We start from the raw sequence: 57671 nt of genomic DNA on the forward strand, positions 1-57671 counted from the left end.
GCGCCGATGGTAGTGTGGGGTCTCCCCATGCGAGAGTAGGGAACTGCCAGGCATCAAATTACGCGAAAGCCCATCCTCACGGATGGGCTTTTTGCGTTGGGGCGGAAAAAAGCCGGCTGGCGGCTTCGCCTTACCCGGCCTACAACCTCACCGGCCCGGCGATTCCAGCCGACAAAGATCCCCCAATGGGGTAAACTATCCCGGTTTTTGCATCTGGATAGCGTCTATGAATCACTCCCTTAAGCCCTGGAATACCTTCGGTATCGACCGAAATGCCCAACAGATCGTGCGAGCCGACGATGCACAGCAGCTGCTGGCCGCATGGAATCATGCAATGCAACACCACCAACCGGTTCTTATTCTGGGCGAGGGCAGTAACGTTCTCTTTCTGGAAGACTTTTCCGGGACGGTGATTGTGAACCGCATCCGTGGGATCGCGGTTGAGGAGACGCAAGAGTGCTGGCGTCTGCACGTAGGTGCCGGAGAAAACTGGCACGATCTGGTGCAATTTACCCTTGAACACAACATGCCGGGGCTGGAAAACCTTGCCCTGATCCCTGGCTGCGCCGGTTCATCCCCTATTCAGAATATCGGTGCCTATGGCATCGAGCTCAAGAATGTCTGTGAATATGTGGATTGTATCGAGCTGGCGACCGGTGAAGCGCGTCGTTTACAGGCTGATGAATGCCGTTTCGGCTACCGCGACAGCATTTTTAAACATGAATATCAGGACAAATATGTCATCGTCGCGGTCGGTCTACGCCTGACAAAAAACTGGCAGCCGGTCCTTTCCTACGGGGATTTAACCCGTCTGGATCCCGCGACGGTGACTGCGAAAGAGATTTTTGCGGCAGTTTGCCAGATGCGCATGAGCAAATTGCCCGATCCGAAAGTGAACGGTAACGCCGGTAGCTTCTTTAAAAACCCGGTTATCACCGCCGAAAATGCACAAACTCTGCTTGCCGAGTGGCCGAACGCGCCGCACTATCCGCAGGCGGATGGTAGCGTCAAGCTGGCTGCTGGCTGGTTGATCGATCAGTGTCAGCTTAAAGGCACGACCTGCGGTGGCGCGGCGGTACATCGCCAGCAGGCGCTGGTGCTTATCAACGAACACAATGCGACAAGCGATGACGTTGTGCAGCTGGCCCATCAGGTGCGTCAGCGCGTGGGTGAGAAGTTTAATGTCTGGCTGGAGCCGGAAGTGCGCTTTATCGGGCACCACGGCGAAGTGAACGCGGTGGAGACCATTGCATGAAAGACCATACCGTCCCCCTGAAGCTGATCGCCATTCTGGCCGATGGCGATTTTCATTCCGGTGAACAGCTCGGTGAACAGCTGGGAATGAGCCGCGCCGCCATTAACAAACATATTCAGACCCTGCGCGACTGGGGCGTGGATGTCTTTACCGTGCCGGGCAAAGGTTACAGCCTGCCGGAGCCGGTTCAGCTGTTGAACGAAGCCTTTATTCACAGTCAGATCGCCGACAACAGCGTCACCGTTCTGCCGGTGATTGACTCTACCAACCAGTATCTGCTCGACAGGCTCAACGAGCTGAAGTCTGGCGACAGCTGCGTGGCAGAGTACCAGCAGGCCGGTCGCGGTCGCCGGGGACGTAAATGGTTTTCACCTTTTGGCGCCAACCTCTATCTGTCCATGTACTGGCGTCTGGAGCAGGGACCCGCTGCCGCCATTGGTCTGAGCCTGGTGATTGGTATTGTGCTGGCAGAGGTTCTGCAATCCCTTGGGGCTGAGGACGTGCGGGTGAAGTGGCCAAACGATCTCTATCTTAAGGATCGCAAACTGGCCGGTATCCTGGTTGAACTGACGGGTAAAACCGGCGATGCAGCGCAGATCGTGATGGGAGCCGGGATCAACCTGGTGATGCGTAACGTGCAGGCGGATGAGATCAATCAGGGCTGGATCAACCTGCAGGAAGCGGGGATCGCTATCGATCGTAACGTCCTTGCGGTGCAGGTTATCAACGAGCTGCGCCACTCGCTGAGAATTTTCGAACAGGAGGGCTTAGCGCCGTTCCTGCCTCGCTGGGAGAAACTGGATAATTTTGTTCACCGTCCGGTGAAGTTGATTATTGGCGATAAAGAGATCTACGGCACCTCGCGCGGTATCAACGAGCAGGGTGCGCTGCTGCTGGAGCAGGAGGGTGTGATTAAGCCGTGGGTTGGCGGGGAGATTTCCCTGCGCAGCGCCGAATAACAGGCCGGGAGCCGCTGTCTCCTGGTCAGCCATACCGCCGCTTAGCCCCTGTGCGAAGCGGCAACCAGAATAATCCCTAAACGGTTGGTTACACTCTCTTAAACACATCACGATAAGGTATACTCTGAAAGCAGCGGGGTAACAGTTGATTAACCTGCGTTTCGCGTTTCTGGAGATTCATTTTGCGTGTCAGCCGCTCTTTAACTATCAAACAAATGGCGATGGTGACTGCCGTCACCATGGTGTTTGTTTTTGTCTTTTGCGTCATTTTGCTGTTTCATGCCATTCAGCAGAATCGCTACAACACGGCTTCGCAACTCGAAAGTATTGCCCGCTCAATCCGGGAGCCCCTTTCTGCTGCCATTCTGAAGGGTGACATTCCCCAGGCGGAATCCATAATTAAGAGCATCAGGCCGGCTGGCGTCGTCAGCCAGGCGGATGTGGTGTTGCCCAACCAGTTCCAGGCGTTGCGCATGAACTTCATCCCGGAGCGCCCGGTTCCGGTGATGGTTAAGCGCATGTTTGAACTGCCGGTCCAAATCTCCCTGCCAGTCTATTCCCTGCAGCGACCAGCCAACCCGCAGCCGCTGGCCTATCTGGTGCTGCAATCAGACTCCTGGCGGATGTACAAATTCGTCATCAGCTGGGTCTCAACGTTGGTGACCACTTACTTATTGTTGACGCTGATGCTGACCGTGGCGCTGACCTGGTGCATCAACCGGCTGATCGTCCACCCGCTACGCCGGATTGCCCGCGAGCTGGATGCCCTTTCGCCGCAGCAGCAGAGCGGGCATCAGCTCCCTGTGCCGCGTCTGCACCATGACGACGAGATCGGCATGCTGGTTCGCAGCTACAACCTCAACCAGCAGCGCATGATGCGCCAGAATGAAGAGCTCAACCACAACGCCACCCGCTTCGCGGTTTCGGATCTGCCCAATAAGGCGTTTCTGATGGCGATGCTGGAGCAGGCGGTGCAACGCCAGCAGACCACCGCCCTGATGGTCGTGGCCTGTGAAACCTTGCAGGATACCGCCGGGGTGCTGAAGGAGAGCCAGCGGGAAATGGTGCTGCTGACGCTGGTCGAAAAGATTAAATCTGTACTGGCTCCGCGAATGGTGCTGACTCAGGTGAGCGCCTATGACTTTGTAATTATCGCCAACGGCGTTAAAGAGCCATGGCACGCCATTACGCTGGGTCAGCAAGTGCTCACTGTTATAAATGAACGGTTGCCGGTACAGGGGATCCAGCTGCGCCCAAGCGCCAGCATCGGCATCGCCATGTTTAACGGCAACCTGACCGCCGAGCAGCTCTTCCGTCGGGCATTTTCCGCTGCCTTTACTGCCCGGCAGAAAGGAAAGAACCAGATCCAGTTCTTCGATCCCGAGCAGATGGAGAAGGCGCAGCAGCGGCTGTCAGAAGAGAACGATATCCTGACCGCGCTGGACCATAACCACTTCGCCATCTGGCTGCAGCCGCAGGTTAATCTGCATACCGGTAAGGTCAGAAGTGCCGAAGCGCTGCTGCGGATGCGCCAGGCCGATGGCAGCTGGGAGCTCCCGGAAGGGCTGATCGACCGCATTGAGAACTGTGGCCTGATGGTGACCGTAGGCCATTGGGTGCTGGAAGAGTCCTGCCGCTTGCTGTCGGCCTGGCAGTCACGGGGGATGATGATGCCTCTGTCGGTTAACCTGTCGGCATTACAGCTGATGCACCCGAACATGGTTCCGGAGCTGCTGGAGCTGATCGGTCGCTACCGCATCCAGCCTGATACCCTGATTCTGGAAGTGACCGAGAGTCGCCGGATCGACGATCCTAACGAAGCCGTGGCGATACTTCGCCCGCTGCGTAATGCCGGGGTGCGCATTGCGCTGGACGATTTCGGCATGGGGTATGCCGGGCTGCGTCAACTGCAGCATATGAAAACCCTGCCGGTAGATGTGCTGAAAATCGACAAGGCCTTTGTTGAGGGCCTGCCTGACGACAGCAGCATGGTGGAGGCGATTATCCAGATGGCACACAGCCTGCGGCTTGAAATTATCGCCGAGGGTGTCGAAACCGAAGCCCAGCGGAGCTGGCTGGCGGAGGCCGGGGTGGAGTGCGGACAAGGTTTTCTTTTTGCTAAAGCCGTACCGCATGAGATTTTTGAAACTCGTTATCTTCACCAGAATGACAATCACACAGTTGAATGAAATGTTGCTGGCTTGTGCGAGCCAGCTCAAACTTCTTAACATTTCCGTTTCAAATTCAGTCTGATCTTCTATTTGTCCTGATTATTGGGTGCTATTTTAAGGCCGCAGGTGAGCAGTAACCCTACACCATCTGCGGTTTTTCTTCCCAAGGACATCTTATGAAAACCTCTCTCTTCAAAAGTCTTTATTTTCAGGTTTTAACCGCCATCGCTATCGGTATTTTGCTTGGCCATTACTACCCTGAATTAGGCGCCCAAATGAAACCGCTCGGGGATGCCTTCGTTAAGCTGATTAAGATGGTGATCGCTCCGGTTATCTTCTGTACCGTCGTGACCGGCATCGCAGGCATGGAAAGCATGAAAGCCGTGGGCCGCACTGGTGCGGTTGCGCTTCTCTATTTTGAAGTGGTCAGCACCCTTGCGCTGATCATTGGTCTGGTGATTGTGAACGTGGTGCAGCCGGGCGCTGGCATGAACGTTGACCCCTCGACGCTGGATGCGAAAGCGGTGGCGGTCTACGCCGAGCAGGCGAAAGACCAGGGCGTGGTCGCCTTCCTGCTGGACGTCATCCCCGGCAGCGTGATTGGCGCCTTCGCCAGCGGCAACATCCTGCAGGTGCTGCTGTTTGCCGTGATGTTCGGCTTTGCCCTGCATCGTCTTGGCAGCAAAGGCCAGCTGATTTTCAACGTGATTGAAAGCTTCTCGCAGGTGATCTTCGGCATCATCAATATGATTATGCGCCTGGCACCGATCGGGGCCTTCGGGGCGATGGCCTTTACCATTGGTAAATATGGCGTCGGCACCCTGGTACAGCTCGGCCAGCTGATTATCTGCTTCTATATCACCTGTATTCTGTTTGTGGTGGTGGTGCTGGGCAGCATTGCCCGCGCCACGGGCTTCAACATCTTTAAGTTCATCCGCTATATCCGTGAAGAGCTGCTGATTGTGCTGGGGACCTCCTCGTCTGAGTCAGCGCTGCCGCGGATGCTCGACAAGATGGAGAAGCTGGGCTGCCGTAAATCGGTGGTGGGGCTGGTGATACCGACCGGCTACTCCTTTAACCTCGACGGCACGTCGATCTATCTGACAATGGCGGCGGTGTTTATCGCTCAGGCCACCAACAGCCATATGGATATCTTCCATCAGATCACGCTGCTGGTGGTGCTCCTGCTCTCCTCGAAAGGGGCGGCAGGGGTGACGGGCAGCGGCTTTATCGTGCTGGCGGCGACCATCTCTGCGGTAGGGCACCTGCCGGTGGCTGGGCTGGCGTTGATCCTCGGTATTGACCGCTTTATGTCCGAAGCCCGCGCGCTGACCAACCTTGTGGGTAACGGCGTGGCGACCATCGTGGTGGCGAAGTGGGTCAAAGAGCTGGACCACAAAAAACTGGACGATACGCTGAATAATCGTGCGCCAGACGGCAAAACACAGGGTTTGTCCTCTTAAAATCTTCTCTCTGGCCCGCATTCCCTTGTCGGGGTGCGGGCTCCTGCGCATAATGGCCCCTGAAGACTTGTCATAATCGGACAAGATTTATTTCGGGTATATTTCACTTCTTGCCGTGACGTTTCGCTTCACGCGCGGTCTAATCGGAGTGTTTTGAACATCATCTTTAGAGTGCGACAGGGCGTGTGGCACTCTTTGTAACCAGGAATGTTGATCAGGGGTTCACATGCAGGGCACAAAAATTCGACTCTTAACCGGCGGTTTGCTCATGATGGCAGCAGCCAGTTATGTGCAGGCTGACGCGCTCCAGCCTGACCCGGCCTGGCAACAGGGTACGCTGGCGAACGGTTTTCAGTGGCAGGTTTTAGCCACACCGCAACGCCCCAGCGACCGCATTGAGATCCGCCTTTCCGTCAATACCGGTTCCCTGACCGAGAGTACGCAACAGAGCGGCTTCAGCCATTTTCTTCCCCGTCTGGCGCTGACCCAAAGCGGTAGCCTGCAGGCCGTACAGGTGCGTTCACTGTGGCAACAGGGCATCGATCCTAAGCGCCCTCTGCCGCCTGCCGTGGTCTCCTATGACTACACCATGTTTAACCTCAGCCTGCCAAACAACCGTAACGATCTGCTCAAAGAGGCATTGACCTGGCTGTCCGATACCGCCGGTAACGTCTCGATTACGCCTGACACCGTCAACTACGCGCTGAGCAACAGTGATATGGTGGCAACCTGGCCGGCGGATACCAAAGAGGGCTGGTGGCGCTATCGCCTGAAAGGCTCTGCGCTGCTGGGCCACGATCCGGCGGAGCCGCTGAAACAGCCGGTTGATATCGAGCAGGTGAAATCTTTCTACCAGACCTGGTACACCCCGGACGCCATGACCCTGATTGTGGTCGGCAACATTGATAGCCGCGCGGTGATCGAGCAGATAAGCAAGACCTTTGGCGAGCTGAAGGGCAAACGCAGCACCCCTGCGCCGGTGCCAACCCTGTCGCCGCTGCGTGCCGAGCCGGTCAGCATCATGACCGATGCCGTGCGTCAGGACCGACTCTCTATTATGTGGGACAGCCCGTGGCAGCCGATTCGTGAATCCGCCGCGCTGCTGCGTTACTGGCGTGCCGATTTAGCCCGTGAGGCGCTGTTCTGGCATGTTCAGCAAACCCTGAGCAAGAATAACGCCAAAGACATTGGTCTGGGCTTTGATTGCCGGGTGCTGTTCCAGCGCGCCCAGTGCGCCATTAACGTGGAGTCACCGGGGGATAAGCTGAACGCCAATATGGCGGTGGTCGCTAAAGAGCTGGCGAAGGTGCGTGAGAACGGTCTGAGCGAAGAGGAGTTCAACGCGCTGCTGGCGCAGAAAAACCTCGAGCTGCAAAAACTGTTCGCCACCTATGCCCGTACCGATACCGATATTCTGATCAGCCAGCGTATTCGCTCGCTGCAAAACCAGGTGGTGGATATCGCGCCGGAACAGTATCAGAAGCTGCGTCAGGATTTCCTTAACAGCCTGACCGCGGAGATGCTAAGCCAGGATCTGCGCCAGCAGCTTTCTCAGGATATGTCGCTGATTCTGATGCAGCCGAAAGGCGAGCCGGAATACAACATGAAGGATCTACAGGCGACGTGGGATGGGATTATGGCGCCCGCGAAATAAAAGCAAAAAGGCAACGTAAGTTGCCTTTTTTAATGTTTGCTCCCTCTCCCGGTGGGAGAGGGCACCAGACCGCACTTAGGCAGGCATCGCCTCGCGCGGGATGATTGCGCCACGATACTGAATCACCGTGCTGGCGGTCAGGTGGCCGCGCTGCGCTGCTGCTTCCGGCGTACCGCCAGTCAGACGCACCGCCAGATACCCGGCGCTGAAGGAGTCGCCCGCCGCGGTGGTATCAATCACTTTCTCTTTTGCCAGCTTCACCGCAGGCACTTCAACAAGGGCTTCCCCGGCAACTGCCACCAGGCAGGAGTCTGCGCCGCGCTTAATCACCACTTCGCTGACGCCAGCGGCCTGAGTACGGGCAATCACCTCTTCAACCGGCTTTTCGCCCCACAGGGCATCTTCGTCATCGAGGGTTAAGAAAGCGATATCGGTGCACTCCAGCATGCGGGTGTAGACCTGCTGCGTCTCTTCGCGGCTGGCCCACAGGCGTGGACGATAGTTGTTGTCGAAAATCACTTTCCCGCCGTTGGCGCGACATTCGCGCAGCAGGGAGAAGAGTTTTTCACGGCTGTCCGGGCTGAGGATCGCCAGGCTAATGCCGCTCAGATAGAGATAGTCAAAGTGGGCCAGTGTTTCGCAGATGTGTGCCGCGCTGTCGCTCTCCAGCCAGAATTTGGCGGCCGCTTCGTTACGCCAGTAGTAGAAGGTGCGCTCGCCGGTGCTGTCGGTCTCGATGTAATAGAGGCCCGGCAGGCGGTTTTCCATGCGCTGGGTCAGGGAGATGTCGACGTTTTCACTCTGCCAGGCATCCAGCATCTGCTGGCTGAAATTGTCCGTGCCCAGCGCCGTCACGTAGTTCACCGCCAGCGCATCAGCATCAACCTGACGGGCAATATACACCGAGGTGTTTAAGGTATCGCCACCAAAGCCACGGTTCACTTCCGCGCCTTTCTGGGACAGTTCGATCATACATTCGCCGATCACGGCAATTTTCTTGGACATAGTCGTGAACCTGAACAGTTAAATTAGCGCTAGTTTGCGCTGCGACCCGGAAGCGGTCAACTGTATTAAAACGACGTTCCATTATTTTTTTGAACCCGGACAAGTTTCGGGCGGGTTTCAGATCTCAGATTTTCATTTTCGTCCGCAACCGAACATAAAGTTCTCTTGCCCGGGGCCGATAATCCTTTGACCAGTCCCCACAGGTTCTTCCCCATTCAACAGGATATCTGAAATGAAGTTAAGGCAGGACATCCAGCTGCTGAGCATCCCTGAGGCAAGTATTGAGAACTTGCAGGAACATCGCTACTGGCTGCAATGTGAGCGTGCTTATACTTATCAGCCCATTTACCGCACCGACGGTAAACTGATGGCGATCGAGATCCTGACCGTCGTAACCCATCCGTCAAACCCGGCTCAGCGCATCGCTCCGGATCGCTATTTTGCGGAACTGCCCGTGCGCCACCGTCTGGATATTCTCGAAGAGCAGCTCAGCATGCTGACGGCAAAGCAGGACTTCTTCGCCGACAACAGCATTCTGGCCTCGGTCAATGTCGATGGCCCGACCTTGCTGGCGGTGCGCCAGGATGAGAGCCTGCAGAAGCTGATCCAGTACTTGCCGTGGCTGCGCTTTGAGCTGGTGGAGCACGTTCGTCTGCCGCAGGACTCCTCGTTTGCTACCATGTGCGAATTTGGCCCCCTGTGGCTGGACGACTTTGGCACCGGCATGGCGAACTTCTCCGCCCTGAGCGAAGTACGCTACGACTACATCAAAGTGGCGCGGGATCTGTTCATCATGCTGCGTCAGACCCCCGAAGGCCGCAACCTGTTCACCCTGTTGCTGCAACTGATGAACCGCTACTGTCAGGGGGTGATCGTCGAAGGCGTTGAGACGCTGGAAGAGTGGCGCGATGTGCAAAACTCGCCTGCCGCCGCCGCACAGGGCTATTTCCTCTCCCGTCCGGTGCCGATGGAGACGCTCGACAACGTTATCGTCACCCTGTAATCCCGGCTGCTTCCCATAATAGCGCGTGGTTAACGCGTTATTACCGGACGCTGCCGCTCCTTTTTTCCTTGTCTGAACTATATTCATGACTGGCAAGGTAAAAAAGGAATTATGGGATGACAAAAACAGCGAAGATTATCACCTGGTCCGGGGGGGTCTTCTTGTTGCTGATTGTGGTGCTCATTGTCGTGATCGCGACATTTGACTGGAACCGCCTCAAACCGACCATCAACCAGAAAGTCTCAACTGAACTCAACCGTCCTTTCGCCATTCGCGGCGATCTGGGCGTCGTGTGGGAGCGCCAGAAAGGCGAAACGGGCTGGCGCAGCTGGATCCCGTGGCCACACGTGCATGCCGATGACGTTATGCTCGGCAATCCGCCCGATATTCCTGAAATTACGATGGTGCATCTGCCGCGCGTCGAAGCGACGCTGGCTCCGCTGGCGCTGCTGACCAAAACGGTCTATCTGCCGTGGATCAAACTCCAGAAACCCGATGCCCGGCTGATCCGCCTGTCGGAGAAGACCAACAACTGGACCTTTGATTTCGCGGAGAGCAAAGACAAAGAGGCTGCCGCCAAACCTTCGTCCTGGTCATTCCGGCTCGACAACATTCTTTTCGATCGCGGGCGCGTCGCCATTGACGATGCGGTGAGCAAAGCCAACCTCGAGATCTTCGTCGATCCGCTGGGTAAAGCGCTGCCTTTCAGCGAAGTCACCGGCACGAAGGGCAAAGAGGAGAAGAGCAAGGTGGGCGATTACGTCTTTGGCCTGAAAGCCGAAGGGCGTTACAACAACCAGCCGCTGAAGGGCAGCGGAAAAATTGGCGGCATGCTGGCGCTGCGCGGGGAAGGCACGCCGTTCCCGGTGCAGGCCGATTTCCGCTCCGGTAATACCCGGGTGGCCTTTGTCGGCACGGTGAGCGATCCCATGAAGATGGGCGGGGTCGATCTGCGCCTCAAATTCTCCGGCGATTCGCTGGGCGAGCTGTACGAGCTGACCGGCGTCCTGCTCCCGGATACCCCGCCGTTTGAAACCGACGGGCATCTGGTGGCAAAAATCGACCCTGAAAAATCCTCCGTCTATGATTACCGCGACTTTAACGGTCGGATCGGTGACAGCGATATTCATGGCTCGCTGACCTACAGCACCGGTAAACCGCGGCCGAAGCTGGAAGGCGACATGGAGTCACGGCAGCTGCGCCTCGCCGATCTGGGGCCGCTAATTGGCGTTGATTCCGGTAAAGGCACCAAAGCGCAGAAGGTGAGAAAGCAGGCTCCGCCGTCGGGCAAAGTGCTGCCTAACGACCGCTTCGAAACCGATAAATGGGATGTGATGGATGCCGATGTGCGCTTCAAGGGGCGTCGCATCGAGCATGGCAGCAGCCTGCCGCTGAGCGATCTCTCGACCCACATCATTCTTAAAAATGCTGACCTGCAGCTGAAGCCGCTGAAATTTGGCATGGCGGGCGGGACGATCTCGGCCAACATCAAGCTGGAAGGGGACAAGAAACCGATGCACGGCCAGGCGGAGATCCAGGCCCGTCGGTTGAAGCTCAAACAGCTGATGCCCGACGTGGAGCTGATGCAGAAAACCCTCGGCGAGATGAACGGCGATGCGACCATCCGCGGCGTGGGTAACTCCGTGGCCGCCCTGCTGGGCAACGGCAACGGCAACCTGAAGTTGCTGATGAACGATGGGCTGGTCAGCCGCAACCTGATGGAGATCCTCGGCCTTAACGTCGGTAACTTCCTGGTCGGGCAGATTTTTGGTGACGATGAGGTGAGGGTCAACTGTGCGGCGGCCAATATCGACCTGGTCAACGGCGTTGCCCGTCCGCAGATCTTTGCCTTTGATACTGAAAATGCGGTTATCAACATTACCGGCACGGCCAGTATGGCTTCGGAGCAACTGGATCTGACGATTAACCCTGAAAGCAAAGGCATTCGCATCGTCACCCTGCGCTCACCGCTGTACGTACGCGGTAGCTTTAAAGATCCGGATGCGGGAGTGAAGGCGGGGCCGTTAATTGCACGCGGTGCGGTGGCGGCGGCGCTGGCTACGCTGGTAACGCCAGCGGCGGCGCTGTTAGCACTGATCTCCCCGTCCGAGGGGCAGGCCAATCAGTGTCAGGTGATCCTGTCGCAGATGAAGAAATAACGCGGGGGATGTGCCCGGCGGCGCAATGCTTGCCGGGCCTACCAGAGAATGGAGGCCGGGTAAGCGCAGCGCCACCCGGCATTAAGCATTACAAAGACTGATGGCGGGTCTCGTGGGTCAACAGCAGGGCAATCAGCGTCAGCGCCGCCATGGTCGCCAGGTAGTAACCGACATACGCCAGACCGTAATTTGCCTGCAGCCAGGTCGCGATATACGGCGCGACAGAGGCACCCAGAATCGAGGAGACGTTATAGGAGAATGACGCCCCGGTATAACGCACTTCGGTCGGGAACAGCTCTGGCAGCAGCGCGCCCATCGGACCAAACGTCAGCCCCATCAGGCTCAGACCAATCAGCAGATAAGCCATCACCAGCGCCGGGTTACCGGAACCGAGCAGCGGCGGGAAGACGAACAGCGCAAACAGAATGATCAGCGAAGTAATGACGATCATGCTCGGGCGACGACCAAAGCGGTCAGCCAGCAGCCCGGCAATCGGCACCATCACGCCAAAGCCAATCACCGCCATCATCAGCATCCACAGCACTTCGTTACGCGGCAGACCCAGACCCACGGGTGCCGCGGTGGTGCTGAAGGTCATGGAGTAGACGGTCATGATATAGAACAGCGTATAGGTCGCCAGCATGATAAAGGTGCCGAGCACCGTCACGCGAACGTGTTTGGTCAGCAGGGTGCCGAGCGGGATTTTTACCTGTTTCTTCGCGGCGGCCACTTTAGCGAACACCGGGGTCTCATGCAGGGAGACGCGCACATACAAGCCGATCAGCACCAGCACCGCCGAGAAGATAAACGGAATACGCCAGCCCCAGGTCATGAACTGCTCGTCGGTCAGCAGCCAGGAGAGCAGCAGGAAGGTACCGTTGGCAAAGAAGAAGCCAATCGGCGCGCCCAGCTGCGGGAAGGAGCCATACAGCGCGCGCTTGCGCGGTGGGGCATTCTCGGTCGCCAGCAGCGCCGCGCCGCCCCATTCACCGCCCAGACCCAGACCCTGACCAAAACGGGCCAGCGCCAGCAGCAGCGGAGCCAGAATACCGATGGTCTCGTAGGTCGGCAGCAGGCCGATAGCAACGGTGGAGATCCCCATGGTCAGCAGCGAGGCGACCAGCGTCACCTTACGCCCGACGCGGTCGCCAAAGTGGCCGAACAGCGCGGAACCAATAGGACGTGCGATAAAGGCGATAGCGAAGGTCGCCAGCGACTGCAGCGTGGCCGCCGTCGGGTCGCCCTGCGGAAAGAAGATATGCGGGAAAACGATGACCGCAGCGGTGGCGTAAATGTAGAAGTCGAAGAATTCGATGGCGGTGCCAATCAGCGATGCGACGACGACTTTGTTACGCGAGTTAACCGGAACGTTTTCCTGCTCTGAATTGAGTGTTGTGGCTGTGGCTTGCATAAACTTTTCTTATTTTTGGCGAACGAAAGGCCATATTACGCACAGCAAAAGCGACATTTCAATCTGTAACAAACGCAGCGAATGGCGAAAAATACAGCAAAAAGTGAATAATTTTCAGGCCAGGAAATTCACATCTATGAAATGCTTCACAGAAATTAATACTTAGAGGATAAAACTGGTTTTTGGTTAAATAAAAGTTACAGGCTGGATTTATATGCTGAAATGATGAATCGGGCTGAAATATTGCATTCTTATCCAGCCCGATGGGGTGTTTAACGGTGCGTTTTGCCAGGCATTCGGCGGTCATCCGGGTACTGGGCGGTGGCGATCCACGCCGCGCAGAACAGCGTCAGTCTGGCGAAGAAGTAGAAGAAGGCCAGCAGCCCCAGCACGGAGCCGAATGCTGCCCCGGACGGGGACGACACCAGTGACGGCAGGGTATAGGTCATCACGATTTTGATGACCTCAAAGCCAACCGCGGCAATAAAGGTGCCGCGGATCAGCGCCCTGCGCCGTGGCCGGTGGCGCGGTAGACGCCAGAAGATCCAGAAGAACAGCAGATAGTTCGCCAGCATGGAGATAGCCAGCCCCACCAGATGCCAGACGGGTTTCAGCCACTCGATGGTATCCAGATAGAGCGCGGAGATAATCATCTGCTGTGCTGCCCCTGCCGCAGAGGTGATGGAGAGGGTGATAATCAGCGCCACCAGCAGGCCAATCAGCGAGACGAAGTCGCGGAAATACTTGATCCAGATTTTCTCCTCATCCTGCGGCTTACGCTCCCAGACGTCCCGCGACTGGGCGCGGATTGCCTCGCGCAGGTTGCCCATCCAGTTAATGCCGGAGTAAAGCGCCACTAACAGCCCGACAATGCCCACGGTGGTGCGCTGCTGTACGGCGGTGCTGATGGTGCTTTTCAGGGTGGCAGCCAGCGTCGGATCGCTGACGCTTAGCAGAATTTTACCGAAGATGTCCTGTAGCAGGGTCGGGTGCGACACCAGAATGAAACCTGCCGCGGCAAAAGAGAGCATCAGGATCGGGATCATCGATAAAAATGAGAAGTAGGTGATCGCCGCCCCGAACTGATTGCCCAGCCGATCGTTAAAGCGTTCGGTGGCACGCAGCAGGTGAGCAATCGTCGGATGCTGCTGAAGCAACTGATAGAGATCCTTTGCCTTATCCAGCAGGCTACCCGTTTTGCGCACGGCGGTGATTTTGGGCTCCGGCGACGCCTCGGGCGGACGGGTTTCCAGTTTTTTAATCGGATCGAAGTCCAGATCCTGAGTAGGACGTTGCGGGTTGCTATCCGGCATCAGTCACGTTTTCCTTATTGTTTAGCGGGAGGTCTCTGGAATTATAGTCTGCCCTCAGTCAACGTACGCTTTCATGATGTCCGTGAGCCAGGCCATAAACAGATGTACCCGGCGAGAGAGGTTGCGGCGGTGGGGATAAATAAGCGAGACCGGCATCGGTCTGGCGCGGTACTGGGGCAGGATTTCCAGCAGCTTTTTGGCGCGCAGCGCGTCACGCACGCCCACTCGCGGCGCCTGGATAATCCCCAGCCCGGCAAGTGCTGAGGCGTTGTACGTCTCGGTGCTGTTGACCGTCAGCACGCCGCCGGTCTTCACCCAGTGGCTCGACTCGCCGTCGAAGTATTCGAACCCCTGTGGCCGGGTGCCGAGATGCGTCGCGTAGTGCACCACGGCATGGGAGGCTAAATCCTCCAGCCCGTCGGGATAACCAAAACGCGACAGATAATCCGGGCTGGCGCAGTTGATCACCGACAGTTTGCCGAGCGGCCGGGCGATCAAGCCGGAATCCTTCAGCGTGCCGACGCGCACCACGCAGTCAAACCCTTCCCGAATCACATCCACCAGCCGGTCGCTGCTGCTCAACTCCAGCTCGATGCCGGGATACTGTTGTAAAAAAAGCGGCAGTCGGGGGATGACTAAATTTCGCGCAACGCTGGCGGGCATATCCACCCGCAATCTTCCGCTGACGCTGGCAGGGTCGTGCAAAAAAAGACCATCCAGTTCATCCATGTTGGCCAGCAGATCTTTGGCCCGCTCGTAATAGACCATCCCATCCTGAGTCAGGCTGACGCGCCGCGTGGTGCGGTGCAGTAGCTGGGTGCCAAGCCCGTTCTCCAGGGCCTGGATCAGTCGGGATACGCTACCTTTAGGAAGGCCCATAGAGTCCGCTGCGCGGGAAAAACTCTCCAGTTCAGCGACGCGAATGAACAACTGCATTGCCTGAATTTTATCCATAGGGAGCACTCATTGTTGTTGGATATGAAACAGTGAAGCGTTGTTAGCCATATTTATTGATTTTCTAACACCTAATAAGCTCTTTCTCAATCACCACCACAGCCGAAACGAGGTTTCTTATGACTGAACGTATTGCATTAGTGACTGGCGGCAGCCGCGGGCTCGGTAAAAACGCGGCGCTAAAGCTGGCAGAGAAAGGTGTCGGGATCCTTCTGACCTGGAACCGCAGCCAGCAGGAAGCGCTTGATGTCGTGCGCGAAATTGAGCAAAAAGGGGTAAAAGCGGCGGCATTGCAGCTGAACGTCGGCGATATCACCAACTTTGAATATTTTGCCGGACAGGTTGAAGAAACCCTGCACAGAGTCTGGCAGCGCAACAGCTTCGATTATTTGTTGAACAACGCGGGCGTGGGTTTATACGCCCCTTATGTGGAGACCACCGAAGCGCAATTTGATGAGGCGATGAACATCCATTTCAAAGGCCCCTTCTTCCTGACCCAGCGCCTGTTACCCCTGATGAAAAACGGCGGGCGGATCCTGAATGTCTCTTCTGGCCTGGCGCGTTTTGCCCTGCCGGGCTCCAGCACCTATGCGGCAATGAAAGGGGCGATGGAGGTACTTACCCGCTACCAGGCGAAGGAGCTGGGCGCGCGTGGCATCACCGCCAATATTATTGCCCCGGGCGCGATTGAAACTGACTTCGGCGGCGGGCGCGTGCGCGATAATAAGGAACTTAACCAGCATATTGCCTCGCAGACGGCACTAGGGCGCGTCGGATTGCCTGACGACATTGGCGATGCGATTGCGGCCCTGCTTAGCGACGAGCTTGGCTGGATGAACGCGCAGCGGATTGAAGTTTCCGGGGGAATGTTCCTGTAACCCGGTGCCGGGGAGGGAGCCCCGCGGCACGCTTAGCGGTACTCTCTCTTCAACAGCCCAAACAGCCAGTCGTTATGCCACTCGCCTGCCAGCCAGTAGCTTTCGCGCAGCTCCCCTTCCAGCACAAATCCCGCTTTCTCCAGCAGGCGTTTCGAGGCCACGTTGCCCGCCGTTACTGTGGCGGTTAAGCGACGAATGCCGCCCTGGCCGAAGGCGTAATCGCACACCGCCTGTAAGGACTCAAAGCCGTAGCCTTTTCCTTGCGCCTCGGAAGCAAACAAGAATCCCACTTCAGCGCAGTCATCATCGTGATGAATATACCCGGTCACCCCGAGTGGCAGCTGGCTGGCGTTATCCCGCACCACCAGACACAGCCAGTGGTCGCTGCCCGGCGTCCATGCCGGCAGACGCGCGGTAAAGGCCTCGCGGATGGCCGCCTCCGGACGGGCTTCGGCCACGTAGCGCATCACGTCGGGATGCTGCTGTAGCGAGAGGAAAAAGGGCCAGTCTGCTTCCTGTAGCGGGGAGCAGGTTAAACGCGGGGTAAGCAATACGGGCATGCCAGGTCTCCGGGAACTTTTGTAAATGATTTTAACATTATCACTGAAATAGTACCCATTATCGGGTATGTTTAATCTGGTATAACCACTTATAAAAAAGACCGCTCTCCGACAGCTGCCTCTGCATAAGTACGCAGCATTTAAAGGAAAATGATGACCCTCAGTAAATCGCACGTGAACCGCGAGCAGTTTGAACGCTGTCTGGGAATTATTCGTCAGGCCTCCGTAGAGATCCTGCTTCTGTTAAAGGTGCACGTTGCCGAAGGCAAAGATCCCCGTTGGTTCCTTGAGCAGCTCGATTCCGCCAGGCTGGCGCTGGGGGGCTGGGCGAGAGTGGCCAAGCAGCTCAACCTCAATGACGCGGAGCTGTCGCAGTTCACGCTGCAACTGCGGCTGTTACAGCAGCGGGTGCCGCAATATGAGAGCGGGCAGGAGGTGAGCGACAACCAGCTGATCGCCGCGACGCGCTTTGTGACGGCACTTGAACATCTGCGTCTGCAGCAGCCGTTGCTAACCTACAGCACGGAGATGGGCCCCAGCGATGACCTGCGCCAGCAGCACGCGCAAAAGCAGGTGCGGACCCTGGAGCTGATGATAAAAGGGCTGATTATGCAGGCGTGGCCGGATCCTACGCGGCTGAACAATCACCTGAAAACACTCTTCAGCGCCGATCGGGTGCGTGGCTGGCTGCAGCAGGGTGAACGTAACGACGCGCTGGGCGGCATGATGTTCAGCGAGCTGGCTCTGATGCTGGTGGATAAAAAAGAGTACTCCCGCTCCTATTCGGCGCTGTTCAGCGATCCGTCCCTGCTGACGCTGATGGTAGAGCCGCGTAAAACGCTACAGACCTTCCTCGATGATATCCGGCTGATCCGCAATAAAATTATTGCTCAGCAGCCGCTGACCTCCACGCAAATGCTGTTGCTGGATAACTATTACGCCCAGATCGCCAGCCCCGTGCAGCGGGCGTTTGATGAAGGCCGCACCGCCGTGAATCCGGCGGGACTGATGGCAGAGGACACTCACACGCTGAATCTCTTCTGGGAGAACGCGCGGATAAAAAATACCGCCACGGGAGACGATATTTTTGAGGTGCGTGACACCATCGATAAACCGAACCGTCGGCCCGCACGCACCCCGGAGCAGCGCGATTACCTGATCTCGGTTGTGCTGTGGGGCGCGGTAGGGGTAATGGTGATGGGGATGCTCATGATGGGCACCTGGCTGTTAATTGAAAGCAGCACCCCGACTCAGGCAGCCAGCACCGTCGCGCCCGAGAAGGCGGTGGTAGTGGAAGAGATGCGCGAGAGCCCTTCCTCTCGTGAAACGCTGACCCGGATGGGCGTTACCTGGGATGAGAATAACTTCCGCTCGGCGATAGACCGCAACGACACCCGGGTGGCGGTGCTGTTCCTGAAAGCGGGGATGGACTGGAAGCTTTCCTGGACCGAGCACGCGCTCTCCGCGGGTCATCGCGAGGTGCTGGATTTACTGATGCGCTATCGTCTGCAGATGACCCAGGAGAAGCCCTGTCGGCAGTTTATTACCAATCTGGGCCATGCGATGGCCGCAGGTGAACCGCTGACGGGCCTGCGTAAGGAGTATCTCCAGGCCTTCTGCACCGTTCCGGCGGTGGTCGAGCGGCAGCGACGCGAGATGGATCAGGCGAAGCGGCGGGCACAGGCGCAGCCGGACGCCAGCACCAAAAAATGGCAATCGATCCAGACGGCGATTTACGAGGTGATTCGCTGATGTAGCGGGGAGCTACGGCTCCCCGTAGAGACCAATCAGGCGGCGTACCACGCCGTTGGTCCAGCCAAACCCGTCCTGCAGAGGGTACTCGCCCCCGCCACCTTCGCGGGGCTGGCTGCTGGCGATGTGGTACTTCTCAATCAGCTTGTAGTGCGTCTTGTAGACCTGGTTAACCGTCTGCAGCCAGCTCCAGGCGATTTCATCCCCCAGCGAGTCGTTGCCGTACTGCTTGAATCCCTGGATCGCCATCCACTGCAAGGGTGCCCAGCCGTTGGGCTTATCCCACTGCTCGCCGGTTTCGTACTCGGTAGCGAGAATACCGCCCGGTGTCAGCAGACGGGCTTTCACTGCATCCGACAGGCGTTCTGCCTGCTCGTGGGTCGCCATACCGACATACAGCGGAACGATACTGGCGGCTGAGAACAGCGCCAGCTCCTCACGACGCCAGTCGTAATCGCGATAGCAGCCGTTTTCCTCATCCCACAGATAGCGGTTGACCGCCGCGCGGCGATCGCTCGCCTTCTGACGGAATATTTCCGCGGTCTCTTTGTCCCCTTTCGAAGCCGAAATATTGGCAATGGCGCTCTCCAGCTTGAACAGGAAGGCGTTGAGATCGATCGGGATAAACTGGGTGGTGCGAATACTCGCCAGCCGGCTCGGATCCCGCAGCCAGCGCGAGGAGTAGTCCCAGCCGGACGCGGCCCCGGCGCGCAGATCGCGATAGACCTCGTTGGGCGGACGACCCGAGTGGCGTGCAGTTTCGACGTCCTCTATCCAGGATTCGTCCCGCGGCGTGTCGCGGTCATCCCAGTAGCGGTTGAGCAGGGAGCCGTCCGGCATACGTACCGCGCTGCGGTAGGCCTGGTTGAGCAGCAGCGACTCTGCGCCGTCCATCCAGAAGGCGTACTCCATTTTCAGGTGATCCAGATAGCGCTTGGCCCCGCGCACGCCGTCCTCTTCAAACAGCTCAACCATCAGGGCAAACACCGGCGGCTGGGAGCGGCTCAGGTAGTAGGTGCGGTTGCCGTTGGGAATATGGCCATATTTTTCGATCATCCACGCAAAGTTATCCGCCATGCACTTAAGCATGTCGTGACGGCCGCTTTCGGCCAGCCCTAGCATGGTGAAATAGGAGTCCCAGTAGTAGGTTTCGCTGAATCGCCCGCCGGGCACAATATAGGCCTGGGGCAGCGCCAGCAGCGACGACCAGGGGATGTGATCCTGCGGCTCGCGGGTCAGCACCGGCCACAGGTTGTCGATATGTTCCTTGAGCGAGAGCGAGGGATCGGAAACATACTCGCTCGACAGGACTTCCGGCAGCCAGAAGTGGTTTTCCACGAACTGGCGCAGGTCAAAGTCCCGGTGACGTTTCACCTTACGGTAGCGGATGAGAATATCCAGCGGATCCATCTTTGGTGCGCAGTCAGGGAAGGTTTTGCTGTCGGCAAACAGTCGCGACGACTGCACGTGCTCAAAGAGCTCAAGGTAGCGATCGGCAGGCGTGAGCGCATCGGATGCGGGCAGCCCTTCAATCATTTCAGGTTCCGGCTCCGCCTCGAGCATTTCATCCAGTTTTAACTCGCAGGGATCGATTTCGTAGAGAAGTTCTTGTTCTATATCGAACTCTACGGTCTCTACAGTGCGTATATTCTGGTTGAACATGGTGGTCAGGACCTCCGGTTAGCGTTGTCTCGGGTCTGGTTTTATCCGGTTGCCTACTAAGCTTAGACATTCGCTTCGGTCTGTGAAGAGGTATATGTGCGGTAGATCACATTTTACTGGAAGAGAAAAACCGGCACTGCGGGCGGCATGTTGATGTTATTTCAGGCAATAACCCGGCAATCCCGCAGTACGGAGGCGATCTAAAATTCGGATCATTCGCTTTGCAACAGAGTATGAATCAGGCGACTTCTGCTAAGCGTTTGCCATAGGCATGCTGAAAAATATTATCCGATTCCGGCAACGCATGATAACCCTGACCTTCCGGTTGAATGACAAATTTCAAAGAATCGGATAGTTGTACGTCATTCTCGTCTTCGTCCTCGCCAATTACTGCATTTGAGGCGAAGGGGGAAATGGCCGAAGCAAAAGCCTTAACCATTGGTTCACGGCTTTTATACTGCGCATTCTTTAGATTAAGGGCGCTATGGATGATGGCGCAATCAATCATGGTACCGGTAAGCCAATCACATGAAGAAGAATACCCCGCGCTCCAGCGCAGGTTGCTGCCCTGGGTATGCTCCTGCAGCAAGTGCGTTTGGGAGCCTGCAAAACAGGAACCCAGCATTAATCCCTTGATATTGTACTCGCGGGATTTTTCATTAATGGCGATAAGTAGATCCTTGATAGAGACCTTACCGATACGGTTTTTGCTCCCATGTGCCGCAATATATACGATGGTGTTATCAAATTTCTGCCGACACAGACATTCAAGAGCAAACTTAAAACTCGGTTTATCGTGAAAATTTTGAAAATAGACCTCGGTATCGCCCCGCATCTTCGCAATTCCTTGTACAAACGGCAGCACTGATGAGCGGTTGGCATCGTAGTTATCAAGATTCCACGGTGATTCAAAAACCAGAATAGCGTTTTTGCATTTGCTTTTTGGCATGAAATATTCCCTTAAGGTAAATTAAATTTCTGCTGTATGAGTATTTAAATAAAATCGCACTTTTATTTTATCGGCCAACTCTGCAAATAATTGTCCAAAATCGCCATTGTTTCGCTACGCGCAAATAAGTTATTAGGGACTTCCACTCCGTTGTCATCGCTTCCGATGATCACCTCAAACAGGAAATCCTTATGAACCTTAACGCGAAGCGTCAGGGCGTTACGCCTTTTTCTTTTGCAAAGCCAGCTGACTATAAATCCACTATAACAGAACTGCAGGGGCTGTTGGAAAGCCGCCATTTAGCGTGGCTGGATATTTGTGAAGGAGAGAACAAAGCCATTATATTTCGCTGTAATCTGAAGCAAAGTGTGTTCCGTAATATTCAGTTCAGCAGTTTATTGATTAACCGCTGCTATATAGACGAGCTCTGTTTCGAGAATTGCGATATGCGCAATGTCTTTTTCTCAAATAGCGTCATTACAAAGCCGATCCGCTTACGTCATTGCCAGGTGGCGGGAATGCGGCTGCTAAATATGCCGCGCAGAATGTTTATTTTTGAGGAGTGTACCGGCGTCGGGCAAATTGTGTTTGCCTGAGACCGGTAGAGCACAATCAGTGCGCCTGGCGTGGATCGCCAGCGATTTCATCGGTCTTCTGCCTGGTCTCTTCGCTTTGATTCAGGGCATTGTTAGCCGCTTTCTCCGCATGGGCTGCACTATAGGCCGCCAGATGTGAAACCACGATGGCATAAATACTCATCAGGGAGACCCAGAGGATACTGTTTTTCCACCACAGAAGGGTGGGTATGGTTAACATCGCCCAGACCAGGGCCAGAATCAGGTGGAATTTAGCGAGGCTTTTTGCGTTGATCTTCACTTGCATTGTCTTTTCTCTAATCTCAAATTATCGAGCCAGGTAAGCGCTTAATACTTTTTAAGATTAGCCAGGTCTGCCGCCGTTTCCGGTGAATTTTGTTACCGTATGTACAGCCGGGCAAGCGAGCATAAAAAAACCGGCCCCTGAGGGCCGGTCTTTATACGCGCATAAAAGCGTGCGGCAAGCGTATTAACGCATGGTCACAAACTCTTCTGCCGCCGTCGGGTGGATCGCCACGGTATTATCAAAGTCTTTCTTGGTGGCACCCATTTTCAGTGCCACCGCAAAGCCCTGCAGGATCTCATCCATACCGAAGCCGATGCCGTGAATACCGACAATCTTCTCTTCCGGGCCGACGCAAACTAACTTCATGCGGCACGGCTGACGGTGAGAGGTCACCGCGGTATACATGGCGGTAAAGGCCGATTTATACACTTTCACCTGGTCGTCGCCATAGTGCGCACGCGCCTGGGGCTCGGTTAAACCGACGGTGCCGATTGGCGGGTGGCTGAAGACCACTGTCGGGATGTTGCTGTAGTCCAGGTGCTCGTCCGGCTTGTTGTTAAACAGACGCTCGGAGAGACGGCGGCCAGCGGCCACCGCCACCGGGGTCAGCTCAACGGCACCGGTGTTATCGCCCACCGCGTAAATACCCGGCACGCTGGTGTTCTGGAACTTATCGACAACGATGTAGCCCTTCTCGTTGGTCTTCACGCCCGTGACGGCCAGGTTGAAGTTGTCGTTTGCCGGTTCACGACCAATGGCCCAGATCAGGCAATCCACGGTCTGGCTGCGGCCATCTTCCAGTTCCAGCGTCAGGCTGCCGTCGGCGTTTTTAACCACCGCTTTCGGAATGGCTTCCGTGTGCAGATGCGGGCCTTCGGCGTTCATGACTTCTACCAGCGTATCGACGATCAGCGGATCGAAGTTGCGCAGCGGAGCGTGTTTACGTACGAACAGGTGCGCTTCAGCGCCCAGACCGTTAATCACACCCGCCAGCTCGACGGCAATGTAACCCGCGCCAACGATGGCAACGCGTTTCGGCAGAGCCGGCAGCTCAAAGAAACCGTCGGAGTCGATACCGTATTCCGCGCCCGGAATAGCCGGGTGGCTCGGACGACCACCGGTGGCGATCAGGATGTGATCTGCAGTGATCGTCTCGCCGTTCACTTCGATGGTCTTCGCATCAACGAAACGGGCAAAACCGCGGATCACATCGACGTTATTCTTGCCCAGCACGTTGTCGTAGGAGGTATGGATACGGTCGATATAGGCTGTACGGCTGGCGATCAGGCGATCCCAGTCAAAGTTATTGATAGTGGTATCAAAACCATAGTCCGGGCCATAGAGGTGAATGGCCTCACGGATCTGCGCTGCATGCCACATCACTTTTTTCGGTACACAACCGACGTTGACGCAGGTGCCGCCGAGGTCTTTCGCTTCAATCAGGGCGCACTTCTGGCCATACATGGCGGCACGGTTAATCGAGGCGATACCGCCGCTGCCGCCGCCAATTGCGATGTAGTCATAATGCTTGGTCATGGTCTTATCCTTAATCGTTAATTGCCGCGATTGTATACCTGAAATCAATAGCTTCCACCGATTGCTGTAATTACTCCGGCACGATCCAGCTGACGCTGGTGTGGCCCGTACCGGCCGGAACCAGCTTTTTATGCAGCCACGGCAGGACGTTGTTCATCTGCGCTTCCAGCTTCCACGGTGGGTTAACCACGATCATGCCGGAGGCGGTCATGCCGCGGCGATCGCTGTCCGGAAGAACCGCCAGCTCAATTTGCAGGATCTTACGGATGCCTGTCGCTTCCAGGTCCTTGATCATGCGCTTGATTTGCGCACGCAGCACCACCGGATACCACAGGGCATAGGTGCCGGTAGCAAAGCGTTTGTAACCTTCGTGAATACCCGCGACCACGGCCTGATAATCACTTTTGATCTCATACGGTGGGTCGATCAGCACCAGGCCGCGACGGGATACCGGCGGGAGCTTCGCTTTCAGCTGCTGATAGCCGTCCGATTTTTCCACGCGCGCGCGGCTGTCTTTCTGGAATTCAGAGCGCAGCAGCGGGTAGTCGCTCGGGTGCAGTTCGGTCAGCTGGATGCTGTCCTGCTCGCGCAGCAGCTGGCGGGCAATCAGCGGTGAGCCCGGGTAGTAACGTAGCTGGCCGCTGCGGTTGTAGTGGTTGATAACGTTGATGTACGGCTCAAGCTCGGCCGGCAGGTCGTCCTGCTGCCAGATACGGGCGATGCCTTCGAGGTACTCCCCGGTACGCTCGGCGTGTTCACCGCTCAGCTGGTAGCGGCCCGCGCCGGCATGGGTGTCCAGATAGAGAAAAGGCTTATCTTTCTCTTTGAGCGCCTCGATAATCAGGCTCTGAACGGTATGTTTAAGAACGTCGGCGTGGTTGCCCGCGTGAAAGCTGTGGCGATAACTGAGCATGGGTAGATGTATTCCGATAATGACGATTGGCCACAGTTTACAGCAGAACGGCGCAGATTACCCGCAGGCCCGGCACGCCCCGTCGCGGCGGCTGTTTTTCTGTCACCCCAGCCATTGAAATTCACTACACTTAACCCCATCCTGGAACAATATGCTCGCGCAGGATGCGCGCTTCATTCACCCCTTTAACAGGACAGTGCTTATGACCAACCCATTACTGACGCCTTTTTCGTTGCCACCGTTTTCCTCCATTCTGCCTGAACATGTTGTTCCCGCTGTCACCAAAGCACTGGACGATTGCCGTGCCGCCGTCGAGAGCGTGGTTGCGCAGGGCGCGCCTTACACCTGGGAAAATCTGTGTCAGCCGCTGGCGGAAGTGGATGATGTGCTCGGTCGCATCTTCTCCCCGGTCAGCCACCTGAACTCGGTGAAAAACAGCCCGGAACTGCGTGAAGCCTACGAACAAACCCTGCCGCTGCTGTCGGAATACAGCACCTGGGTCGGGCAGCACGAGGGGCTGTACAAAGCGTATCGCGATCTGCGCGATGGCGATCACTATGCGACCCTGAATATCGCCCAGAAAAAGTCCGTTGATAACGCCCTGCGCGATTTTGAACTGTCGGGCATTGGCCTGGCGAAAGACAAACAGCAGCGCTACGGCGAAATCGCCACGCGCCTGTCCGAGCTGGGCAATCAGTACAGCAACAACGTGCTGGATGCCACCATGGGCTGGACCAAACTGATTACTGATGAAGCCGAACTGGCCGGCATGCCGGAGAGTGCGCTGGCGGCGGCGAAAGCCCAGGCCGAGGCGAAAGAGCAGGAAGGCTATCTGCTGACCCTGGATATCCCGAGCTATCTGCCGGTGATGACCTACTGCGACAACCAGGCCCTGCGTGAAGAGATGTATCGCGCCTACAGCACCCGCGCCTCCGATCAGGGGCCGAATGCCGGTAAGTGGGATAACACCCCGGTGATGGCTGAAATCCTCGCCCTGCGCCACGAGCTGGCACAGCTGCTGGGCTTCGACAGCTACGCCGATAAATCACTCGCCACTAAAATGGCCGAGAACCCGCAGCAGGTACTCGACTTCCTGACCGATCTGGCGAAACGCGCCCGTCCTCAGGGTGAGAAAGAGCTGGCCCAGCTGCGCGCCTTCGCGAAAGCGGAGTTCAGCGTGGACGAGCTGCAGCCGTGGGACATCGCTTACTACAGCGAAAAACAGAAACAGCACCTCTACAGCATCAGCGACGAGCAGCTGCGCCCGTACTTCCCGGAAAACAAAGCCGTTAACGGCCTGTTCGAAGTGGTGAAACGCATCTATGGCATCACCGCCAAAGAGCGCACCGATGTGGAAGTGTGGCACGACGACGTGCGTTTCTTCGAACTGTATGACGACAAAAACGAACTGCGCGGCAGCTTCTATCTGGATCTCTATGCCCGCGAAAATAAACGCGGCGGCGCCTGGATGGACGACTGCGTAGGCCAGATGCGCAAAGCCGACGGCTCGCTGCAAAAGCCAGTGGCCTACCTGACCTGTAACTTTAACCGTCCGGTCAACGGCAAACCTGCGCTGTTCACCCATGACGAAGTGATCACCCTGTTCCACGAGTTCGGTCACGGTCTGCACCATATGCTGACCCGAATCGAAGCCGCAGGCGTGGCTGGCATCAGCGGTGTACCATGGGATGCAGTCGAGCTGCCGAGCCAGTTTATGGAAAACTGGTGCTGGGAGCCGGACGCGCTGGCGTTCATCTCCGGCCACTACGAGACCGGCGAGCCGCTGCCCAAAGCGCTGCTGGATAAGATGCTGGAAGCGAAGAACTACCAGGCGGCGATGTTTATCCTGCGCCAGCTGGAGTTCGGCCTGTTCGATTTCCGTCTGCATGCCGAGTTCAGCCCGGAGCAGGGAGCAAAAGTCCTCGAAACCCTGGCAGAGATCAAGAAGCAGGTTGCCCTCATTCCAGGCCCGGCCTGGGGTCGCTTCCCGCACGCGTTCAGCCATATCTTTGCTGGCGGCTACGCAGCGGGCTACTACAGCTATCTGTGGGCCGACGTGCTGGCGGCGGATGCCTACTCCCGCTTCGAAGAAGAGGGGATTTTCAACCGCGAAACCGGTCAGTCGTTCCTTGATAACATCCTGACCCGCGGTGGTTCCGAGGAGCCAATGGAGCTGTTCAAACGCTTCCGTGGCCGCGAGCCGCAGTTGGACGCGATGCTTGAGCATTACGGCATCAAGGGTTAGTTGATTCGTGAAGATCCACTTAGCAGATGAAACAGGCGCCGGAGACGGCGCCTTATCTGTTCTGGCGGCCCGCTGGGGGCTGGAACACGATGAAGAGAACCTGATGGCGCTGGTGATGACGCCAGAGCATCTGGAATTGCGTAAACGCGACGAACCTAAACTCGGCGGCATTTTTGTTGATTTTGTCGGCGGGGCAATGGCGCACCGGCGCAAGTTCGGCGGCGGGCGCGGCGAAGCGGTCGCCAAAGCGGTGGGGATCAAGGGCAGCTATCTGCCGGACGTGGTGGACGCCACCGCCGGGCTGGGACGTGACGCCTTTGTGCTGGCCTCGGTGGGCTGTCGGGTGCGGATGCTGGAGCGTAATCCGGTGGTCGCCGCACTGCTGGATGACGGCCTGGCCCGCGGCTATGCCGACCCGGAAATCGGTGGCTGGTTGCAGGAGCGGTTACAGCTGATCCACGCCTCGAGCCTGACGGCGCTGACGGATATTTCCCCACGCCCGCAGGTGGTCTATCTCGACCCGATGTTCCCGCATAAGCAGAAAAGCGCGCTGGTGAAGAAAGAGATGCGGGTGTTTCAGTCGCTGGTAGGGCCGGATTTAGACGCCGATGGCCTGCTGGAGCCTGCCCGTCTGCTGGCAACGAAGCGGGTGGTGGTGAAACGCCCTGATTATGCACCGCCGCTGGCGGACGTTGCCACGACCAATGCGGTGACCACCAAAGGGCACCGGTTTGATATTTACGCCGGTACGCCGGAATAAAAAAGCCGGGTGGCGGCTTCGCCTTACCCGGCCTACAGTTTGGTTTTGCAGGCCCGGTAAGCGTTAGCGCTACCGGGCTTTTTTGCACTTACTCGTCGTCTTCGTCGCGCAGCGGCACAATCAACATATCCACGTGCACGGTGTTAATCAGCTGACGCGCGGAGGACATCAGCTTGCTCCAGAAGTCCTGGTGATGGCCGCAGACCACCAGATCCATATCGTATTTCTTGATTGCATCAACCAGCACCTGGCCCAGGTCGCCGCTGCCGCTCAGGGTTTCGGTGATGGGATAGCCCGCATTGGTGGAGAGTTCGGTCAGCGCCTGGTGGGTCTCTTCGGAGATACGCTTCTGCATGTCACCCAGATTCACGTCAATCAGGCCGGTATAGAGATCGGAGTAATTCACGTCCACGTGAATCAAGGAAACTTTCGCATTGTACGGACGCGCCATGGATACCGCTTTATCAACCAGGACTTTGCTCTCAGGGGAGAGGTCAACCGCGATAAGAATGTGTTTATAAGCCATAGTGTTACTCCTTCCTTAAGTTATCGATGACCAATGCGTGTAGCAGTCGTCTACCTGCTTTCATTACGGCCCAGTTAAACAAAATTTTCAAGCATTGGTGTTGATAACGATTAACCTTGTGGCAAAAAAATTAGTGGATCTCCTACACTATTGAATAAGCCGTTCGGATATTAAAATGTGAAGCCGATCCGCTTTTGAGTCTCTCTTTCACTGAACCGTCTGTCAGGGCATGGGTGCGGTAGTCCCGGAGCATTGCTTCGTGGGCGGACGCCGGGGAGGAAGTATGATTAGCACCGTCGCATTATTTTGGGCGTTATGTGTGGTTTGCATCGTGAATATGGCGCGTTATTTCTCGTCTTTGCGCGCCCTGTTAGTGGTACTGCGTGGCTGCGATCCGTTGCTTTATCAATATGTCGACGGCGGGGGCTTCTTTACCTCGCACGGGCAGCCCAGCAAACAGATGCGCCTGGTGTGGTATATCTACGCCCAGCGTTATCGCGATCATCATGACGATGAGTTTATCCGTCGCTGCGAGCGCCTGCGCCGTCAGTTCATTCTGACCAGCGCGCTGTGCGGCCTGGTGGTTGTGAGCATGGTGGCTCTCCTCATCTGGCATTGAGCGTAAAAAAAAGCGGGCCAGTTTCCTGACCCGCTCTTCGCGTTACCTGCCTGCGATTAGATAAATTGCAGGGAGATCCAGTACAGACCGCCAGACAGCAGAATTGATGCCGGCAGGGTGAACACCCAGGCCATCAGAATGCTGGTGACAGTTTTGCGCTGCAGACCGCCGCCATCAACCAGCATGGTACCCGCCACGGACGAAGAGAGTACGTGGGTTGTGGATACCGGCATACCGGTGTAGCTGGCCAGACCGATTGAGACCGCTGCCGTCATCTGAGCAGACATCCCCTGGGCATAGGTCATGCCTTTCTTACCGATCTTCTCGCCAATGGTGGTTGCCACACGACGCCAGCCGACCATCGTACCGAGACCCAGCGCCAGCGCGACCGCCATGATGATCCAGATCGGTGCGTACTCGATGGTATTCAGCATGTCGACTTTCAGTTTCTTCAGCAGACGCTGGTCGTCAGAAGAGACTTCAGGCAGCTTAGAGACTTTCTCGGTCACGTCAGAGATGCACAGCATGATGCGACGCATCTGGCCACGCTGCTCTGGGGTGAGTTTGTCGTAGCTCTCGACGTCCGTCAGCATGCCTTTCGCACGCTCCAGCGCGTTGATCGCATTGGCCGGATGGCAGTGGAACTCAGCCGGTTTAGTTGCGCCCGCTTCCGGGGAAGGGATCAGCTGATCAACGCCGGTCGCTTTTTTCAGCAGGTCAGGACGCTGCTGGAAATAGGTTTCGACGTTGTTGATTGCGTCTCGGGTACGGGTAATTTCGTAACCGGTAGCATTCATATTCACCACGAAGCCCGCAGGGGCCACGCCGATTAACACCAGCATCACCAGACCAATCCCTTTCTGACCGTCGTTCGCGCCATGAGAGAAGGCGACGCCGATAGCAGAGACGATCAGAGCGATACGCGTCCAGAATGGCGGTTTTTTCTTACCGTCTTTCTTTTCACGCTCGGCTGGCGTCAGGTGGATACGGGCACGTTTTTTGGTGCCGCTCCAGTAACGACGCAGCAGGAAGATTAACCCCCCCGCGACCACCAGACCGACAATCGGGGAAACAATCAGTGAACCGAAAATACCCAGAACTTTAGGAATATTCAGCGCGTCCACCACAGACGTACCGGTCATCAACGCATTGGTTAAACCAATACCGATGATAGCGCCGATCAGCGTGTGAGAACTGGATGCTGGCAGGCCGAAATACCAGGTACCGAGGTTCCAGATAATTGCGGCAAACAGCAGTGAGAACACCATGGCCAGGCCATGGCCGGAGCTGACATTCAGTAGCAGATCCGTTGGCAGCATATGCACAATGGCGTAGGCTACGCTCAGACCTCCCAGAAGAACACCAAAGAAGTTAAACACCGCAGCCATCACCACCGCAACTTGCGATCGTAAAGCACGGGTGTAGATAACGGTTGCGACTGCGTTCGCAGTGTCGTGGAAGCCGTTAATCGCTTCGTAGAACAATACAAAGGCCAGAGCAAGCAAGAGTAAAAGCCCGGTATGAAAATCCAGGCCGGCAAACAAATGTAGCATAGGACGTTACGCCATCTTGAGGACATGAACGCGGCGCATTATCCAGGACAAATGCGCAACGGGCAAAGTGAAATATAGACTTTTTTTGATTTGCCTACTGACATAAGCGTAGCAGTAAAAGAATTATTTTTTAAATTTCAATAAAATGAACGAGATCGCGGATATTTGCGCTGGCACGCTTCTTGAGGAAACTTTACAATCCGCGCCCTCAAAACCAGGAGAATCGAGACGTGGAAAAGTATGATGCCATCATTATTGGCGCCGGTGCGGCGGGTTTATTCTGTGCGGCGATGGCCGGACAGGCGGGACGCCGGGTTCTGCTGCTCGATAACGGTAAAAAACCTGGTCGAAAAATCCTGATGTCGGGCGGGGGCCGCTGTAACTTTACTAACCTTTATATCGAGCCTGCGGCCTATCTGAGTCAGAACCGTCATTTTTGCAAATCTGCCCTTGCCCGCTACACCCAGTGGGACTTTATTGATCTGGTGGGGAAACACGGCATCGCCTGGCATGAGAAAACCCTCGGGCAGCTGTTTTGCGACGATTCGGCGCAGCAGATTGTCGATATGCTGGTGGCTGAGTGCGAAAAAGGGCAGGTTACCCTGCGTCTGCGCAGCGAAGTGCTGGAAGTTGCTCGCGACGAGGCGGGATACACTTTACAGCTGAACGGCGAAACGGTGAGCGCGGAAAAGCTGGTGATCGCCAGCGGCGGGCTCTCGATGCCGGGCCTGGGTGCGTCGCCGTTCGGCTATAAAATTGCCGAGCAGTTTGGCCTGAAGGTGCTTCCGACCCGTGCCGGTCTGGTGCCCTTCACCCTGCATAAGCCTTTGCTGGAGCAGCTGCAAACCCTCTCCGGCGTCTCGGTGCCTTCAGTCATCACGGCGGAAGACGGCATCCTGTTCCGTGAGAACCTGCTCTTCACCCATCGCGGCCTCTCCGGCCCGGCGGTCCTGCAAATCTCCAGCTACTGGCAGCCGGGAGAGTTCGTCACCGTCAACTTAGTGCCGGACTGCGATCTGGCGAGCTTCCTCGATGAGCAGCGCACGGCGCATCCGAATCAGAGCCTGAAAAACACCTTAGCCATGCAGCTGCCGAAGCGGCTGGTGGAGTGCCTGCAGCTGCTGGGGCAAATTCCCGATCTGACGCTGAAGCAGCTTAACAGCCGCGACCAGCAGACGCTGGTGGAGACCTTAACCGCCTGGCGCGTGCAGCCCAACGGCACCGAAGGCTATCGCACTGCGGAAGTGACCCTCGGCGGCGTGGATACCAATGAGCTGTCGTCGCGCACCATGGAGGCCCGCAACGTGCCGGGACTCTATTTTATCGGCGAGGTGGTGGACGTCACCGGCTGGCTGGGCGGGTATAACTTCCAGTGGGCATGGGCCAGCGCCTGGGCCTGCGCAGAGGCGCTGGCGGCATGTGAACCGACAATAAAGTCTGTAGTTTGAAGACAAAGTTTGTAGTTTGGGAAAAATTGTTTGTAGTTGAACATTGGATTGACACTATTGCAGTAATAAATACTTGTAATTTTGGTGAATACTTTCCATTAAAAGGGACTCCAAAAAGGAGTCCCCCCTTAAGAATAAATATCATTCTGAAGAGCTTTGTGAGTCATTTGCAATGTTTCGGTATCTATAAAAACTATCATGTAATGGCGGTAGGATTTTTGTCTTTCTATATATTCACGTCATATTTTTCGCTTTAACTCTAAACCAAACCGTCAATAATGATTTAGCAATCGGGTCTTCGTTAATGCACGGTGAAGCAAACTAACGATGGACTTCCAATGTATCATTACAAACCGTATGTCTTACTTTTATGAATAAATACAATAAGTTGAACTTTCATTAGGACGGTAAGGCTATAGGGTTAAGCCTAAGTCGCTTGGCTACTTAACTGGAGGATGGGTTTATCTGCAGTCTTGAAAGTTAATGGTTTCCTAAAGGATGGAAGGAGGCCTGATATTTATCATCAGGCCTTCAAACTAATATTTATAATTAATTTAATTAATTGTTTTCATAATTCTACCCAGCGCCTGAAAATAACACTCGCATTTACCCCACCAAATCCAAACCCATTTGACATGGCATTGTCTATTTCCATATTCCTGGCCGAATGTCTGACAAAATTGATGCCATCAGCGTTTGGATCGGGATTAAACAGATTGAGCGTAGGCGGAGCAATCTGGTGAAGCAGCGAGAGCACCGTGAAAATGGCCTCTACACCTCCGGCTGCACCTAGCATGTGTCCTGTGGCCGATTTCGTTGAACTGACCGCCACGGAATTGCTGGCGCCAAACAGGCTTTTAATTGCCGCAATTTCACATCGATCGCCGGTTGGGGTGGATGTTGCGTGAGCATTGATATACTGAATATCGTCAGGGCTGAGGCCAGCTTGTTTCAGGGCCTGTATCATCGCTCTTTCCGCACCATTTCCATCTGCCGGGCCTGCTGTCAGGTGATACGCATCAGCACTTGTGCCATATCCTGTCAGCTCTGCGAGAGGTACAGCCCCCCTTGCTAAAGCATGCTCCAGAGATTCAATCACAAGAATGCCAGCCCCGTCAGCCATGACAAATCCGTCTCTGTCAGCATCGAAAGGACGGGAGGCTGATTGGGGAAGTGAGTTGAAGCGCATCGACAGTGCTCTGGCGGCGGCAAATCCCCCCAGGGTCACCCTGTTCAGTGCAGCTTCAGTCCCACCGCACACGGCAATATCGGCCTCATCGCTTATTATCATCCTTGCAGCATCACCAATTGCCTGGACGCCTGCCGCACACGCCGTTACGGGAGCCCCCAGCGGCCCCTTAAACCCGTAATGGATGGAGATATTTCCTGCTGCCATATTGGGTAGGAAAGACGGCACGGTAAAAGGCGATAATCTCCTGGGGCCTCTCGAATCCGTGGTGCGTACAGCCTCCGACATCGAACTAAACCCCCCTATACCCGTTGCGATGACGGTTGCAGTACGGATACGTTGTTGTTCTTCCTGCGGATGCCAGTTTGCCTGAACGAGAGCCTCTTCTGCCGCCACCAGAGCATATTCAGTAAAACTGTCCATTTTTTTCCGGTCTTTGGCTGGAATTAACGTATCAGATATGAGTCCTGCCTCATCATTTTCACCCGACGGTACCAGGCCCCCGACGGCAACCCCGGTACCATCAGTGATATCTTCAGGAAGCAGTCTGATTCCTGAACAGCCGTTTATAAGCCCCTTCCAGACATGATCTACACCGCATCCGAGTGGGCTGACAATACCCATACCGGTAACCACGATTCTTTTACGTGTTGATTTTTTCATGTACACCTCATGAAGGTACGTGCGAGTTGATTTATTCGGGGCGGAATCACACCGCCCCTTACATATCAGGAACGTGATTCCATTTGCCCGACATTCCCTTCATCAGGACGCGGTTTGATTTTGAACCAGATTGAATACATTGCAGGCAGGAAGACCAGCGTCATCACTGTTCCACCTATTGTTCCACCAATAAGTGTGTAGGCCAGGGTTCCCCAGAACACAGAGTGGGTCAGGGGCATGAAGGCTAGAACGGCTGCAAGTGCTGTCAGTAGAACCGGACGTGAACGCTGCACCGTCGCTTCGATAACCGCATGGTAGGGATCGAGCCCTTCCTTCTCGTTATGATGAATTTGCCCAATCAATATCAGCGTGTTACGCATCAGTATTCCTGATAACGCGACCAGGCCGACAAGTGCATTTATACCGAATGGCTGATTGAATAGCAGTAATGTTGGCACCACACCTATCAGACCCAGGGGACTGGTAGCAAAAACCATGATCATGGCGGCAATCGATCTCACCTGCATGATGATGATGAGCAGCGTCAGCGCAATCATTATTGGGAAGAGCGGTACCATGGCATTACTGGCTTTAGCGGATTCCTCAATGGCTCCCGCCATTTCGATCCGGTATCCGTCAGGGAGCCCATCTAACACTGGCTTTAATTCTTTCATGACCGCCACAGATACATCCGGTGGCTGAAGCCCTTCTGCAATATCTCCGCGAACAGTAATTACTGGCGTTCTGTCACGACGCCGGAGCAGAGGATCTTCCATCACCACCTCTACTTTTCCGACCTGGGTTAACGGAATTCGCTGCCCCTGAGCGCCGGTCAGGGTCAATGATGAAATTTGCGCGGGATCGGTGCGTACGTTACCCAGAGCTCTGCCTGTGATCTGCACAGAACGGATATCTTCTCTCACCTCGGTAATCGGTGCGCCAGAGAGCATGAACTGCAGCTGTTGAGAAACTGCTGCGGTGCTTAAGCCGACGGCATTAAGCCGGTTCTGGTCAAGAACAAATCGTAATGACGGAACCCGTGTACCCCAGTCGGTATTAACAGTTCTCATCATTGGATTTTTCTCCATGATATCCTTAACTTTCGCTGAGATATCACGGAGAACAGAAGGATCGGGTCCCATAACCCTGAACGCGATGGGATAGGGTGTATATGGTCCAAATACCAGTTGCGTAACGCGAACCTGCGCTTCAGGAGCGAGACCGTCACTGATGGCTTGTCTTAAACGAAACTTGAGCTCTTCCCGCTCTGTTGGATCTGCTGTCAGGACAACGATTTTAGCAAAGGAAGGATCGGGTAGCTCCGGCGCCATGGCCAGATAAAAACGTGCTGCGCCCTGCCCGATGTAAGATGTCACTTCACTACTTTCTTTTTGTTCCCTCAGCCAGCTTTCAACTTTTACCGCGGTCCGGGTGGTGCTCTCGATAGAGGTGCCATACGGCATCTGTATTTCAACAAGGACTTCCGGTCTGTCAGATATCGGGAAGAACTGTTTGTTAACAAACCCCATACCGACTATGGCCAGGGCAAATGAACCAATAACAACCCCAGCGACGATCCATTTTCTGGTAATCACTTTTGCCAGAATATTTCTGAACCGGTTGTAATTTTTGGTGTTATAGATTGCAGCATGTCCCCCTTCCACCTTTTTCAATTCCGGCAAAAGTTTGACCCCCAGGTACGGGGTGAACACCACGGCTACCACCCATGATGCAATCAGGGCGATACCGACAATCCAGAACATATTGCTGGTGTACTCACCCGCAGTCGAAGGGGCGAAACCATTTGGCATAAAACCGATGGCGGTCACCAGCGTTCCGGATAACATTGGAGCAGCTGTATGACTCCAGGCATAGGCAGAGGCTTTTACGCGGCTGTATCCCTCCTCCATTTTTACGACCATCATCTCTATCGCGATGATGGCGTCATCCACCAACAAACCCAGGGCAAGGATAAGCGAGCCCAGAGTAATACGGTCAAAGTTCTTCCCTGTGGACGCCATAATGATGAAAACGACAGCAAGTGTCAGCGGTACTGCAGCGGCGACAACAATGCCGACGCGCCAGCCCATACTGACAAAACACACAACCATCACGACCAGTAATGCTGCGAAAAATTTCAGCATAAATTCATCGACGGCTGCACTGATATTCACTGACTGATCCGTCACTTTTGTGAATGTCATGCCTAACGGAAGTGTTTCGCTAATTTTCTGGGATTCATCATCAAGTGCTTTCCCGAGATCGAGCCCGTTCCAGCCATCTTTCATGATCACGCCCAACAGTAGAGCGGGGTCACCATTATTACGGACCTGGAAAGTCGCAGGATCTTCATATCCGCGTTCAACTTCAGCGATATCAGATAATCTTAGCGTTTTACCTTTTACGACCACCGGGGTTTCACGTATTTTGGACAGCTCGTCAAACGCACCTTCGAGACGTAAAAACACCTGTGAACCTGATGTATCAATAGAGCCTGCAGGTGTCAGTACGTTCTGATTATTCAGTGCTGAGAAGATGACTTCCGGGGATATGCCAAGCGTTGCCAGCCTTTCATGCGAGAAGGAAACAAATATACGTTCGGACTGTTCCCCAATAATATTGACTTTCTTAACCCCGGGAACGTGTAACAGTTGCTGGCGCAGTTTTTCAGCATCACGCACAAGCAGGCGTTGAGGCTCCCCCCGCGCCTTAAGCGCGAAGATAGCAAACGTGACATCAGAGAATTCATCATTGACCATCGGTCCAATCACACCGGCAGGGAGATTCCCTGTTTCATCGCCGATTTTCTTGCGTGCCTGGTAAAACTCTTCCTGAACAACGGAGGGCGGCGCGCTATCCTTGAGCGATACCACGCTGAAGGCCAGGCCGGGTCTGGTATAGGTCTCAGTACGGTCGTACCAGTTCAGCTCCTGCATACGTTTTTCAATGGGCTCAGCAACCAGGTCCTGCATTTCCTGTGCTGTCGCACCTGGCCATGCCGTAATGACTGTAAACTGTTTTACTGTGAACGGGGGATCCTCCGCCCTTCCCAGCTTGAGGAAGGCGATAATGCCGGCAACGGTAATAAGCAGGATCAGGAATAAGGTTACCGACTTTTCACGCACAGCCAGAGCGGAAAGGTTGAAGCGATTTTCACTCATTTGCCGTCTCCTTCACACCCGGCTCTGACATGAGTAGCGGGCGAACCTGTTCACCGTCATGCAAAAGATGAGCACCCAGCGCAACTATCTGATTACCAGGTTCCAGCGCACTCTTCACGACAACGGACTCGCTACCAAGACTGACGATTTTTACCGGCGTCCAGGCTGCTTTCGCAGGCTTACCCACCACCCGCCATACGCCCGGCCCTTTTCCTGCGTCATGAATTGCCCCGGTTGGAACAGTGATCCCCTGAGCTGAATCTTCTTCATGAATTTTGACAGAAACAGTGCTGCCCAGAGGGGCCAGCGAAAGTGGGGAATCAAGCACATATCGCGCTTCAAAAGTCCGGGTTAGAGGATCTGCTGAATCAGATAATTGTCGGAGCGTTGCTTTCACAGAGGTACGGGGATCGCCATACAGACTGGCCGTTGCTTCACTGCCGGTTTTGGGGCGCAGCGTTTCCGGTAAACTGATTATCGCTTCCCTTTGACCGGCACGGGCAAGCCTGATGACTGTTTGCCCCGCCGACACCACCTGGCCGGGTTCAGCCAGGGTATCCATCACCGTCCCGTCAGCATCAGCCCTGAGCACCGCGTAGTTTGTGGCATTTCTGGCAACGTTAGCCTGTGCAATCGCCGCTCTTAAGTCTGCCTGTGCCGTTGCCGCCTGTGCTTTTACCTGATCATACGCTGAAGCCGAGATCGCGCCGGTGCCTACAAGACCTCTGTAACGACGTTCATCTTCAGCGGTTTGATTTGCACGCGCTTTTGCTGCAGCAACGGCCTGTTCCTGAGCCTTTGCCTGCAGACCTAAATCTTCAGGATCGATCAGCATAAGCGGCTGTCCCGCTTTGACATTCTGTCCCTGATTGACAAGGCGTTCCTGAATTTTCCCGGCTACACGGAAGCCTAAATCACTTTCAACGCGTGATGCGACAGTGCCCGTAAAAGTTAGCGAGGTATTTGAGGTGCCCTGAACACTGGCCACTCTGACGAGTGGTGGCTGTGTTCTGGGATCTTCAGTCTGAGCTGAATCGCCGCAGGCAGTAATGGACAGGCTCATCAGACCCACAGCAACTGAAAGTAACTTTACCCGAAACATAGGTTCCCTTTTAGGAGAGGTAGAAAACCTAATATTCGTTCAAGTGACCAATTTAGTCAATGGTCACATCAAGGCATCAGACTTTTTAGTATGAGTGACGGGAGCTGTTGTGCAGCCTGAGTGGCTACATCCAGGTTGTACTGCAGTTGAACCGGATTAATGTACGGGAGAAGAACGAGAAAAATAGCATCCACAGTTTCATCCAGGGGTGAACGCCTTTCAAACTCCCCGTTCAGGCGTCCTTCGTTAATGATTCCTGCAAGTATTTTCTTTAATTGATTCGTATGGTTAACGGTAGAAGACCACTGCTCAACGCTTGCCGCTGCGGCAATGTCATACAGTTTTCTGTCATGGAAAAACAAGTCGCTGTTTGCATCAATCAGCGCTCTGAACAGCAGTCTTAATTTTTCTGACGATGAGATCGAATCGGCAATTTTGGCTTCAACGATATCCATGATCATCCGCAGTCTGTTGGCGCAGATAACTTCTCCAATTGCCTGTTTAGAGTTAAAAAACTTATAGATATAGGCTTTTGAAAAACCAATTGATTTTGCCAGTTCGGCAACGGTGGTTTTTTCGTATCCATAGTGGCCGAAATATTCGGTAGCAGACTGTACAATCTGGTCCCTGACGCTGTGTTCTGCAGGTCCTCTGGTTTCGTCCTGTGTCGGCATGAAAACATCCCCTCTGTGTAAACAGTAAACTTAATTGACAATCCTGTGACCATTATACAATATGGTCACAGGTTAGTAAGTGTATTTCTCAAATCAAGAGTGCGAAATGGTATCTAAACGAAACATAGCCGGATTAATGAGTTCTTTGCTCATCGCTGGCTGCACCGTCGGGCCAGACTATTCCAGACCATCCTCAGCTTTGCCCGATCGCTATGTGACCACTGAATCCGGCTCCTCAGCGGTTCAGAATCATGATCCTACCAGCCTTGCAGCGTGGTGGATAAATTTTAAAGATCCCATACTGAACCAACTCATTGAACACGCACTCGGACAAAATCTAGAGCTGGAACAAGCCAGAGCGCGTATCAGTCAAGCGGAGGCAGGTTCAGATTATGCCACAGCAACCCTGTTGCCTTCGGGTAACGCTTCTGCTCAGGCCAGCCGTAATTATCAGTCCATTGAGACACCTGAAGGCCGGTTGATGGTAAACAGCCCCGACTATGACAGATATGGTAACAGCTACGACGGTAATGTCTCGGCTCAGTGGGAGATTGACATATTTGGCGGTTTACAGCGAAACCGTGAGTCAGCCATCTCACTCTATGCGTCAACCGTGGCTCAGGCTTCAGCGACGCGCCTGGGTATTACCTCAAGAACTGCGGAGACATACATCAGAATTCGTGGACTACAGGCGCGAATAGCAGTAGCGGAAAAGCAGCTTCGTACACGGCAGGAACTGCTGGAGAAAATATCCTTACTTAAGGACAAGGGACTCGCCTCTGATTACCAGGTCAGTCAGGCAGAAGGTAACTTTTACAACGTTAAGTCTCTCATTCCGACGCTGCAGGATAATCTCGCAAGAGAAATGAACGCAGTCGACGTTTTGCTGGGTGCTCCACCTGGCACATACCGTAGCATGCTGTCTCAGCCACAGGGCATTCCTGCTGCGCATCAAATAAATGATATCGGCAGTCCCGCGGACCTGTTAACACGCCGGCCGGATATCATTTCCGCCGAACGGCTGCTTGCTGCCACAAACGCTGATATTGGTTCTGCAATTGCCGAGTATTATCCTAAATTCAGTATCAGTGGACTCATCGGGACATCAACTTCCGTATCAAGCGGCAATATGTTTACAGGCCCGGCATCGCAGGCAGCGGGCATTTTCGGACTCCAGTGGAGGCTGTTCGATTTCGGTCGGATTAATGCAGACATAAAGGCGGCAAAAGGTCGTAATGCGGAGGCGCTTGCCAGCTACAGATTAACCGTCCTGCATGCCGCGGAAGATGTGGAAAACGCGTTATCTTCATCCATCCATACCCGCCAGCAGGCAGAAAGCCTGAAAAAAAGTAAAGAGGCCTTTGAAGCCGCGCGTGAAACGTCCTATTCAGCTTATAAAGCCGGAACCAGCAGTCTGATCGATGTTTTATATAATGACGAATCACTTCTGACTGCCTCAGATAACCTGGTACGGGCACAGGTTCAGAGCACTCTCGCTACCGTTTCAATATACAAAGCGCTGGGTGGTGGATGGTAGCATCCATATTGTTCTAAAACATCACATGACAACGAACCGGTAATTAATTTAATTTTCAGAGCGTTTACACCTGCGCAAGGAGGTCAAAATGATTGATAAAAGGAACTTTATATCTCATCTGATACTGTGGATTGATTCCAATAAAGAGCACAGGCTAAGCCTCGATGATGTTGCAAAAAAGTCCGGGTATTCAAAATGGCACCTGCAGCGAATTTTTCTGAAAGAAACCGGTAAGAGCCTGGGGAAATTTATGCGGGACAGAAGACTTGCCTGCATGACTGAAGAGTTACTGGTGACCGATGAAACAATTTTAAATCTGGCATTGAAGTATGGTTTTGAGTCACAGCAATCCTTAACCCGAACATTTACTAAAAAATACGGTACTCCTCCCCACCAGTACAGAATAAGAGCCAAGAAAACCAGCATTAATGGATAATTTTTTCTAAACAGTCATGTATATTGTGATTCGCCGTTTAACATTACTATAAATATAATGCTGTATAGGCAAAAATGCCTTTTAACCACTAGCGCCACTGTTAGTGGTTTTTTATTTAACTCCTCTAAAAATACATCTTTATTCGCGCAAGCGGCAAGGGATGACCATAGACACTATAACTTACACGGTAACCATTTTATCACCGAATTTCGGTAAAATATCCATGTTCCTGTGGCGACATTAATTTTCACTTCGTCATTCCAAGTGAAAATCTAAACCAGTTCCGCTGCCTATCCCGCGTTCGGGACCTGTTACTAAAATAGTTCCCCCCTGAATGTTCATGTTATTTCCTGTCAGCTAGTTAATTCCCAATCAATGAAATGTTGATATAGTGATGCACTTATGTGCAGCATTCTGTGGCTATTTTCCCTGCAAGCATTAATGCATTTGCTTTACCGTCAATCAATAATTGATCTGATAATTCCTTATCCGGAATAATGCGTGCCAGCTGCAGCGTTCCGACCATTACAGCCCAGATAGCGCTGGCAACTCGCATGCGGGTTACTGAGTCTGCCTCTTCAGAAAGACAGTCTGAAATACGCTCAATTATCCTGGTTATCTTGTCGGACATCATCTCACGGGTGTCAACTGGTCGGTTCTTCAGCTCAGACGCGAGCGCCGCTATTACACATCCAGACTCTGGCGAGTCCCGATGTCCCACACTGAGATAGCGGTCCAGGATCAGCTGAATAGTGAGCTTTTCATTATTTTCAGGAGCGCCAAACGCTGCGCAAAATGTTTCATCTGCAGCGAGACAAACCGCCTCTTTGATCAGTTCTTCCTTCGACTTAAAGTGACTATAAAAACCTCCCACCGTAAGCTGAACATCAGCCATGAGGCCCGCTACACCTACCTTTTCGATACCTTCTGTACGAAACCTCTTTGACGCAGCTTCAACGATTTTTTTATGCGTTTCTTCTTTGTGGTCTTTGGAATATCTCATACTACGTTCCTCATCCTGCATTATCTGAATAGCATTATGGCGATAATGCTATTCAGGGCAAAGACTATGATCTTTAACTTTATCCGGTAACCATCAACCGCTTAAGACCGCACCGTCTTGAGCGCGGACGGGCTCTGTTTATTGTATTTGGGCCACATCGCCCCCGAGCGATCGATCACTATACCCATAAGTGCGGCTAACACCATAGATCCCATGACGATAACAAACAGTCCGGCCTGGCCCACATTGAAGTACTCGACTGCAATCCATCCGCCACCGGCTGCGAGGATTAAACGAACGGTTCCGACCAGGAACATTTTCCACATATAACCGCTGCCCTGGGCTGCAAATCCGAGTGCAAACAAAATACCGTTGGCTGCATAGAAGGGAGCAACAATCTGTAGGTAGAGTTTGCCAGTAACCAGAACACTTTCATCGTGCGTGAACAGACCAAGCCAGACGCCCGGAAATACTGCTACTAGCAGGCCCACAACCTCGGTGAATACCACGCTGACAGCGACACCAACCCAGGTAATACGTTTCGCTCTTTCTATCTGACGCGCACCTACGTTTATCCCTACCATCGTCACAATTGCCGTACCGATCCCGAACAGCACAGGTATCAGCACATAGTCGAGACGGGATGCTGTACCAAAGCCACCTATAGCATCGACACCAAACACCCCCACAGCGCCGGTTACCAGTAAAACCATTACATTGAGCTGAATAGTCCCCAGTGCAGCAAGCAGGCCTACATTGAGAATTTCGCGGAAATGAGGCCAGCGTAAGCGTACAAACTTCATCAGGATACCGGCGCGCCCACTGGACATGTAACGCAACATAGCTATTGCCGCGACCCAGTAAAAAATGTTGATTGCGATACCTGCCCCCGCTAACCCAAAGCCCTTAATCGGCCCAAGACCAAAAATCAGCAAAGGCGAAAGCGGGATCAGCACCAGGGTACCAATTAGCGTGACGGTCGCTGGCACTTTTACATTGCCGATGCCGCGCAGTACTGCGGAGAGAAGATTAACAATCCAGATAGGCACAGATGCAAAAAATACATAGACAGAATACTCATGTGCGGCACTAAGTGCCTCGCCAGATCCGCCCATAGCCGCATAAATATGTTCACCCAGCCCGATAAAGAAGGCTGTAAAAGCAAGTCCAAAGGCTATAGCTACGATGACCGAATGCAGGATGAGCGCGTTAACATCGTCGTGTTTCCCGGCACCCGTCGCACGCGCTACAGCTGAGGCCACACCGCCTCCAATTCCTCCGGCAGCCATCATGGTCATCAGCATCCATACCGGAAAAACAAGTGCGACACCAATCAGCGCCGGTGTTCCTAAAAACGATACGTAATATGTTTCAGCTACATTGACTAACGTTTGTGCAATAAGTACGAGAGTCGTAGGAACAGCGAGCTGCATCATTGTGCTAAAGACTGGCCCATTAAGAATCGCTTCCTGCCGGGCTAGTTTGGCCGCTTCGCGACTGTCAGGTTTCATTTAAATCTCCAGAGTGTTTGAGCAGGCAGAAGGCCCATGGCTGGGCATAGTTTGCACCAGTGGGCTCCTTTATATTATGATCATAATACTATGAGATTGAAAAAAGAAAGCCCTTTATGAAACGCTAACGTTTCCTGGTTCTGAACTTATTTCTAAGTTACCGAAATCACATGGAAAATTTTTTATTATCACTGAGTACAGTACGGGAGGTTAGGGTTCATGAAGATTTTATTAGCAGCTTTTGCATGTATTTTTCTCACAACCGGCGTTAATGCAGCGCAGTTTGATGAAGGAAAACAGTACATTTCTATAAGCAAAACAGTGCCCGATGCCCCGAACGTGCTGGAGTTCTTTTCGTTCAACTGTCCGCATTGCTATCAGTTTGAACAGGTCATTCACGTCTCAGACAAAGTGGCTGAAAAACTACCGGCAGATACGAAGATCGTTAAGTATCACGTTGAATTTCTTCCGCCGTTAGGCAAAGAACTGACGCAGGCGTGGGCAGTAGCAATCGCGTTAGGCGTTGAAGACAAAATCACTTCCCCTATGTTCGAGGCGGTTCAAAAGGAACTCAGCATCAAGAATATTGATGATATCCGTAGAGTTTTCATTGATGCCGGTATCAAAGCAGAAGATTTTGATGGCGCGTGGAACAGCTTTGCAGTGAAAGCCTTAGTGGCTAAGCAGGAGAAAGCGGCTATGGATGTTGAACTCAGAGGGGTTCCGGCGATGTTCGTCAAAGGAAAATATCAGCTGAATACGCAGGGTATGGACACAAGCTCGCTAGATACTTTTGTTCAGCAATACGCGGCGACGGTTAAGTATTTGATTGAAAATTAATGACTATGCAGTGGCGCTTAGTTTTAGGACTGATTGCATGCTATGAAATTTTCTGAAGCCACCGGCCAGAAAGTAGGCAGATCAATTTCGTAAATAGCGACAGTAAAGAAGGCTGGGACCTGGATGCGTGCGTGACAGAAAGTTGGGTCAGATGCGTTCCAGGTCCCCCGACCTTCAGGACCTCGGGAGCCTGCACAGTAGGTCGGTTTTAACTCCATCAGAATCTATTACTTTGGACCCGCAATTAAAGCTGGCTGGACAAACGGGCGTACCGCGGCCTGGCTCACTGATTTGACTATTGCTTATAATAAATATAGAGCAATAGTCAAACTGAGGTGATTCATGAACAAACACAGCGCCCCAGAAAGTGAGCTGAGAGCTTCTGAAAAACTCACTGAGCATCAGCAAAATCTTTTGAAAAGGATCAGTAACGTAGCTGTTTCGCTGATGCCTGAGTTTGAAGATAAAAACAAGGTACTTGAGGCGTTAACGCTGGATGATGGATCTTTGTTGCAACTGCTCTGTTCCATTCAGATGGAACAAAAAACCCGTTCGTCAGACCACGAGGCGCGAAAAGTGCGCCGCCGCCGTGAAAATCTGGAGGCGTTTTACAGCAGTCTGCAAGAGCTCGGCGGCGTCGTGAAAGTGAACTTCGTAGCCGATACGCTGGGTATAACCCGCCAGGCTGTGAATGTGCGGGTGAAAAAGAATCAGCTCATTGCGTTTAAGCAAAACGGTGATTTTATCTTCCCTGCGTTTCAGTTCACCGATAAAGGACTGGTAACGGGTTTAAGAGAAATCATGGATGCGTTTGATGCAGACACTCATCCTATGCTACGTCTTGGGGTGCTGAAAGCACCGATACAACTCGATGGAGGAACATCTAAAACCCCGATTAAAATTATGCAGGACGGAGCAAAACCTGAAGAGCTGGCACTGGCAATACGTGCGGCCAAACTATTTGGAAGCCAAGTTGCCAGCTAAATCTCATACAAAAATGAATATTTAATTAATAAATATCAATGAGATATGCGTGTTTTCGGGACGGGGGTTTCTTTTGCATTTGTCGTGAATGTGCGCTCAATAACATTAGTTTCTGTGGTGTTATTTATACTGACACGTATCCCCTTTGAATTGCATGCAAAGGTACGTGTATGTCTAGAGGACGTAGTTTACTGACGATACAGGACTATCAAAGAGCCCTCAAAAAACATTATGGGCTTGGGAATGGTGCCGGGTATAAACCCTGGCTCAGGGTTCAGGATGTACCTTCCAAAGGTACGAGTTCTAAGATCCAGGGACTAAAAAGCAATCGCGCACATCATTTATTGTCTCAAACGGAGAGCGCTTGTTTTTATCAGGCCGAGTTTCTTGATCGGGTTGTAGACATACGCGAGCAGTTTCCGCTTCTACCATTGAGTCTCAGTATGAAAATTGCTGAAACTATAGGTATTCAGCATCCTCGGATCCCTACAACTAAAACCCCTTCAATAATGACAACTGATTTGTTGCTTACCTGTCAGCAGGGTGGGCAGTTATGGTATGAAGCGATAAGCGTTAAGCCAGAGAAACAGCTATCTGAAGAAAGAGTGGCTGAGAAACTAGATCTTGAAAGGGTGTGGTGGGAATTGCTTGGGGTACCATTTAAGGTTTTTGTTGTCAGTGAACAAACAAAAATTCAGTCAGGTAATATTGAATGGGCAACAGCACCTCTTCGTCAGGGATATATTCCTTATAAAGGCGAAGTTGATTTAGCTCTGGCACTCATTCCTGTTGGTACCGTTATGGTTTCAAAGATTTGTCAGGATTTTATGACTAATATTGGGATGAGTGCTGATAATGCACTTTCACTATTCAGATATTTGATTGCTACAAAAAAAATCATTATTGATCTTGATGCGCCTGTTGTTGATTCCGGTGTTGCCTGGATCATAAAGATTAATACTGATTTAGTAGGGTGACATAATGAATCTGGAAATCAATAGCATATGGGATATTACTGGCATTGATGGTACTAAGGATAGCCGTTGCCGAATTCTTGCACTTTACTACGAAGTAAACATTTGCGTGATATATGAAATTACAGAAGACATACAAAAAATTAGAATGCCAAAATCCATTTTTATTTCCGACTTTCACGAATCAATTTTAGCCCACAAAAGTAAACTTTCAAATTTTGATATTCCTGCAGGCCTGACAAACATGAAAGCAAAATACCATTAAAACATCGGGTGAAACGTGATAATAACTTTCTTTTAATACAAGGATTAATTGAAGAACCTCTATTTTTGCTTGAGTTAATCAGCAACCAAAGAAGTGGAATTTTGACAGAACATGCCAAATCCCATAACACTTATAGTAATAAAATATATCGCTTTCTGAATAAATACTGGATGTATGGTCAGATTAAAAATGCATTGCTTCCTGCCTGGTATAACAGTGGAGGGAAGGGGGTAAATCGCATCGCTGGAGATGTGAAACGTGGTTCACCGGGTAAAATCTCACCATTTATGGATGCTAAATCTGTATACAGAAATGTATCGGAGGAAGATAAAAAGATATTCATCAAAAGTATCAGGGAATTCAGCACTAAGGGTAAGAAAAAAAGTCTTCATTCCATTTATGATGATATGTCTAAGCATTATTATCGTAATGAGATTTATCAGGCTGAGAAGGAAAATATCCAGCCCGTACTTCCTTCATATGACTCATTTCGTTACTGGATTAAAAAGCTTATTCCCGAGAGCGAACTTGTACAATATCAATCCTCATCCAAAAATTTCGCGTTAAATAAAAGAGCTCTTATTGGGAGCGCGACTGACCATACTGAAGTTCCCGGAAGCTGCTTTGAACTGGATGCAACAGTACTTGATGTTCATATAGTTTCTTCCTTTAATCGGGAATGGATACTGGGGCGACCGACGGTTTACCTTGTTATTGATAAAGAAAGTCGGATGGTTGTCGGGCTACATGTTTCAATGGAGTATGCTTCCTGGCGTGCAGGCCGACAAGCACTGGTTAATGCATTCACAAATAAAAAAAGATATTGCTCTCAATTTGGTCTTCAGATAGATGATGCAGAATGGCCATGTCATCATTTACCACAAAAGTTACTTTGCGACAGAGGCGAATTTGTCTGTGAGCAGCCAGAAATTCTCGTTGTTCCTGTCATCGGCACTTTGCTTATTGCACCTTCAGGGCGTGCTGACATGAAAGGAATAGTTGAACGTCATTTTAAAATTTTGAACGATAATTTAGTTCATCAGTTGTCTGGGACAACTAATGGTAAAACATATGTTAGGGGTGAAAAAGATCCCAGACTGGATGCTTGCTTTACCCTACAAGAAGTAACAGTTTTATTAATTGAACAAATTCTGGAGCACAATCATTCCACTAAAAATACACTTTTAAAACAGTCAAGTTTGATGGTTGCAACGGATTTACCACTCACACCGCAAAACTATTGGAACATCCACTTAAATAATCATAGACATGCTTTACGTTGTGCAAGTGAATCGGAAATCCGGTCACAGTTGCTTCCACCGATTACAGTGTCTATGACTGATAGAGGGATCAGGTTGAATAAAGAGATGTTCTATCAGTGGGATTCGCCAGAATTTTCAGATCTGAAAATTATCGCCAGAAATTCTGGGCGCTGGAAACTGGAGGCCCGAGTGGATCAAGATAACTCAGATTTCATCTATGTGAAAATGTTTGATGGTGGTAGTTTTGTGCGTTGTGACCTGATGCGTATGTCAGCACTATTTGGTAAAAAACACAATGCAGATATTGAATGTGTGATGGATTGGAATAAAAGAAGAACATCACTTCCTGATATAACTATGCAATCTGTTAAAAGATATGACGTGCAGCAAGAGATAATTCATAAGGCAGAAAAAAATCAAAAAGAAGCTAAAACTACTAAATCTAAAAGTCAGAGACTGAAAAAAATCAGTCAGCATCGCCAGGATGCTATCAAATCTTCAAGATTCAATGAAGATGAATTCATTTCAGAGATAGATTATGTAGATGATGTCTTATCAAATCAATACAAAAAAATAAAAAGTAATCAAATTTCACAACTCAAAAGGATTAGAACTAAAAGTAATGAGGATAAAGCAGGGTAGTATCATGTTAATGCTTTGCTCTTTATGAGATTTATCAATTATGCATGGTATAGATTTGTATAAATAACATGATGGGGGTTAAATGAGAGTTGTAACAGCTAGCTATCACTTAGCTATTCTCCCTGAGCATCAGGGGAATCCGCTAATTGAGTCATTGCCAAAAAAAGTTTCAGATGCTGATCTCGGCATCCAACTGAGTAGCTATCCGAATGCAACACCCCAGGAAAGGAAACTTGAACCAATATTCCGCACGGAGTATTTAGCAAGGTTAAAAGATCTCAGGCAGCCTCTTCCTGTCTACATTAATTGTTTCAGAGCAATTGAAACAGCAATAAAGGAAGGATACTCGACAAAAAATCCACTTTCGCCAACAACAGCTAATTATATCCATTATATGGTAGACAATCGTCCCGAGATTTCTCCAGTTACAGGTTTTTTTAGTCCTAAGGGATGTGGGATTACTGTTATTGGAGAGAGTGGAGTTGGTAAAACATGCATGCTGGAACAGATCCTCAATTGTTATCCCGACGTTATTGAACATAAAAGCTATAATCGTGAAGACATCTTCATCAGGCAAGTTGTGTGGTTGAAAGTTGACTGTCCTGCGGACTCAAGTATTAAGGCTCTTTGTTATAGTATATTAACTGAGCTGGATAATAAACTAGGTAGTGTCCCTGTCAAACGGGCTGCGACAATTCCATTGTTGCTTGAGCAAATAGAAGCGAGGATTAAATCTTGTTTTCTTGGGATTCTGGTTATAGACGAAATGCAGAATCTCAATCTTGCAAAAACAGGAGGTGCAGACAGACTCTTAAGTTTCATTCATAGCCTGGTCAATAATCTTGGTATACCTGTATTGTTTTGTGCTAATCCACCATTCAATGAGTTACTTGCTAAAACTCTCAAAACTGCACGACGGGCAGAGAGCAACGGGTATTTCGAAATTACATTGCTGGAAAATGATGATGAATGGATGCTTTTTATCGAAGAGTTATGGCTTTTACAATGGACGCGAGTTTATACCCCCCTGACACCTGAATTAAGTGATAAACTTTTTGAGCTGAGCGTGGGCAACATCGAACTCGCTGTCAGGATTTTCCGTGAGTGTCAACGACTCCTTATTGGACAGGCAAATGAGGAAATAACCCCTGAAGTACTTGATTATAGTGCATCCACATCAATTAGAGCATCCAAACAGGCTGTGGATGAAATACGTTTAAAACGGTCTCTTGGAATATTGAAACGTCAACATAAACAACCAGATGGCGACAGCAATATCGAACAGGATACGCTTCTTAAAGATAACAGTAAATTTTTATTAATCCCCGGCGACTTAAGTCGGCCCCATCATCATGAGTTCTCAGTAAGCATTTATGAAAAATTAAATGCGCATACCATAGCGGAGCTTATAAAAGATCAAGACATATTTCAACGATATGTGCATCAGACGGTTTCAATGGATGAATTGTTCTTAAAAGGCATTGTATGCGACACATTAATAAGTCCAGATAGTGAGGTTTAGGATGCTCTGGCTTCCTCGTGCCTTTCCAGACGAACTGCTTATCAGTCGACTGATAAGATTTGTGACGATTGCTGGATGGAGCGGACTTTCAGAAATATACAACCTGATGGGTTCTAAAAAAAGATGTATACATCCTACGTTGACCGCATCTTTATGTAAATTAGCTTCTCAGAATATTGATGAGGCTAATTGTTTATTAATGCATCAGACACTTGCACCACTATATATGTATTATCTTCCACGTCATGCAAGTGAAATTAAGAATGCGTTATTTTCTGATAACAGTAGTAAAGCTCTTCGGGAATGCCAGTTTCCATCTTTTGGTACGGAAAGTTCACTAATACTCAAAAGCTGCCCACAATGTGCTGAAAAAGACATCGCTGCATATGGAGTATCGTACTGGCACAGAATGCATCAGATTCCCGGAATAAGCGTTTGTGCGAGCCATCAGGTTTCTCTCAATGTCGATTCACTCAATCAACGTCAAAGGTTAATTTCAGGTTTTTTACCAAGTCCTGTGAGGCCCTGTACACTGGGAGATGAGGACAGTTTCCAGTTCGCACAGTTTACAAATGCCATCTTACAAAAATTAAGTAATAGCCAAATAAACATTTCAGCAGTCATTCAATACAGGAACAAACTACGTCAGGATGGTTTTGTAACACAACAGGGGAGAGTAAGACATCATAAACTGATGAGTGCATTCTTTAATGATATTAGTGATTCATCTCTGCCGAGTAATCAATTTCTTCCTTCTGATGAAAATGACTATGGCTATCTGTACCACCTTCTGAATATGGAATTTAGTGTTCATCCCGGAAGACATTTGATATTTGCATTTTGGTTGTTCAGGTCAATTGAGAACATCATGAATTGTATTCAGTACTCATTCAATGATCAGTATGAAGTACACGATATTAAAGAACCTGTCTTTCAGCCTTCAATTGACATCATTCCAGTTCTGTCTAAGGATATTTCCATGAATCAGATGAGTGTAATTTTAGGAAAGAGCCGTTGTTTCATCAAACGCATCGCTGCTCTGCAAGGAATAAAACTAAAATGTTATCCTAAAAAGCTAACTGAGGAATTAAGACATAACATTGAGTCTTTAGGCTATTTAGGTTTTCACCGTAAGGCTATCGCTGAAAGATGTCAAATCGGTGTAGGTAGTGTTGAGTCAGTAATCTCTTCCTGCAAGGGACTTGTTGCCCGTAGGAAATTATGTCACTACCAGTCATCCTTACGGCGAAATAAATTTAAGATTGTGCATTGCAGAAAAATAAATCCTGATATCACGAGAAATGAGATCAGGAAAATTTATAACGCTCAATTTTTCTGGCTTTATCATCATGAGAGATCATTGTTAGAGTCAATTTTGCCACCTGCAATGCCTGCCAAGGGCGCAAAATTAAGGAGTTAAATAGAATGAAAATATATGATGATGAATCTATTAATAGTTACTTGTTTAGGTGCCTACATGTTTATGGTATCAACTCCTTTCAAAGTGTTATCGGGAATAATGGGCTTTGGCATTCTCTTCCTCAAGCTCCTGTTCAGTTAGTACCCTATTTACAGATGCTCCCCGACATGATGCTGTTTAAATCTTTGCAGCGGGAAGGGTATTTTAATGTCCGATGTAATAGCAGAGGGACCCCGTTAGAAATAATAGCGTTATTACGTCGCGTATATGGAGGCTCACATAAAACTACAAATTATAAAGGTTCGAGCGAGGTTCTATTTTGTCAGGTTTGTCACATGGAAATGATGTTGAAATATGGACATGTATATTTTAGAAGTGAGTGGAAAAAAATAGCAATTGTGCTATTCATCGTGTGCCATTACTAAATATTACAGGCTCGAATATGAAGGAAACTGTTAATAATATAATTAATTCAACTGAGTGGGGAGATTTGAAAACAAAAAATTGCAATATGAATTTCTATTCATACAAAAATGAAGATTCTTCAGAAAATACCTTTGTTGAACCTGTTTTCTTGAAGTTCCTGATGCCATGCACCCTTGACGCGACTTCTTTTTTTGTGCGAGAGTACTATATGTCGAATGCTAAGCATCTTCGCTCTAAGTTACGTATATATTCTGATCTTTTCTATAGTTCATTTGCACCTAAAATGCGTGGTATCAATAACCCTATAATGAAAAATGTCAATGAAGAAATAATTTATGCCGCACTGAACGAACTGAAACTATTTGATTATAAAGCTTGGCTTTCATTTCATAAGCATGCATTTAAACTTAAGGAGTTTTCACTGGGGTTCAATCAAAGAAAGTCTTTGACTGTTACGACCGCTAAAAGTGCAAGTGCTAATTGCTCGAAATGCTACATTCAAAACAGTCGCAATTATTGTGTTTATGATGCGATCATAAATAAAATACCTATGGATTCAGGTGTAACCTTTCGGTTCTTTACTAATCTGTGTGAGCAAAGAATAAAATTAGGCTTTAATCTATTCTAATTTTCTTATAATTTTTAGTGTTTCTATTATCAATTGGACCTTATTATATAATTGAACAAATAAGTTTTGGTCTCAAAGTCCTTTCCAGCGCATCAGTATCCGCTTTTCGCTCTAAGCAGCTCCTAAGCGTCTCGCACCGTCCGCTCCATGCCAAAAGCGAAAGTGATTAACAACCATATGTATTGTTCAACGGGGAGCGTGTCACTTCATTTTTCTGCCCTCAGGAAACGAAAAAAGTGTGCCGGATCAAATCTGCTTCACGTGAGTACGTTAATCCCGTAGCTGGGATGTTTTAACCCTATTAAGATGGCGGATACACTTTCTGTTAGAAGGATCCGCCGGTGATAGGCTCACAATGGAATAAATGGGATTTGCACATCCACAGCCCCCTGACGTGGCTGGCTAACAGCTATAATCCGGACGATATTGAGAATTATGTTCGCACGCTGGGGGCGCATCATCTGTCCCTCATCGCCGTGACGAACTACTTTTATTTCCGACAGAACGAACTGGAAATCATCCGGGAGGAGATTGCAAAGCAGGGTCTGGCGATAACGGTACTTGCCAACGTGGAATTTCGTCTCGATCAGCAAAACCGGGATGACCAGTTCATTAACATCCATATTCTTTTTTCAGAAAAGCTCTCAACCGAGCGCATCAATGAAGCCCTTTCCCACCTGCCGATCAGGCTGACGGATGGAGGGGGGAAGAATGTCTACTGCTGTGAGAAAAGCGTTGGCGACAGTGGGCATGGTGTCGATACCATCACGGTTGCACTGTCAGAGCTGACTTCTCATCTTAACTCCACGCTGCGTCCATTCCAGGATTTTCTGATTGCCGTGTGTCCCAACGGCTACGGCGGATATCGTCCGGGCTCCACCGGACGGTCCGCAGCCGCCGCGACTGAGATTGACCGCCAGGGACAGATAATTTTCGGTGGTGCCGCCGATCGCGCATTTTACCTGCGAACCGACCGTTATACCGGTGCCACAATCAAACCCGTCTTTCTGTGTTCGGACGCGCACAGCGTGGCACAGATTGGCGGGCGTTATACGTGGGTAAAGGCGATGCCGACCTTTGAGGGCCTCCGGCAGGCCCTGCTTGAACCCGAGTCGCGGCTAATGATTGGTGATGACTGGTTGGCCACCCGCACACCCAAGGCCCACTTCAGTAAGATCGAGGTGGAAGGGACGATTTTTGATGGGCAGGAGATCCGTTTCAGGCAACTGGCAATCCCCCTGAGCCAGGACATGGTCGCCATTATCGGAGGCCGTGGAACCGGAAAAAGCCTGCTCCTGGATGCGCTTCGCTCCCGGTTTGCCGGAGCCGCAGCCAGGGGAAGTGAGCAACGTGCCGTGAATGTTCAGAATCTCTGCGTTGAACTGGACAAGGCTAACGGGGAAAAAGTGCGCTTTGATGCACATTCGGAAGGATACGAATACCTCCATGTATCGCAGGGTGAGATCAAAAAACTCTGCCAAGAGCCCGGTCTTATCAGTGACGAGATAAAAAAAATGCTGCGATTGTCTCCTCACCATGAGGCTGGCAGCACGGGCATTCAGTTGAACGAAAACCTCAGCGCCTGGCGTGCATGGCGTGAGTTTCTTACCTTTAAAAATGAGCGTGATGAGCCAATCAATACACGGGCATTTCAGGAAGCACTGGCGAGAACGTCTCGGGAAAAAATTGATGTCCTGACCAGCACCCGTAACAGAGAGCTGATCGCGCAGTTTCGTGACAACAGCGGCCAGCAGGCCACCCTGACGCAGGCCAGAAAACACGCCACCGGGCTGCAAACAGTGATTGATGCCGCCGCCCGGGATCTGATTACAAAGATCGACGCCGTCAATGCTGCCGTCGATGACGGCACGATTATCCCGTACCCTGATTTCTCATTGCTGGCCGCCGCTGTCGTGACAAAGCTGGCCAGTATTGACGAGCAGACTGCACGGCTTGCCGAGGATAATAGCCGTATTATTGCGTCGTTTCAGGAGCAGGGGCTGGGTCAGGATATCCCGGGATTGCTGGAGAAGGTGCAGGAATATCAGCAGCAGGCGGATCGGGCTGAGATACACTTGGGTACTATCGACACCCGGGAGAAACAGTATCAGCAGGAGTTACTCCAGCGAGGCGAACTTGCTACCGCGTTTATTGACACACTGCTGACAAGACAAGCGGTTATCGATACTGCCTATGCCTCTCTGGCTACCAGACCACACCTGACTGACGATCAACAGGTATTAATCGGGGATATTCTGACGGACATTCGTATTTATGGCCGGCCTCATTTTGATTTAGCGGTGTTTTACAACGGTATGCTTGATCATATGAACCGCGGCCGGTTCAGGGCTTCTGCTGAACAGACGTCTGTTGAACGGCTACGCGATGTGTTCCGGGTGCATACCATTGCTGATTTACATGCACTGCTCTCCAACGCTCCCGTAATGGCACTGCCGGAATGCCCTGACAGGAGACTTTCAATTGAAGAATTTCTGTGGCGCAGTGAGTATTTTAACAGTCAGGGACCATATGCCCTCCTGAACTTCCTCTTTAGTCCGGAATATATCCAGCAATACTTGAGCGTCAGGGCGGAGTTTGAATACAAGGGAAAAACCGTCGAGAAACTGTCTGCCGGTCAGCGCGGAACCTTTTACGTCTGCCTCAAACTGGCTACGGATGCGTTTGGCTCACCTTTTGTCTTTGACCAGCCGGAGGATGATCTGGATAACGATTTCATCATGCACAATCTGGTGCCGCTATTCCGGAAAATCAAACAGTACCGTCAGGTCATCATAGTGACTCATAATGCTAACCTGGTGGTGAACTGTGATGCGGAACAGGTGATCATTGCCTCAAACGATGAAGAGGTGATTACATACCGGGCCGGGGCACTGGAGTACGGCGATCATGACGCACCAAACAGCATGCGCAGAGCAATTTGCGATGTGCTTGAAGGGGGGCGCCACGCATTTGAAGCCCGAGAGCAGAAATACGGCATGCTTTGGCTCAATCCATTATAGAAAGGAATAATATCCCGGGTCTCTGCGTGGCATTTTACAGTGGCCTGCAGAGACCGACTTCGCCTGGAGTAGGTAGCGCTGTGAAACCATCGTATCGTGGAATCAGCCATTATCTACGCAAGCTGCGTTTCGGTGCTAAAGACCCGAAATCCTCCCCACTGCAGAATGTAAAGGAGTCGTAGTATCCGCTTTTAGTTCAAAACGGCCAGTCATGCCTGCTTAAAAACAGGCTAACGTAGGGTATTTTGCGTTTTCCTAATGGACCCCTTATAGGCGGGCAATCTTGTTAGCCTTCTAGTTTTATCTCTATGCACTTTTTGAGGTTTCAGGATTTCAGTCATCAACCGATACTCTTCGGTGTCAGATTATTCTGGGACTTATGAGGCCGCTCGCTGTTGTATGCCGTAAGGTAGCGCTCTGTGACTATCTTGATTAAATCATTGTTCTGAACAGATAAAAAACCAGGATTTTTGTCAGGTAAGTCATATTAAACCGTTCGATAAACGCATTCTGATTCGGGGAAGAGATCTGACAACCCACTGTTTTGTCTCATAGGTGTGTACTTAATATAACTACAAACTTTTTTACCGATAAGTCCACTAAACTACAAACTTTATTATCGATCCACACGGCAGGGTGAATAAAAACGCAGAACCAAGTTAATGTAAGGTAAAATACGCCGGTTTACTTTTAAGGGGAGAAAGTCGTTAACGGTCCCCCCTTTTTTCTTTACTGGCTTCGCCAGTCTGCATGGTTTGTATTTTGTCTTCAAAAAGGGTTGTGTATGTCATCTGCTCATCTCGGTTTCCCAACGGAAACCGTTGTTGTATTTGTGGTTATGGCCGTCGGGGCGATGTTCATCGACCTCTTCATGCATCGCCATGACAAACCCATTTCACTGAAAAGTGCTGCGCTGTGGTCGATCTTCTGGGTAATGACCGCGATGGCGTTTGCCGGGTTCCTGTACGTTCATCACGGTGCCGAAGTGGCGAGTTTGTTCCTCACCGGTTACGCGCTGGAAGAGGTGCTCTCCGTTGATAACCTGTTCGTGATGATGGCGATCTTCGCCTGGTTTGGCGTGCCGGATCAGTATCGTCACCGGGTGCTCTACTGGGGGGTGATTGGCGCTATCGTCTTCCGCGGTATTTTCGTCGCCATCGGCACTAGCCTGCTGAGCCTCGGGCCGTACGTTGAGGTGGTCTTTGCCCTGATTGTGGCCTGGACGGCGGTGATGATGCTCAAGCGTGGCGAAGAGCAGGACGAGATCGAAGACTACTCTCAGCACCTGGCCTACCGCGCGGTTAAACGCTTCTATCCAATCTGGCCAAAAATTACCGGCAACGCCTTCCTGCTGAGCCAGAAAGAGGTGGACGCCGAGCTGGAAAAACCGGAGAACCAGGATGTGATGGTTGGCCGCGTGAAGAAGGCGAAGCGCTACGCCACGCCGCTGCTGCTCTGCGTGGCGGTGGTGGAGCTGTCCGATGTGATGTTCGCTTTTGACTCGGTACCGGCGATCATCGCCGTCAGCCGCGAGCCGCTGATTATCTACAGCGCGATGATGTTTGCGATCCTCGGTCTGCGTACCCTCTACTTCGTGCTGGAGGCGCTGAAGCAGTATCTGGTGCATCTGGAGAAAGCGGTGATCGCGCTGCTGTTCTTCGTGGCCTTCAAGCTCGGTCTGAACGCCACGGATCATTTCTGGCATCACGGCTACGGCATCGGTGCCGCGGCGAGTCTGTTTGTGGTGCTGGGCGTACTGGCGGCGGGGATTGTGGCGAGCCTGTTGTTCCCGGGGAAACGGGAAGCCTGATGCCCTCACCCCGACCCTCTCCCACCGGGAGAGGGCGCAAACATTAAAAAAGGCAACGTACGTTGCCTTTTTGCTTTTATTTAATGGGTGAATTCCGGCGTGCGCGCGGCGGGTGGAAATGTCGCCAGTGCGGATCCTGGGCTGCGGCCAGCAGCTCGTGGTCGCCGCGGGTATCGCCCCAGGCGCGCACATGGTAGTTGGTCAGGCTGCCGTAGACATGCTCCAGCCGGGCTACCTTCTGCGCACAGCGACAGTTATGGCCGGTGATGCGTCCGGTCAGCTTGCCGTCCTTCACTTCCAGCTGGGTGCCGATAAGCTTAATGCCGAGCTTGTCGGCCCAGGGCTGCAACACCAGCGCCGGGGAGGCGGAACAGATCGTCACTTCCGCACCGGAGTTCACTTCCGCTGCGACCGCCAGCACGCCCTGGGGGCGCATCAGTTTGTCCCAGTATTTCTCGCAGAACAGCTCCGCCTGCTGACGCAGCCAGTGCTCGTCCACGCCGGTCAGGAAGGTCCTGATCAGCACCTCTTTCAGCTCGTCACGGGTCAGCTTGCGGCGCACGCAGTGCAGGGTAGGCAAGGCCATCCGCACCAGACGACCGGCGAAATAGCGCTTGCCGAACGCAAAGCGTAAGAAAGGGATAAAGCTGTCGTGATGCGTCAGCGTGCCGTCGAAGTCAAACACCGAAAGAACGCTGGATTTTGCCACTGCCTCATCGGCAATCATATTGGTCATAACTACTTCTTAGCTGAAATACATATTCTGCCCATCAGTTTACCTGCTTTAGCGTCAGATGCCACCCGCGGGCAGGTGGGCGGCACCGGCATGGCTAGATAATATCGTCCACCACGCCGCCATCGACGCGCAGCGCCGCGCCGGAGGTGGCGGATGCCTGCTGCGAGCAGACGTAGACCACCATGTTCGCCACCTCGTCTACCGTGGCGGCCCGCTGGATCACCGAGCTTGGGCGG

The 57671-nt window shown here is 52.1% G+C and carries 45 protein-coding genes and 2 pseudogenes (1 of these 47 running past the window's edge); 26 read left to right on the forward strand and 21 right to left on the reverse strand.

All coding sequences use genetic code 11. The annotated features are described in order from the left end of the window. The first annotated feature begins 226 nt into the window (after positions 1-226). The 5 genes and pseudogenes from murB to WFO70_RS19785 all read left to right on the forward strand — a co-directional run. Positions 227-1255 (forward strand): UDP-N-acetylmuramate dehydrogenase, encoded by a 1029-nt coding sequence (murB, locus tag WFO70_RS19765; RefSeq protein ID WP_337018635.1) that lies wholly within the window; start codon positions 227-229, stop codon positions 1253-1255. Next, positions 1252-2214 (forward strand): bifunctional biotin--[acetyl-CoA-carboxylase] ligase/biotin operon repressor BirA, encoded by a 963-nt coding sequence (gene birA, locus WFO70_RS19770; RefSeq protein ID WP_337018636.1) that lies wholly within the window; start codon positions 1252-1254, stop codon positions 2212-2214. The genes murB and birA overlap by 4 nt, the downstream gene beginning before the upstream one ends. Positions 2215-2396: 182 nt before the next feature. Further along, entirely contained in the window at positions 2397-4403 is a 2007-nt protein-coding gene (gene hmsP, locus WFO70_RS19775) for a biofilm formation regulator HmsP (protein WP_337018637.1), read from the forward strand. A gap of 158 nt (positions 4404-4561) precedes the next feature. Further along, positions 4562-5848: a C4-dicarboxylate transporter DctC gene (gene dctA, locus WFO70_RS19780; RefSeq protein WP_337018638.1), complete on the forward strand. Its 1287-nt coding sequence runs from the start codon at positions 4562-4564 to the stop codon at positions 5846-5848. Between the two features lie 226 nt (positions 5849-6074). Continuing rightward, positions 6075-7493 (forward strand): annotated as a pseudogene (locus WFO70_RS19785) (M16 family metallopeptidase); the annotation flags it as partial. An 84-nt stretch (positions 7494-7577) separates the two neighbouring features. Here WFO70_RS19785 and WFO70_RS19790 read toward each other — a convergent pair. Next, entirely contained in the window at positions 7578-8507 is a 930-nt protein-coding gene (locus tag WFO70_RS19790) for a sugar kinase (protein WP_337018639.1), read from the reverse strand. 232 nt (positions 8508-8739) lie between these two features. On the opposite strand from WFO70_RS19790, the gene pdeH reads away from it, so the two are divergent. Further along, positions 8740-9510, forward strand: coding sequence for a cyclic-guanylate-specific phosphodiesterase (gene pdeH, locus WFO70_RS19795; RefSeq protein WP_337018640.1), 771 nt, complete (start codon positions 8740-8742; stop codon positions 9508-9510). Positions 9511-9626: 116 nt separating this feature from the next. Continuing rightward, entirely contained in the window at positions 9627-11669 is a 2043-nt protein-coding gene (locus WFO70_RS19800; RefSeq protein ID WP_337018642.1) for an AsmA family protein, read from the forward strand. A gap of 88 nt (positions 11670-11757) precedes the next feature. Here WFO70_RS19800 and WFO70_RS19805 read toward each other — a convergent pair whose 3' ends face one another. The 3 genes from WFO70_RS19805 to WFO70_RS19815 form a co-directional block, all read right to left on the reverse strand. Then, on the reverse strand, positions 11758-13080 hold the full coding sequence (locus tag WFO70_RS19805; RefSeq protein WP_337018643.1) for an MFS transporter: 1323 nt from the start codon (positions 13078-13080) through the stop codon (positions 11758-11760). Between the two features lie 272 nt (positions 13081-13352). Continuing rightward, a complete protein-coding gene (gene yhjD / locus WFO70_RS19810; protein ID WP_337018944.1) occupies positions 13353-14396 on the reverse strand; it encodes an inner membrane protein YhjD in 1044 nt (347 codons plus the stop codon). A gap of 51 nt (positions 14397-14447) precedes the next feature. After that, positions 14448-15347, reverse strand: a complete 900-nt coding sequence (locus WFO70_RS19815) for a LysR family transcriptional regulator (RefSeq protein WP_337018644.1) — start codon at positions 15345-15347, stop codon at positions 14448-14450. 119 nt (positions 15348-15466) lie between these two features. Between WFO70_RS19815 and WFO70_RS19820 the strand changes: the two genes are divergently transcribed. Next, complete coding sequence (locus tag WFO70_RS19820; protein ID WP_337018646.1) at positions 15467-16225, forward strand: SDR family NAD(P)-dependent oxidoreductase; 759 nt, start codon at positions 15467-15469, stop codon at positions 16223-16225. A gap of 32 nt (positions 16226-16257) precedes the next feature. Here WFO70_RS19820 and WFO70_RS19825 read toward each other — a convergent pair whose 3' ends face one another. Next, positions 16258-16785: a GNAT family N-acetyltransferase gene (locus tag WFO70_RS19825; protein WP_337018648.1), complete on the reverse strand. Its 528-nt coding sequence runs from the start codon at positions 16783-16785 to the stop codon at positions 16258-16260. A 153-nt stretch (positions 16786-16938) separates the two neighbouring features. Here WFO70_RS19825 and WFO70_RS19830 point away from each other — a divergent pair, with 153 nt between their 5' ends. After that, positions 16939-18537 (forward strand): STY4199 family HEPN domain-containing protein, encoded by a 1599-nt coding sequence (locus WFO70_RS19830; RefSeq protein ID WP_337018650.1) that lies wholly within the window; start codon positions 16939-16941, stop codon positions 18535-18537. Positions 18538-18549: 12 nt separating this feature from the next. On the opposite strand, the gene WFO70_RS19835 is transcribed toward WFO70_RS19830, so the two are convergent. Together WFO70_RS19835 and WFO70_RS19840 are read right to left on the reverse strand one after the other, a co-directional pair. Continuing rightward, positions 18550-20199, reverse strand: coding sequence for an alpha,alpha-trehalase (locus WFO70_RS19835; RefSeq protein ID WP_337018652.1), 1650 nt, complete (start codon positions 20197-20199; stop codon positions 18550-18552). A gap of 238 nt (positions 20200-20437) precedes the next feature. Further along, positions 20438-21148 (reverse strand): hypothetical protein, encoded by a 711-nt coding sequence (locus WFO70_RS19840; protein ID WP_337018653.1) that lies wholly within the window; start codon positions 21146-21148, stop codon positions 20438-20440. A 191-nt stretch (positions 21149-21339) separates the two neighbouring features. Here WFO70_RS19840 and WFO70_RS19845 point away from each other — a divergent pair, with 191 nt between their 5' ends. Next, complete coding sequence (locus tag WFO70_RS19845) at positions 21340-21744, forward strand: hypothetical protein (RefSeq protein WP_337018655.1); 405 nt, start codon at positions 21340-21342, stop codon at positions 21742-21744. 16 nt (positions 21745-21760) lie between these two features. On the opposite strand, the gene WFO70_RS19850 is transcribed toward WFO70_RS19845, so the two are convergent. The 3 genes from WFO70_RS19850 to WFO70_RS19860 form a co-directional block, all read right to left on the reverse strand. Further along, the gene (locus WFO70_RS19850) at positions 21761-22030 is read right to left on the reverse strand and encodes a monooxygenase (protein WP_337018657.1); all 270 of its coding nucleotides are present in this window, start codon (positions 22028-22030) and stop codon (positions 21761-21763) included. A gap of 183 nt (positions 22031-22213) precedes the next feature. Further along, positions 22214-23566, reverse strand: coding sequence for a glutathione-disulfide reductase (gene gorA / locus WFO70_RS19855; RefSeq protein ID WP_337018659.1), 1353 nt, complete (start codon positions 23564-23566; stop codon positions 22214-22216). 70 nt (positions 23567-23636) lie between these two features. After that, a complete protein-coding gene (locus tag WFO70_RS19860) occupies positions 23637-24479 on the reverse strand; it encodes a 23S rRNA (adenine(2030)-N(6))-methyltransferase RlmJ (protein WP_337018660.1) in 843 nt (280 codons plus the stop codon). A gap of 202 nt (positions 24480-24681) precedes the next feature. Between WFO70_RS19860 and prlC the strand changes: the two genes are divergently transcribed. Both prlC and rsmJ read left to right on the forward strand, forming a co-directional pair. Further along, the gene (gene prlC / locus WFO70_RS19865) at positions 24682-26724 is read left to right on the forward strand and encodes an oligopeptidase A (RefSeq protein WP_337018662.1); all 2043 of its coding nucleotides are present in this window, start codon (positions 24682-24684) and stop codon (positions 26722-26724) included. 7 nt (positions 26725-26731) lie between these two features. Beyond that, positions 26732-27484 carry a 16S rRNA (guanine(1516)-N(2))-methyltransferase RsmJ gene (rsmJ, locus tag WFO70_RS19870; protein WP_337018663.1) on the forward strand — a complete coding sequence of 251 codons (753 nt, stop codon included), beginning with the start codon at positions 26732-26734 and terminating at the stop codon, positions 27482-27484. An 88-nt stretch (positions 27485-27572) separates the two neighbouring features. On the opposite strand, the gene uspA is transcribed toward rsmJ, so the two are convergent. Further along, a complete protein-coding gene (gene uspA, locus WFO70_RS19875; protein WP_032615029.1) occupies positions 27573-28010 on the reverse strand; it encodes a universal stress protein UspA in 438 nt (145 codons plus the stop codon). Positions 28011-28293: 283 nt separating this feature from the next. On the opposite strand from uspA, the gene uspB reads away from it, so the two are divergent. Further along, positions 28294-28629, forward strand: a complete 336-nt coding sequence (gene uspB, locus WFO70_RS19880; RefSeq protein ID WP_106995298.1) for a universal stress protein UspB — start codon at positions 28294-28296, stop codon at positions 28627-28629. Between the two features lie 56 nt (positions 28630-28685). On the opposite strand, the gene pitA is transcribed toward uspB, so the two are convergent. After that, positions 28686-30182: an inorganic phosphate transporter PitA gene (pitA, locus tag WFO70_RS19885; RefSeq protein WP_333853201.1), complete on the reverse strand. Its 1497-nt coding sequence runs from the start codon at positions 30180-30182 to the stop codon at positions 28686-28688. Positions 30183-30412: 230 nt separating this feature from the next. Here pitA and WFO70_RS19890 point away from each other — a divergent pair, with 230 nt between their 5' ends. Beyond that, positions 30413-31630 carry an NAD(P)/FAD-dependent oxidoreductase gene (locus WFO70_RS19890; protein ID WP_337018668.1) on the forward strand — a complete coding sequence of 406 codons (1218 nt, stop codon included), beginning with the start codon at positions 30413-30415 and terminating at the stop codon, positions 31628-31630. A 568-nt stretch (positions 31631-32198) separates the two neighbouring features. On the opposite strand, the gene fabF is transcribed toward WFO70_RS19890, so the two are convergent. The 4 genes from fabF to WFO70_RS19910 all read right to left on the reverse strand — a co-directional run bounded on the left by fabF (position 32199) and on the right by WFO70_RS19910 (position 38419). Further along, positions 32199-33482: a beta-ketoacyl-ACP synthase II gene (gene fabF / locus WFO70_RS19895; RefSeq protein ID WP_337018669.1), complete on the reverse strand. Its 1284-nt coding sequence runs from the start codon at positions 33480-33482 to the stop codon at positions 32199-32201. A gap of 65 nt (positions 33483-33547) precedes the next feature. Then, on the reverse strand, positions 33548-36643 hold the full coding sequence (locus WFO70_RS19900) for an efflux RND transporter permease subunit (protein ID WP_337018671.1): 3096 nt from the start codon (positions 36641-36643) through the stop codon (positions 33548-33550). Further along, positions 36636-37745, reverse strand: coding sequence for an efflux RND transporter periplasmic adaptor subunit (locus WFO70_RS19905; RefSeq protein WP_313889757.1), 1110 nt, complete (start codon positions 37743-37745; stop codon positions 36636-36638). The genes WFO70_RS19900 and WFO70_RS19905 overlap by 8 nt, the downstream gene beginning before the upstream one ends. Positions 37746-37813: 68 nt before the next feature. Further along, the gene (locus tag WFO70_RS19910; RefSeq protein ID WP_337018675.1) at positions 37814-38419 is read right to left on the reverse strand and encodes a TetR/AcrR family transcriptional regulator; all 606 of its coding nucleotides are present in this window, start codon (positions 38417-38419) and stop codon (positions 37814-37816) included. Between the two features lie 106 nt (positions 38420-38525). On the opposite strand from WFO70_RS19910, the gene WFO70_RS19915 reads away from it, so the two are divergent. Then, positions 38526-39956: an efflux transporter outer membrane subunit gene (locus WFO70_RS19915; protein WP_337018677.1), complete on the forward strand. Its 1431-nt coding sequence runs from the start codon at positions 38526-38528 to the stop codon at positions 39954-39956. 88 nt (positions 39957-40044) lie between these two features. Next, on the forward strand, positions 40045-40392 hold the full coding sequence (locus WFO70_RS19920) for a helix-turn-helix domain-containing protein (RefSeq protein ID WP_337018679.1): 348 nt from the start codon (positions 40045-40047) through the stop codon (positions 40390-40392). 400 nt (positions 40393-40792) lie between these two features. Here the strand turns inward: WFO70_RS19920 and WFO70_RS19925 are convergent, their stop codons facing one another. Together WFO70_RS19925 and WFO70_RS19930 are read right to left on the reverse strand one after the other, a co-directional pair. Next, positions 40793-41395, reverse strand: coding sequence for a TetR/AcrR family transcriptional regulator (locus WFO70_RS19925; RefSeq protein ID WP_337018680.1), 603 nt, complete (start codon positions 41393-41395; stop codon positions 40793-40795). 101 nt (positions 41396-41496) lie between these two features. Further along, positions 41497-42906 carry an MATE family efflux transporter gene (locus tag WFO70_RS19930; RefSeq protein WP_337018681.1) on the reverse strand — a complete coding sequence of 470 codons (1410 nt, stop codon included), beginning with the start codon at positions 42904-42906 and terminating at the stop codon, positions 41497-41499. A 219-nt stretch (positions 42907-43125) separates the two neighbouring features. Here WFO70_RS19930 and dsbA point away from each other — a divergent pair, with 219 nt between their 5' ends. The 9 genes from dsbA to WFO70_RS19975 all read left to right on the forward strand — a co-directional run bounded on the left by dsbA (position 43126) and on the right by WFO70_RS19975 (position 54889). Beyond that, on the forward strand, positions 43126-43746 hold the full coding sequence (dsbA, locus tag WFO70_RS19935; protein WP_337018682.1) for a thiol:disulfide interchange protein DsbA: 621 nt from the start codon (positions 43126-43128) through the stop codon (positions 43744-43746). A gap of 342 nt (positions 43747-44088) precedes the next feature. Further along, positions 44089-44730: a DNA-binding protein gene (locus tag WFO70_RS19940; RefSeq protein ID WP_337018683.1), complete on the forward strand. Its 642-nt coding sequence runs from the start codon at positions 44089-44091 to the stop codon at positions 44728-44730. Between the two features lie 170 nt (positions 44731-44900). Continuing rightward, complete coding sequence (locus WFO70_RS19945) at positions 44901-45707, forward strand: TnsA endonuclease N-terminal domain-containing protein (protein WP_337018684.1); 807 nt, start codon at positions 44901-44903, stop codon at positions 45705-45707. Positions 45708-45711: 4 nt separating this feature from the next. After that, positions 45712-45969 carry a hypothetical protein gene (locus WFO70_RS19950; protein ID WP_337018685.1) on the forward strand — a complete coding sequence of 86 codons (258 nt, stop codon included), beginning with the start codon at positions 45712-45714 and terminating at the stop codon, positions 45967-45969. Between the two features lie 8 nt (positions 45970-45977). Beyond that, on the forward strand, positions 45978-47873 hold the full coding sequence (locus tag WFO70_RS19955) for a transposase (protein WP_337018687.1): 1896 nt from the start codon (positions 45978-45980) through the stop codon (positions 47871-47873). Between the two features lie 82 nt (positions 47874-47955). Continuing rightward, positions 47956-49395 (forward strand): ATP-binding protein, encoded by a 1440-nt coding sequence (locus WFO70_RS19960; protein ID WP_337018688.1) that lies wholly within the window; start codon positions 47956-47958, stop codon positions 49393-49395. Between the two features lies 1 nt (position 49396). Further along, complete coding sequence (locus tag WFO70_RS19965) at positions 49397-50815, forward strand: TnsD family Tn7-like transposition protein (RefSeq protein WP_337018689.1); 1419 nt, start codon at positions 49397-49399, stop codon at positions 50813-50815. 442 nt (positions 50816-51257) lie between these two features. Beyond that, on the forward strand, positions 51258-51869 hold the full coding sequence (locus WFO70_RS19970; RefSeq protein ID WP_337018690.1) for a hypothetical protein: 612 nt from the start codon (positions 51258-51260) through the stop codon (positions 51867-51869). Between the two features lie 341 nt (positions 51870-52210). After that, a complete protein-coding gene (locus WFO70_RS19975) occupies positions 52211-54889 on the forward strand; it encodes a TrlF family AAA-like ATPase (RefSeq protein ID WP_337018692.1) in 2679 nt (892 codons plus the stop codon). A 306-nt stretch (positions 54890-55195) separates the two neighbouring features. Here WFO70_RS19975 and WFO70_RS19980 read toward each other — a convergent pair. Continuing rightward, positions 55196-55402: pseudogene (locus tag WFO70_RS19980) on the reverse strand (integrase core domain-containing protein); the annotation flags it as partial. 271 nt (positions 55403-55673) lie between these two features. Between WFO70_RS19980 and WFO70_RS19985 the strand changes: the two are divergent. After that, positions 55674-56699, forward strand: a complete 1026-nt coding sequence (locus WFO70_RS19985) for a TerC/Alx family metal homeostasis membrane protein (RefSeq protein ID WP_337018694.1) — start codon at positions 55674-55676, stop codon at positions 56697-56699. 76 nt (positions 56700-56775) lie between these two features. Here the strand turns inward: WFO70_RS19985 and WFO70_RS19990 are convergent, their stop codons facing one another. Both WFO70_RS19990 and WFO70_RS19995 read right to left on the reverse strand, forming a co-directional pair. Next, complete coding sequence (locus WFO70_RS19990) at positions 56776-57435, reverse strand: HAD family hydrolase (protein WP_337018696.1); 660 nt, start codon at positions 57433-57435, stop codon at positions 56776-56778. Between the two features lie 94 nt (positions 57436-57529). After that, positions 57530-57671 carry the end of an SDR family NAD(P)-dependent oxidoreductase gene (locus WFO70_RS19995; RefSeq protein WP_337018698.1) on the reverse strand. Its footprint extends 653 nt past the window's final position, so only the last 142 of its 795 coding nucleotides appear in the window; the start codon falls outside the window, past its right edge; its stop codon occupies positions 57530-57532.

Source organism: Leclercia sp. AS011, assembly GCF_037152535.1.
GTDB lineage: Bacteria > Pseudomonadota > Gammaproteobacteria > Enterobacterales > Enterobacteriaceae > Enterobacter.

What these genes read in the sequence shown, in the direction of transcription:
- WFO70_RS19825 (WP_337018648.1), bottom strand. Translation starts at nt 16,785, where the DNA reads ATGCCCGTATTGCTTACCCCGCGTTTAACCTGCTCCCCGCTACAGGAA.
- WFO70_RS19960 (WP_337018688.1), top strand. Translation starts at nt 47,956, where the DNA reads ATGAGAGTTGTAACAGCTAGCTATCACTTAGCTATTCTCCCTGAGCAT.
- birA (WP_337018636.1), top strand. Translation starts at nt 1,252, where the DNA reads ATGAAAGACCATACCGTCCCCCTGAAGCTGATCGCCATTCTGGCCGAT.
- WFO70_RS19920 (WP_337018679.1), top strand. Translation starts at nt 40,045, where the DNA reads ATGATTGATAAAAGGAACTTTATATCTCATCTGATACTGTGGATTGAT.
- pitA (WP_333853201.1), bottom strand. Translation starts at nt 30,182, where the DNA reads ATGCTACATTTGTTTGCCGGCCTGGATTTTCATACCGGGCTTTTACTC.
- WFO70_RS19815 (WP_337018644.1), bottom strand. Translation starts at nt 15,347, where the DNA reads ATGGATAAAATTCAGGCAATGCAGTTGTTCATTCGCGTCGCTGAACTG.
- WFO70_RS19800 (WP_337018642.1), top strand. Translation starts at nt 9,627, where the DNA reads ATGACAAAAACAGCGAAGATTATCACCTGGTCCGGGGGGGTCTTCTTG.
- murB (WP_337018635.1), top strand. Translation starts at nt 227, where the DNA reads ATGAATCACTCCCTTAAGCCCTGGAATACCTTCGGTATCGACCGAAAT.
- fabF (WP_337018669.1), bottom strand. Translation starts at nt 33,482, where the DNA reads ATGAAAAAATCAACACGTAAAAGAATCGTGGTTACCGGTATGGGTATT.
- uspB (WP_106995298.1), top strand. Translation starts at nt 28,294, where the DNA reads ATGATTAGCACCGTCGCATTATTTTGGGCGTTATGTGTGGTTTGCATC.
- WFO70_RS19930 (WP_337018681.1), bottom strand. Translation starts at nt 42,906, where the DNA reads ATGAAACCTGACAGTCGCGAAGCGGCCAAACTAGCCCGGCAGGAAGCG.
- WFO70_RS19820 (WP_337018646.1), top strand. Translation starts at nt 15,467, where the DNA reads ATGACTGAACGTATTGCATTAGTGACTGGCGGCAGCCGCGGGCTCGGT.
- WFO70_RS19845 (WP_337018655.1), top strand. Translation starts at nt 21,340, where the DNA reads ATGAACCTTAACGCGAAGCGTCAGGGCGTTACGCCTTTTTCTTTTGCA.
- uspA (WP_032615029.1), bottom strand. Translation starts at nt 28,010, where the DNA reads ATGGCTTATAAACACATTCTTATCGCGGTTGACCTCTCCCCTGAGAGC.
- WFO70_RS19985 (WP_337018694.1), top strand. Translation starts at nt 55,674, where the DNA reads ATGTCATCTGCTCATCTCGGTTTCCCAACGGAAACCGTTGTTGTATTT.
- WFO70_RS19840 (WP_337018653.1), bottom strand. Translation starts at nt 21,148, where the DNA reads ATGCCAAAAAGCAAATGCAAAAACGCTATTCTGGTTTTTGAATCACCG.
- WFO70_RS19805 (WP_337018643.1), bottom strand. Translation starts at nt 13,080, where the DNA reads ATGCAAGCCACAGCCACAACACTCAATTCAGAGCAGGAAAACGTTCCG.
- WFO70_RS19965 (WP_337018689.1), top strand. Translation starts at nt 49,397, where the DNA reads ATGCTCTGGCTTCCTCGTGCCTTTCCAGACGAACTGCTTATCAGTCGA.
- WFO70_RS19915 (WP_337018677.1), top strand. Translation starts at nt 38,526, where the DNA reads ATGGTATCTAAACGAAACATAGCCGGATTAATGAGTTCTTTGCTCATC.
- WFO70_RS19860 (WP_337018660.1), bottom strand. Translation starts at nt 24,479, where the DNA reads ATGCTCAGTTATCGCCACAGCTTTCACGCGGGCAACCACGCCGACGTT.
- dctA (WP_337018638.1), top strand. Translation starts at nt 4,562, where the DNA reads ATGAAAACCTCTCTCTTCAAAAGTCTTTATTTTCAGGTTTTAACCGCC.
- WFO70_RS19830 (WP_337018650.1), top strand. Translation starts at nt 16,939, where the DNA reads ATGACCCTCAGTAAATCGCACGTGAACCGCGAGCAGTTTGAACGCTGT.
- WFO70_RS19850 (WP_337018657.1), bottom strand. Translation starts at nt 22,030, where the DNA reads ATGCAAGTGAAGATCAACGCAAAAAGCCTCGCTAAATTCCACCTGATT.
- WFO70_RS19905 (WP_313889757.1), bottom strand. Translation starts at nt 37,745, where the DNA reads ATGTTTCGGGTAAAGTTACTTTCAGTTGCTGTGGGTCTGATGAGCCTG.
- dsbA (WP_337018682.1), top strand. Translation starts at nt 43,126, where the DNA reads ATGAAGATTTTATTAGCAGCTTTTGCATGTATTTTTCTCACAACCGGC.
- pdeH (WP_337018640.1), top strand. Translation starts at nt 8,740, where the DNA reads ATGAAGTTAAGGCAGGACATCCAGCTGCTGAGCATCCCTGAGGCAAGT.
- WFO70_RS19945 (WP_337018684.1), top strand. Translation starts at nt 44,901, where the DNA reads ATGTCTAGAGGACGTAGTTTACTGACGATACAGGACTATCAAAGAGCC.
- prlC (WP_337018662.1), top strand. Translation starts at nt 24,682, where the DNA reads ATGACCAACCCATTACTGACGCCTTTTTCGTTGCCACCGTTTTCCTCC.
- WFO70_RS19835 (WP_337018652.1), bottom strand. Translation starts at nt 20,199, where the DNA reads ATGTTCAACCAGAATATACGCACTGTAGAGACCGTAGAGTTCGATATA.
- WFO70_RS19940 (WP_337018683.1), top strand. Translation starts at nt 44,089, where the DNA reads ATGAACAAACACAGCGCCCCAGAAAGTGAGCTGAGAGCTTCTGAAAAA.
- WFO70_RS19990 (WP_337018696.1), bottom strand. Translation starts at nt 57,435, where the DNA reads ATGACCAATATGATTGCCGATGAGGCAGTGGCAAAATCCAGCGTTCTT.
- WFO70_RS19790 (WP_337018639.1), bottom strand. Translation starts at nt 8,507, where the DNA reads ATGTCCAAGAAAATTGCCGTGATCGGCGAATGTATGATCGAACTGTCC.
- WFO70_RS19910 (WP_337018675.1), bottom strand. Translation starts at nt 38,419, where the DNA reads ATGCCGACACAGGACGAAACCAGAGGACCTGCAGAACACAGCGTCAGG.
- gorA (WP_337018659.1), bottom strand. Translation starts at nt 23,566, where the DNA reads ATGACCAAGCATTATGACTACATCGCAATTGGCGGCGGCAGCGGCGGT.
- WFO70_RS19900 (WP_337018671.1), bottom strand. Translation starts at nt 36,643, where the DNA reads ATGAGTGAAAATCGCTTCAACCTTTCCGCTCTGGCTGTGCGTGAAAAG.
- WFO70_RS19925 (WP_337018680.1), bottom strand. Translation starts at nt 41,395, where the DNA reads ATGAGATATTCCAAAGACCACAAAGAAGAAACGCATAAAAAAATCGTT.
- WFO70_RS19970 (WP_337018690.1), top strand. Translation starts at nt 51,258, where the DNA reads ATGAAGGAAACTGTTAATAATATAATTAATTCAACTGAGTGGGGAGAT.
- WFO70_RS19950 (WP_337018685.1), top strand. Translation starts at nt 45,712, where the DNA reads ATGAATCTGGAAATCAATAGCATATGGGATATTACTGGCATTGATGGT.